The organism is Streptomyces hyaluromycini, assembly GCF_002217755.1.
GTDB classification, from domain to species: domain Bacteria; phylum Actinomycetota; class Actinomycetes; order Streptomycetales; family Streptomycetaceae; genus Streptomyces; species Streptomyces hyaluromycini.
This window is the reverse complement of the sequence record NZ_BCFL01000017.1, coordinates 1058384-1115580: the sequence shown is the minus strand read 5'-3', so window position 1 is coordinate 1115580 and position 57197 is coordinate 1058384. Positions and strand designations below refer to the sequence as shown.

The 57197-nt window shown below is 71.2% G+C and carries 47 protein-coding genes, 5 tRNA genes, 2 pseudogenes and 1 riboswitch (1 of these 55 cut by a window edge); of the genes and pseudogenes, 25 read left to right on the top strand and 29 right to left on the bottom strand.

Translation table 11 applies throughout. The features are described 5' to 3' along the window. Positions 1-1895, bottom strand: the 5' portion of a protein-coding gene (locus tag SSP29_RS13080; protein WP_089100695.1) for an asparagine synthase-related protein. It extends 184 nt beyond the left edge of the window; 1895 of the gene's 2079 nt are visible here — the first part of the coding sequence; it begins with the start codon at positions 1893-1895; the stop codon falls past the left edge of the window. A gap of 737 nt (positions 1896-2632) precedes the next feature. Here SSP29_RS13080 and SSP29_RS13075 point away from each other — a divergent pair. The 4 genes from SSP29_RS13075 (at position 2633) to SSP29_RS13060 (ending at position 7763) form a co-directional block, all read left to right on the top strand. Then, entirely contained in the window at positions 2633-4057 is a 1425-nt protein-coding gene (locus tag SSP29_RS13075; RefSeq protein WP_089100694.1) for an NsdA family TPR-like regulatory protein, read from the top strand. A 179-nt stretch (positions 4058-4236) separates the two neighbouring features. After that, a complete protein-coding gene (gene lhgD, locus SSP29_RS13070; protein ID WP_089100693.1) occupies positions 4237-5457 on the top strand; it encodes an L-2-hydroxyglutarate dehydrogenase in 1221 nt (406 codons plus the stop codon). A gap of 43 nt (positions 5458-5500) precedes the next feature. Continuing rightward, on the top strand, positions 5501-6382 hold the full coding sequence (trmB, locus tag SSP29_RS13065; protein WP_150134062.1) for a tRNA (guanosine(46)-N7)-methyltransferase TrmB: 882 nt from the start codon (positions 5501-5503) through the stop codon (positions 6380-6382). Between the two features lie 10 nt (positions 6383-6392). Continuing rightward, positions 6393-7763, top strand: a complete 1371-nt coding sequence (locus tag SSP29_RS13060; protein ID WP_174855950.1) for a PrsW family intramembrane metalloprotease — start codon at positions 6393-6395, stop codon at positions 7761-7763. A gap of 172 nt (positions 7764-7935) precedes the next feature. On the opposite strand, the pseudogene SSP29_RS13055 reads toward SSP29_RS13060, so the two are convergent. The 6 genes and pseudogenes from SSP29_RS13055 to SSP29_RS13030 form a co-directional block, all read right to left on the bottom strand. Beyond that, positions 7936-8906: pseudogene (locus SSP29_RS13055) on the bottom strand (aldo/keto reductase). A 153-nt stretch (positions 8907-9059) separates the two neighbouring features. After that, a complete protein-coding gene (locus SSP29_RS13050) occupies positions 9060-10097 on the bottom strand; it encodes a M23 family metallopeptidase (RefSeq protein ID WP_089100692.1) in 1038 nt (345 codons plus the stop codon). A 7-nt stretch (positions 10098-10104) separates the two neighbouring features. Continuing rightward, positions 10105-10265: riboswitch (cyclic di-AMP (ydaO/yuaA leader) on the bottom strand. A gap of 258 nt (positions 10266-10523) precedes the next feature. After that, entirely contained in the window at positions 10524-11621 is a 1098-nt protein-coding gene (locus tag SSP29_RS13045; RefSeq protein WP_089100691.1) for a PP2C family protein-serine/threonine phosphatase, read from the bottom strand. A gap of 197 nt (positions 11622-11818) precedes the next feature. Beyond that, positions 11819-11892 (bottom strand) — tRNA-Met (locus SSP29_RS13040). Between the two features lie 82 nt (positions 11893-11974). Further along, the gene (locus SSP29_RS13035; protein WP_089100690.1) at positions 11975-12769 is read right to left on the bottom strand and encodes an MBL fold metallo-hydrolase; all 795 of its coding nucleotides are present in this window, start codon (positions 12767-12769) and stop codon (positions 11975-11977) included. A 109-nt stretch (positions 12770-12878) separates the two neighbouring features. Continuing rightward, positions 12879-13820: a nuclear transport factor 2 family protein gene (locus SSP29_RS13030; RefSeq protein ID WP_089100689.1), complete on the bottom strand. Its 942-nt coding sequence runs from the start codon at positions 13818-13820 to the stop codon at positions 12879-12881. 148 nt (positions 13821-13968) lie between these two features. On the opposite strand from SSP29_RS13030, the gene SSP29_RS13025 reads away from it, so the two are divergent. Next, positions 13969-14862 (top strand): helix-turn-helix domain-containing protein, encoded by an 894-nt coding sequence (locus SSP29_RS13025; protein WP_089100688.1) that lies wholly within the window; start codon positions 13969-13971, stop codon positions 14860-14862. Between the two features lie 75 nt (positions 14863-14937). Here the strand turns inward: SSP29_RS13025 and SSP29_RS13020 are convergent, their stop codons facing one another. Beyond that, positions 14938-16074, bottom strand: coding sequence for a dihydrofolate reductase family protein (locus tag SSP29_RS13020; protein ID WP_089100687.1), 1137 nt, complete (start codon positions 16072-16074; stop codon positions 14938-14940). A gap of 161 nt (positions 16075-16235) precedes the next feature. On the opposite strand from SSP29_RS13020, the gene SSP29_RS13015 reads away from it, so the two are divergent. From SSP29_RS13015 to SSP29_RS13005, 3 genes are all read left to right on the top strand, one after another. Next, a complete protein-coding gene (locus SSP29_RS13015; RefSeq protein WP_089100686.1) occupies positions 16236-16760 on the top strand; it encodes a MarR family winged helix-turn-helix transcriptional regulator in 525 nt (174 codons plus the stop codon). 166 nt (positions 16761-16926) lie between these two features. Then, a complete protein-coding gene (locus SSP29_RS13010) occupies positions 16927-17568 on the top strand; it encodes a GTP cyclohydrolase II (RefSeq protein ID WP_089100685.1) in 642 nt (213 codons plus the stop codon). A gap of 56 nt (positions 17569-17624) precedes the next feature. Continuing rightward, on the top strand, positions 17625-18227 hold the full coding sequence (locus SSP29_RS13005; protein ID WP_089100684.1) for an O-methyltransferase: 603 nt from the start codon (positions 17625-17627) through the stop codon (positions 18225-18227). Here the strand turns inward: SSP29_RS13005 and SSP29_RS13000 are convergent. The 7 genes from SSP29_RS13000 to SSP29_RS12970 all read right to left on the bottom strand — a co-directional run bounded on the left by SSP29_RS13000 (position 18215) and on the right by SSP29_RS12970 (position 27265). Continuing rightward, positions 18215-21049, bottom strand: a complete 2835-nt coding sequence (locus SSP29_RS13000) for a PKD domain-containing protein (protein ID WP_089100683.1) — start codon at positions 21047-21049, stop codon at positions 18215-18217. The two genes, SSP29_RS13005 and SSP29_RS13000, sit on opposite strands and share 13 nt — an antisense overlap. A gap of 495 nt (positions 21050-21544) precedes the next feature. Beyond that, positions 21545-22711: an alpha/beta hydrolase family protein gene (locus tag SSP29_RS12995; protein WP_245883080.1), complete on the bottom strand. Its 1167-nt coding sequence runs from the start codon at positions 22709-22711 to the stop codon at positions 21545-21547. Positions 22712-22830: 119 nt separating this feature from the next. Then, positions 22831-23514 carry a LuxR C-terminal-related transcriptional regulator gene (locus SSP29_RS12990; protein ID WP_089100681.1) on the bottom strand — a complete coding sequence of 228 codons (684 nt, stop codon included), beginning with the start codon at positions 23512-23514 and terminating at the stop codon, positions 22831-22833. Then, entirely contained in the window at positions 23505-25109 is a 1605-nt protein-coding gene (locus SSP29_RS55525; protein WP_245883079.1) for a sensor histidine kinase, read from the bottom strand. The genes SSP29_RS12990 and SSP29_RS55525 overlap by 10 nt, the downstream gene beginning before the upstream one ends. A gap of 888 nt (positions 25110-25997) precedes the next feature. Next, complete coding sequence (locus SSP29_RS12980) at positions 25998-26333, bottom strand: diaminopimelate epimerase (RefSeq protein WP_245883098.1); 336 nt, start codon at positions 26331-26333, stop codon at positions 25998-26000. Positions 26334-26544: 211 nt separating this feature from the next. After that, positions 26545-27057 (bottom strand): DUF6879 family protein, encoded by a 513-nt coding sequence (locus SSP29_RS12975; RefSeq protein WP_150134057.1) that lies wholly within the window; start codon positions 27055-27057, stop codon positions 26545-26547. Beyond that, positions 27035-27265, bottom strand: a complete 231-nt coding sequence (locus SSP29_RS12970) for a hypothetical protein (RefSeq protein ID WP_089100679.1) — start codon at positions 27263-27265, stop codon at positions 27035-27037. The genes SSP29_RS12975 and SSP29_RS12970 overlap by 23 nt, the downstream gene beginning before the upstream one ends. A gap of 213 nt (positions 27266-27478) precedes the next feature. Here SSP29_RS12970 and SSP29_RS12965 point away from each other — a divergent pair, with 213 nt between their 5' ends. Continuing rightward, positions 27479-28060, top strand: a complete 582-nt coding sequence (locus tag SSP29_RS12965) for a hypothetical protein (protein WP_089100678.1) — start codon at positions 27479-27481, stop codon at positions 28058-28060. Positions 28061-28585: 525 nt separating this feature from the next. Here SSP29_RS12965 and SSP29_RS12960 read toward each other — a convergent pair. Continuing rightward, entirely contained in the window at positions 28586-29302 is a 717-nt protein-coding gene (locus SSP29_RS12960) for a class I SAM-dependent methyltransferase (RefSeq protein WP_150134056.1), read from the bottom strand. A gap of 53 nt (positions 29303-29355) precedes the next feature. Then, the gene (locus tag SSP29_RS12955; protein ID WP_089100677.1) at positions 29356-29883 is read right to left on the bottom strand and encodes a hypothetical protein; all 528 of its coding nucleotides are present in this window, start codon (positions 29881-29883) and stop codon (positions 29356-29358) included. A 135-nt stretch (positions 29884-30018) separates the two neighbouring features. Between SSP29_RS12955 and SSP29_RS12950 the strand changes: the two genes are divergently transcribed. The 5 genes and pseudogenes from SSP29_RS12950 (at position 30019) to SSP29_RS12930 (ending at position 33196) form a co-directional block, all read left to right on the top strand. Further along, the gene (locus SSP29_RS12950) at positions 30019-31302 is read left to right on the top strand and encodes a sensor histidine kinase (RefSeq protein ID WP_089100676.1); all 1284 of its coding nucleotides are present in this window, start codon (positions 30019-30021) and stop codon (positions 31300-31302) included. Next, positions 31290-31940 (top strand): response regulator transcription factor, encoded by a 651-nt coding sequence (locus SSP29_RS12945; protein ID WP_089100675.1) that lies wholly within the window; start codon positions 31290-31292, stop codon positions 31938-31940. Before SSP29_RS12950 ends, SSP29_RS12945 begins: the two co-directional genes overlap by 13 nt. A gap of 499 nt (positions 31941-32439) precedes the next feature. After that, entirely contained in the window at positions 32440-32706 is a 267-nt protein-coding gene (locus SSP29_RS12940) for a hypothetical protein (RefSeq protein WP_089100674.1), read from the top strand. Positions 32707-32709: 3 nt separating this feature from the next. Beyond that, positions 32710-32936, top strand: a pseudogene (locus SSP29_RS59675) (hypothetical protein). Then, complete coding sequence (locus tag SSP29_RS12930) at positions 32933-33196, top strand: hypothetical protein (RefSeq protein ID WP_089100673.1); 264 nt, start codon at positions 32933-32935, stop codon at positions 33194-33196. Before SSP29_RS59675 ends, SSP29_RS12930 begins: the two are co-directional and overlap by 4 nt. A gap of 50 nt (positions 33197-33246) precedes the next feature. Here the strand turns inward: SSP29_RS12930 and SSP29_RS12925 are convergent, their stop codons facing one another. Genes SSP29_RS12925 through SSP29_RS12915 form a run of 3 tightly spaced genes read right to left on the bottom strand, consistent with a single transcriptional unit; the run spans position 33247 to position 34885 of the window. Next, positions 33247-34101: a helix-turn-helix domain-containing protein gene (locus SSP29_RS12925; RefSeq protein ID WP_089100672.1), complete on the bottom strand. Its 855-nt coding sequence runs from the start codon at positions 34099-34101 to the stop codon at positions 33247-33249. Positions 34102-34125: 24 nt separating this feature from the next. After that, on the bottom strand, positions 34126-34653 hold the full coding sequence (locus SSP29_RS12920) for a DUF6879 family protein (RefSeq protein ID WP_089100671.1): 528 nt from the start codon (positions 34651-34653) through the stop codon (positions 34126-34128). Further along, positions 34625-34885, bottom strand: a complete 261-nt coding sequence (locus tag SSP29_RS12915) for a hypothetical protein (RefSeq protein ID WP_089100670.1) — start codon at positions 34883-34885, stop codon at positions 34625-34627. Before SSP29_RS12915 ends, SSP29_RS12920 begins: the two co-directional genes overlap by 29 nt. A gap of 233 nt (positions 34886-35118) precedes the next feature. Between SSP29_RS12915 and SSP29_RS12910 the strand changes: the two genes are divergently transcribed. Then, complete coding sequence (locus SSP29_RS12910; protein ID WP_145968888.1) at positions 35119-35505, top strand: DUF6415 family natural product biosynthesis protein; 387 nt, start codon at positions 35119-35121, stop codon at positions 35503-35505. After that, positions 35502-35693 (top strand): hypothetical protein, encoded by a 192-nt coding sequence (locus SSP29_RS12905; RefSeq protein ID WP_089100668.1) that lies wholly within the window; start codon positions 35502-35504, stop codon positions 35691-35693. The genes SSP29_RS12910 and SSP29_RS12905 overlap by 4 nt, the downstream gene beginning before the upstream one ends. On the opposite strand, the gene SSP29_RS12900 is transcribed toward SSP29_RS12905, so the two are convergent. The 6 genes from SSP29_RS12900 to SSP29_RS12875 form a co-directional block, all read right to left on the bottom strand. Then, on the bottom strand, positions 35682-35912 hold the full coding sequence (locus SSP29_RS12900; protein WP_218036900.1) for a helix-turn-helix domain-containing protein: 231 nt from the start codon (positions 35910-35912) through the stop codon (positions 35682-35684). The two genes, SSP29_RS12905 and SSP29_RS12900, sit on opposite strands and share 12 nt — an antisense overlap. A gap of 344 nt (positions 35913-36256) precedes the next feature. After that, positions 36257-36329: transfer RNA gene (locus SSP29_RS12895), tRNA-Lys, on the bottom strand. Positions 36330-36438: 109 nt separating this feature from the next. Continuing rightward, positions 36439-37968: an amino acid permease gene (locus SSP29_RS12890; RefSeq protein WP_089100667.1), complete on the bottom strand. Its 1530-nt coding sequence runs from the start codon at positions 37966-37968 to the stop codon at positions 36439-36441. Positions 37969-38050: 82 nt separating this feature from the next. Next, positions 38051-40174, bottom strand: a complete 2124-nt coding sequence (locus tag SSP29_RS12885) for an FG-GAP repeat domain-containing protein (protein ID WP_089100666.1) — start codon at positions 40172-40174, stop codon at positions 38051-38053. 179 nt (positions 40175-40353) lie between these two features. Then, positions 40354-42564: a DEAD/DEAH box helicase gene (locus tag SSP29_RS12880; protein WP_089100665.1), complete on the bottom strand. Its 2211-nt coding sequence runs from the start codon at positions 42562-42564 to the stop codon at positions 40354-40356. A gap of 574 nt (positions 42565-43138) precedes the next feature. Next, entirely contained in the window at positions 43139-43663 is a 525-nt protein-coding gene (locus SSP29_RS12875; protein WP_089100789.1) for a hypothetical protein, read from the bottom strand. A gap of 195 nt (positions 43664-43858) precedes the next feature. Here SSP29_RS12875 and SSP29_RS12870 point away from each other — a divergent pair, with 195 nt between their 5' ends. Beyond that, entirely contained in the window at positions 43859-44446 is a 588-nt protein-coding gene (locus tag SSP29_RS12870; protein ID WP_089100664.1) for a hypothetical protein, read from the top strand. On the opposite strand, the gene SSP29_RS12865 is transcribed toward SSP29_RS12870, so the two are convergent. Further along, positions 44434-45357, bottom strand: coding sequence for a TolB family protein (locus tag SSP29_RS12865; protein WP_089100663.1), 924 nt, complete (start codon positions 45355-45357; stop codon positions 44434-44436). The genes SSP29_RS12870 and SSP29_RS12865 overlap by 13 nt on opposite strands. A gap of 258 nt (positions 45358-45615) precedes the next feature. Here SSP29_RS12865 and SSP29_RS12860 point away from each other — a divergent pair, with 258 nt between their 5' ends. The 5 genes from SSP29_RS12860 to SSP29_RS12840 all read left to right on the top strand — a co-directional run bounded on the left by SSP29_RS12860 (position 45616) and on the right by SSP29_RS12840 (position 48116). Continuing rightward, the gene (locus SSP29_RS12860; RefSeq protein ID WP_089100662.1) at positions 45616-45966 is read left to right on the top strand and encodes a metallopeptidase family protein; all 351 of its coding nucleotides are present in this window, start codon (positions 45616-45618) and stop codon (positions 45964-45966) included. Positions 45967-46089: 123 nt separating this feature from the next. Next, the gene (locus SSP29_RS12855; RefSeq protein WP_089100661.1) at positions 46090-47631 is read left to right on the top strand and encodes a metallophosphoesterase family protein; all 1542 of its coding nucleotides are present in this window, start codon (positions 46090-46092) and stop codon (positions 47629-47631) included. A gap of 202 nt (positions 47632-47833) precedes the next feature. After that, a tRNA-Glu gene (locus SSP29_RS12850) sits at positions 47834-47906 on the top strand. 37 nt (positions 47907-47943) lie between these two features. Next, positions 47944-48018, top strand: a tRNA-Asp gene (locus SSP29_RS12845). Positions 48019-48042: 24 nt separating this feature from the next. Further along, positions 48043-48116: transfer RNA gene (locus SSP29_RS12840), tRNA-Phe, on the top strand. 110 nt (positions 48117-48226) lie between these two features. On the opposite strand, the gene SSP29_RS59670 is transcribed toward SSP29_RS12840, so the two are convergent. Together SSP29_RS59670 and SSP29_RS12830 are read right to left on the bottom strand one after the other, a co-directional pair. Then, positions 48227-49030 (bottom strand): hypothetical protein, encoded by an 804-nt coding sequence (locus tag SSP29_RS59670; RefSeq protein ID WP_150134052.1) that lies wholly within the window; start codon positions 49028-49030, stop codon positions 48227-48229. Then, positions 49027-49344, bottom strand: a complete 318-nt coding sequence (locus SSP29_RS12830) for a PadR family transcriptional regulator (RefSeq protein ID WP_150134051.1) — start codon at positions 49342-49344, stop codon at positions 49027-49029. Before SSP29_RS12830 ends, SSP29_RS59670 begins: the two co-directional genes overlap by 4 nt. Positions 49345-49542: 198 nt before the next feature. Here SSP29_RS12830 and SSP29_RS60900 point away from each other — a divergent pair, with 198 nt between their 5' ends. The 3 genes from SSP29_RS60900 (at position 49543) to hrpA (ending at position 57042) form a co-directional block, all read left to right on the top strand. Continuing rightward, on the top strand, positions 49543-52431 hold the full coding sequence (locus SSP29_RS60900; protein ID WP_089100660.1) for a PKD domain-containing protein: 2889 nt from the start codon (positions 49543-49545) through the stop codon (positions 52429-52431). A gap of 68 nt (positions 52432-52499) precedes the next feature. After that, complete coding sequence (locus tag SSP29_RS12820) at positions 52500-52793, top strand: hypothetical protein (RefSeq protein WP_089100659.1); 294 nt, start codon at positions 52500-52502, stop codon at positions 52791-52793. 220 nt (positions 52794-53013) lie between these two features. Then, complete coding sequence (hrpA, locus tag SSP29_RS12815) at positions 53014-57042, top strand: ATP-dependent RNA helicase HrpA (protein ID WP_089100658.1); 4029 nt, start codon at positions 53014-53016, stop codon at positions 57040-57042. The last annotated feature ends 155 nt before the right edge of the window (positions 57043-57197 follow it).

Sequence of the window (57197 nt, the reverse complement as noted above, 5' to 3'; positions counted from 1 at the left end):
AGCGCCTTGCGGACCACCCTCGCCTCCACCAGGCCCGCCTGCGCCAGCAGCGGCGTCGCGAAGAGGGAGATCAGGTCGTCGGCCGCCACGCGCAGCCCCGTGCGGGTGGCGGCCGCCGAGGAGGCGTGGGAAGGGGCGCCCCAGCCCGGCGGGAGGTCGGTGACGCCGGCGCCCTCCAGGACCGTGCGGAGGATCGCCGCGCGGGCGCCCGGCTGGACGCGCAGCGCCTCGGGGAGGTCGCGGCAGGCGCGGACCACCTGGTTGTCGAGGAAGGGCGTGTGGAGGCGCTGGGAGCGGATCTCGGCGGCCTGTTCCAGGACGCGGATGTCGGCCGCGTGGCGGGCCAGCACGGCACGCGCGCGATAGTCTCCGGGGCGCTGCCCGGGGCCGACGCCGGAGCGGTTCGCCGAACCCTGGAGCAGAACCGATACTTCAGCGAGGGCCTCGCCGGTCAGCCAGCGCGCCGCCGGGCCCGGTCTCGCCCAGGTGAGCGCCGCGAGGGACGCGCCCACCGCGCCTCCGGGGTCGTCGAACCGGCGCCGCAGCAGGCGCTCGGCGAGGGACTCGACGCCCGCGCGGTACGGCGTACGCGCCAGTCGGCGGGCCGCGCCGTACACGCGCGCGGGGACCATCACCGAGCCGTCGGCCTTGGCGAGCGCGGCGACCGGGCGGACGAGGTGGCGGCGCTTGCGGTCCATCAGCAGGTCGGCGAGGCGCGCGGGGTGGGCGTCGAGGACCTGGCGGGCGCCGTAGCCGGTGAAGTGGTCGGCGCTGCCGGCGGCGAGCCGGGCGCGGTGCCGGGCCGCGGAGATCAGGGACGGACCCGGTTCGTCGGTCAGGGGGCCGTCGAGGTCGGCGTACGGCAGTATCTCCTCGCCGCCGGTGACCACCACATGGTGCAGGCGCGGGTTGGCGGCGAGGGTGCCCGCGCGTTGGAGTTCGGCCTCGCGGCCGCCCACGGCCAGGTCGTTGAAGGTGACGGCGAGGAGGCGCTCGCCGGCGCCCGTGCCGTGGCCGAGGACCGTGCCGGGCATCCCGGGCAGGCCCGCGGCCAGCAGGGCGAGCGTCCCCGACGCCGGGCCGCCGGAGAGGTCGGCGCCGATGCCCGGGACCGGCATCCCGCGCGCCGCACGACGCTCGGCGGGGCCCATGCCGGGTACCGGACCGGGGTCGATGTCCGGGACGTGCCGGGGTGCCGACAGCCGCGCGCGTACCGCCTCTACGAGCGCGTCCCGTACCGCGTCCACCGCACGGTCGGGGTCGGCGGAGGGTGCCGCGACCGCGAGCGAGGCGACGTGCTCGTACCCGGCGACCTCGCGCGCCCCGGTGCGCAGGATCAGCGCATGCCCCGGCGGAATGCGCCGCACGCCCTCGTAAGGGGTCGAGTCGTGCAGCGCGGCCGGCACGTCGGGGACGGCGAGGAGGGCCGCGAGGTGGCCGTAGTCGAGGTTGGCCTCGATGAGGTCGGCGAGCGGGAGCGCGGCCGTGGCGTAGGCCGTACCGCCTGCCCAGGGGCTGTAGAAGACCGGGCGGGCGCCCGCGAGGTCGCCGCAGACGGTGACCCGGCGGCCGACCTGGACGACGGCGGTGTAGCTGCCGGGCCAGGCGGTCAGATGCCGGAGTGCGCCCCCGCGCGCCGTGAAGAGGCCGAGGCGCAGCTCCTCGTCGGTGGCGCCGCAGGTGCCGAGGACGGCGATGCGGTTCTGCGCGTCGGCCTTGATGACGCGCACCTCGTCGGGGCGCCAGTCGCCGACCGCCCAGAGCGGATCGGGGTCGCCCCACAGGAGCTGGGAGCCGACGGGGTGGACGGTCTCGCCGTCGTAGCCCATGGCGCCGGCGGAGCCGATCGTGGCGGCACCGGAGGCGGTGCTGCTCCATCCCACCAACCACCGCATCGACGCCTCCACAGGCTGTGGACAACCATGCACGGTACGAACCGGGTCCCCATGCTGCCATGAAGGACGCGCTCCGGAGGGGCGGTGGGGCCGCCTTTGATCCCTGGAAGATTTCACGGAGTTGCCGCAGGACCGGCCACGCGCGCGTGCTGTGGAAGTGTCCCGGCGGGAGCCGATCGCCTTACGGCAGCGGGCGACTGCGACGCGAATGCGCCCCCTGTACGCTCCCCCAAAACGCCCTTCGCGCCCTCAATTCCCGTGGTAGGAGCGTTGGACGCCCGCGAAAGGTGGGGGCGATTTTCGGCCAAATCGGCGATGACCACAGGGGCTTGCGCACGCTCCGTACATGCTTTGCGCATCGCACGCGCGTGTGCTCGAACGCGCACAGTCCGGGAGGCGGGCATCGCCTCCCGGACCGGTCCGCCACCCGCGGGGATGAAGGTGGCGGTGTCCCCCAGCCCACTGGATCCAGTACAGCGGGCCGACCCACGCACTAGCCATGGAACCGCTCCCCCGTTGGCCGGAGAAGAGCGCACGGACGGGCGCACGGCCACACGGCGGGGGCACGCCGCGACAGGTCGTGCACGGTGCGTATATGGGCCGCACTCGCGTACGGACCACAATCCCGCCATCCGGAACAATGCCTCTTAACGCTTGGGATGCGGCGAACTACGCTGGGTTTACGAATGCCGCGTGGTTATGCCAGCGCGGCAGCCGTCTGTGTCGAGGGGTGGCGCATGTCCAGGGAGCAACGCGGGCCGAACGAAAAACTCGGCGCCGTTCTCGCCCTCGCGGGAATCAGCAACGCAGGACTCGCGCGACGCGTCAACGATCTTGGCGCTCAACGCGGGTTGACTCTTCGCTACGACAAGACGTCGGTGGCGCGCTGGGTGTCGAAGGGGATGGTGCCGCAGGGCGCCGCCCCGCACCTCATCGCTGCCGCGATCGGCCAGAAGCTGGGCCGCCCGGTGCCGCTCCACGAGATCGGCCTGGCGGACGCGGATCCCGCCCCCGAAGTGGGCCTCGCCTTCCCCAGAGACGTCGGCCAGGCAGTGCGGTCGGCGACGGAGCTGTACCGCCTCGACCTCGCCGGCCGCCGGGCCGGTGCCGGCGGCATCTGGCAGTCGCTGGCCGGATCGTTCGCGGTAAGCGCATACGCAACGCCCGCCTCGCGTTGGCTGATAACCCCCGCCGACAGTTCGGTCGCGCGCGAGGCGAACGCCGCGGACGGTGCGGGCGCACCGCTCAAAGTCGGCCACAGCGACGTGCAGAAGCTGCGGGAGGCCGCCGAGGACGCCAGGCGCTGGGACTCCAAGTACGGCGGCGGCGACTGGCGGTCGTCGATGGTGCCGGAGTGTTTACGCGTGGAGGCGGCGCCGCTGCTGCTCGGCGCGTACTCCGACGAGGTCGGGCGGGCGCTGTTCGGGGCGAGTGCCGAACTGACGCGGCTGGCCGGGTGGATGGCCTTCGACACCGGACAGCAGGAGGCCGCGCAGCGGTACTACATCCAGGCGCTGCGGCTCGCCCGCGCGGCGGCCGACGTGCCGCTCGGCGGGTATGTCCTGGCATCGATGTCGCTGCAGGCGACCTACCGGGGCTTCGGCGACGAGGGCGTCGACCTCGCGCAGGCCGCGGTGGAGCGGAACCGGGGGCTGGCGACCGCGCGGACCATGAGCTTCTTCCGGCTGGTCGAGGCGCGGGCACACGCGCGTGCGAGTGACGCACAGGCCGCGGGGGCCGCGCTGAAGGCCGCGGAGGGGTGGCTGGAGCGGGCGCGGGAGGGGGACAACGATCCCTCCTGGCTCGGTTTCTACGGCTACGACCGGTTCGCCGCCGACGCGGCCGAGTGCTACCGGGACCTGAAGGCCCCGCGGCAGGTGCGGCGCTTCACGGAGCAGGCCCTTTCCAAGCCGACGGAGGAGTTCGTGCGGTCGCACGGACTGCGGCTGGTGGTCTCGGCCGTCGCCGAACTGGAGTCGGGCAACCTCGACGCCGCCTGCGAGCAGGGGGTGCGGGCCGTGGAGGTGGCCGGGCGGATCTCGTCGGCGCGGACGACGGAGTACGTGAAGGATCTGCTGCACCGGCTGGAACCGTACGGGGACGAGCCGAGGGTGGTGGAGCTGCGGGAGCGGGCGCGGCCGTTGTTGATGGCGCCGGCGTGAGGATCGCCTAGCCGTCTGCCGGGTTCTGTCCGGAGGGCGGGTGCGGGTGCGTGGGGGCTGGTCGCGCAGTTCCCCGCGCCCCTTACGGGGCGCATGTCCCCAGGCCCTGAAGAGGCGCGCCGCGGTCCCGTGCGTTTGAAGTGGCTGTCAGTGGCGCAGTGCACTATCGAGCGTGGGAGGTGGTGCAGGTGTCTGCCGGGGTTGCGTACGACTGTGATGTGCTCGTCGTCGGGGGTGGGATCGTCGGGCTGTCCACCGCGTACGCGATCACCCGTGCCGCGCCCGGGATCCGGGTCACCGTGCTGGAGAAGGAGGCCGGGGCGGCGAGGCACCAGACGGGCCGGAACAGCGGGGTCATCCACAGCGGGATCTACTACCGGCCCGGGTCGCTCAAGGCGCGGTACGCCGTCAAGGGTGCCGCGGAGATGGTCAAGTTCTGCGCGGAGTACGGGATCGCGCACGCCGTCACCGGCAAGCTGATCGTCGCCACCGAGCGGGAGGAGCTGCCCCGGCTGCACGCGCTCGTGCAGCGCGGCCGGGAGAACGGGATTCCGGTGCGGGAGCTCGGGGCCGCGCAGATCGGGGAGTACGAGCCCGAGGTGCGGGGGCTCGCCGCCATACACGTCGGGACGACCGGGGTGTGCGACTTCGTGGGGGTCGCCCGGCAGCTCGGGGAGGCCTCGGGGGCGGAGATCCGGTACGGCGCCCGGGTGGTCCGCGTGGACCGGCGGCCGGAGCGGGGCGTGGCCGTGCTCACCTCGCGCGGGGACGTCGTACGCGCGCGCGTGCTGGTGAACTGCGCGGGGCTGTACTGCGACGAGGTGGCGCGGCTGACCGGGGACGAGCCGGGGATGCGGATCGTGCCGTTCCGCGGGGAGTACTACGAGCTGGCGCGGCCGGAGCTGGTGCGGGGACTGGTGTACCCGGTGCCGGACCCCGCGTTCCCGTTCCTCGGGGTGCATCTCACGCGCGGGATCGACGGAGGCGTGCACATCGGGCCCAACGCGGTACCGGCGCTGGCCCGGGAGGGGTACGGGTGGGGCGTCGTACGGCCGCGGGAGGTCGCCGGGACGCTGGCCTGGCCGGGGGCCTGGGCGCTGGCGCGGCGGCACTGGCGGTACGGGGGCGGGGAACTGCTCCGGTCGGCGTCGAAGAGGGCGTTCACGGCGGCCGTACGGCGGCTGCTGCCCGCTGCCGAGGCGGGGGACCTGGTGCGCACGGCCGCGGGGGTGCGGGCGCAGGCCGTGCTGCGGGACGGGACGCTCGTCGACGACTTCCTGATCAAGGAGGCACCGCGCGCGGTCCACGTGCTGAACGCGCCCTCGCCCGCGGCGACCGCCTCGCTGCCGATCGGCCGGGAGGTGGCGCGGCGGGCGCTGGAGACGCTGGGCTCGGTGTGACACCCCGCAGGCCGCCCTGCAGGGGCCGTAAAATCGACCCACTGTGTCTGACTCCCTCAATGCCCCCGAAGCCCCCCAGCCCGCCGAGCATGCTCCCGGTGAGCACATTCACCACGCCCCCGGGGTGTCCGTCCGGCACACCCGGGCCAAGGGGGAGCCGCGGTTCCCGGACGGGCCCAGGGCCGATCCCGCCGGGTCGCACTTCGAGCGGCGGATCCGCAGCTTCCAGCCGCGCCGCAGCCGGGTCACCGCCGGGCAGGCCGACGCGCTGCAGCGGCTGTGGCCCAAGTGGGGCCTGGACATCGACGGGCAGCAGGTCATCGACCTCGGCGAGCTGTTCGGAAACGGCGGCCCGGTGGTGCTGGAGATCGGGTTCGGGATGGGCGAGGCGACCGCGCAGATGGCCGCCGAGGACCCGGGCGTCAACATCCTCGCCGTCGACGTGCACACGCCGGGCCAGGGGAACCTGCTCAACCTCGCCGACCAGAACGGGCTGTCCAACGTCCGCGTCGGGAACGGCGACGCGATCATCCTGCTCCGGGAGATGCTGGCGCCGGACTCGCTGGACGGGCTGCGCGTGTACTTCCCGGACCCCTGGCCGAAGAAGCGGCACCACAAGCGGCGGCTGATCCAGCCGGAGTTCCTCGATCTCGCCGCGACCCGGCTGCGGCCCGGGGCGATCGTGCACTGCGCGACCGACTGGGAGCCGTACGCCGAGCAGATGCTCGAAGTGCTGGACGCGCACCCGGAGTTCGAGAACACGCAGGCCGACGGCGGTTTCGCGCCACGTCCGGCGCACCGGCCGCTGACCCGTTTCGAGGGCCAGGGACTGGACAAGGGACATGTGGTGAACGATCTGCTCTTCCGTCGCGTACAGCACCGGGTGCCGCAGAGCGAGCAGCACCGTCAGGAGTCACCTCGTTAGGGTCGATGCCGTGGCCACCTCCCCGCCGCCGTACTCGCCGTACCCGCAGCATCCGCCGAATCCGTCATACCCGTCGTATCCGCCGTATCCACCGGGCCTCGCCGGCGACGGACTGCGGCATCCTCGCTGGTGGCAGCGGCGCTGGGTGCGGTACGGAGCGCTGGGCACGCTGCTCGCCCTCTCCGGCCTGGTGATCCTCGCGCTGGTGCGGGAGCAGACGGGCACGGAGGGCTTTCTCGTCGGGCTCGGGCTCGCCGTGCTGCCCGTGCCGCTGCTCGTAGGCGCGTTCCGGTGGCTCGACCGGGTACAGCCCGGCCCCTGGCGGAACGTGCTGTTCGCCTTCGCCTGGGGCGCCTGCGCGGCCGCGCTGATAGCCATCGTCGCCAACAGTTTCGCGACGAGATGGATAGCGACGGCGACCGCGGATCCGAGCAGCGCCGACCGGCTCGGGGCGACCGTGATAGCGCCGGTCGTCGAGGAGTCGGCCAAGGCGGCCGCGGTGCTCCTCGTCTTCCTCTTCCGCAGACGGGACTTCACCGGGATCGTCGACGGGGTGGTGATAGCCGGGGTCACCGCCACCGGGTTCGCGTTCACCGAGAACATCCTCTACCTCGGTACGGCCTTCGGGACCGACCAGCTGACCGGTGACAGCGGGATCGCCTCCGTCACCGCCGCGACGTTCTTCGTGCGCATCGTGATGTCCCCGTTCGCGCACCCGCTCTTCACCGTCCTCACCGGCATCGGCTTCGGCATCGCCGCCCTCTCCGGGGAACGGCAGCGGGCGCGGCGGGTGCTGGTGCCGCTCGCGGGGCTGCTGCTCGCGATGAGCATGCACGCGTTCTGGAACGGGTCCTCGACGTTCGGGCAGTACGGGTTCTTCGCCGTGTACGGCATGTTCATGGTGCCGGCGTTCGGGCTGCTGACCTGGCTGGCGATCTGGACGCGGCAGCGGGAGCTGCGGACCGTGCGGGAGGAGCTGCCGGCGTACGTCTACGCGGGGTGGCTGGGGGCGGCCGAGCCGCTCGTGCTCGGGTCGATGCGGGCGCGCCAGATGGCCAGGGAGTACGCCGCGTACCACTTCGGGAAGGCGGCGGGGAGGGCGGTCGCCGAGTACGAGGGGTACGCGACGACGCTCGCGCTGCTGCGGCGCCGCGGGCAGCAGGGGCGGGCGGGGGCCGACTTCGTGGTGCGGGAGCGGGAGCTGCTGACCGAGCTGTGGAGCCGGCGGGAGCTGGTGCGGCCGGCCCTGGAGTACGCGGCACGGACGGCTGCGCCGGGCGGGTGGCCGGGGTACGCCGGCTATGCGCCTCCGGCTTATGGAGGGCCGGGGTGGTACGGGGCGGCGGTGCCGTATCCGTCCTACAACCCGTACCGGAGCTAGCGCTTCGGGTTGCGGAGGGTTCGGCACCGCCGGGATGCGCCGTGGGGGCTGAGCGCCGTTGCGGCGGAAAAGATTTGTGAGCGGCGGGAAAAGGAGAACGAGCGGACGAAGGCAGGCGACAGCGGTCAGACGGAGGGCCGCCGGGTGGAAGCCGGCAGGTCGAAGGAGCCCGTCAGGCGGAAGCCGTCGTCAGTCGTGCCAGTTCCTGGTCCGTCAGGGTCAGGTCCGCCACGCCCAGCAGGGGCGGGAGCTGTTCGAGGGTGCGGGCCGAGGCGATCGGGGCCGTGACGGTGGGCTGGGCCGCCAGCCAGGCCAGGGCGACCGTGGGGATCGGGGCCTCGTGGGCCGCGGCGATCTCGTCCAGGGCCGCCAGCACCTTCTGGCCGCGCTCCGACTCGGCGTACTGGGCGGCCCGGCCCGCTCGCACGCTGTCGACCGTCGTACCGGGGCGGTACTTGCCGGTGAGGAAGCCGGCGGCCAGGGCGAAGTAGGGGACGGCCGCGAGGCCGGTGCGGGAGGCCAGGTCCTGGAGGGGGCCCTCGTAGGTGTCGCGGGAGACCAGGTTGTAGTGGGGCTGGAGGGCGACGTACCGGGCGAGGCCCTCGCGGTCGGAGAGGTCCAGGGACTCCTGGAGGCGCTCGGCGGTGATGTTGGACGCGGCGATGTGCCGGACCTTGCCCGCCCGCACCAGCTCGTCCAGCGCGCCGATGATCTCCTCGACCGGGATCTCGGGCTGGTCGAAGTGCGTGTAGTAGAGGTCGATGTGGTCGGTGCCGAGACGGCGCAGGGACGCGTCGGCGGCGGCCTTGATGTTGGCGGCGGACAGGCCGAGGTACTCGGGGTGCTGGCTGACCTTCGTCGCGATGACGACGTCGTCGCGGTTGCCGCGCGCCTTGACCCTCCCCCAGCCTTCGGCCGGGGGGACCCCCAGCCGATGATCGTCTCGGACTCGCCGCCCTTGTGGCCCTCGATCCACGCCGTGTACGAGTCGGCGGTGTCGACGAAGTTGCCGCCCGCGGCGGCGTAGGCGTCGAGGACGGCGAAGGAGGTGGCCTCGTCGGCGGTCCAGCCGAAGACGTTGCCGCCGAGGGCGAGCGGGAAGACCTCAAGGTCGGAGGAGCCGAGTTTGCGAAGAGCAGTCATGCTCAACTTCAACACGGGCCGCCTGGTGCCCCATCCCGTCGATTACGAAGGTCTCGTAAAAGCGGAATCCCCGGCACACCGAACCGGCGGCCCTGACGCCGGGGGGGTGTCGTCGGGGCCGCCGGGGGCGGTGGGTTTCCGTCGGGGGTCACGTCAGGGGTTGAGGCCCTTGCCGCGCAGCCAGGTCATCGGGTCGATGGCGGTGGCCTGGCCGTTCGGGTGGACCTCCAGGTGGAGGTGCGGGCCGGTGACGTTGCCGGTGGCGCCCACGCGGCCGATGACGTCGCCGGTGGAGACCTTCTGGCCGACCTTGACGCCGATCGAGGACTGGTGGCAGAACCACAGCTCGGTGCCGTCGTCGAGGGTGATGATCGTGCGGTAGCCGTAGGAGCCGGCCCAGCCCGCCTCGGTGACCGTGCCGCTGTGCACGGCCTTGATCAGCGTGCCGGTGGGCGCGGCGAAGTCGAGGCCGGTGTGGTAGCCGGAGGCCCACATGGAGCCGGCCTGGCCGAAGGTGCCGGTGATCGTGTACGACACGACGGGCAGCGTGTACTGCTTGGCCAGCTCGGCGAGGCGGGCCTGCTCGGCCTTCTGCTTCGCGGAGGCCTCGGCCTTCTCCTTGGCGTCGGCGGCCTTGGCGGCGGCCGCCTGCTCCGCCTTGGCCTCGGCGTCGGCGGTCGCCTTGTCGGCGGCGGCGACGGCCTTGGCGCTGGCCTTGGTGTCGAGCTGGTTCTGCTGCTGCGCGGCCTGGGCGATGATCCGGTTGCGCAGCGTCTCACCGGCGCCGGACGAGGAGGAGTCCGCGTCGGTGGCGGTCGTCGTGGTGACGCTGCTGAGCGCGGTCTGGGTGGCCTGGTGGCCGCCGCCCTCGCCGAGCAGGGAGTCGACGGAGGCCGGCAGGTCGGGCAGCGAGATGGAGACCGGCGGCTTGCCGGTGTTGGCGCTGGCCATGCCGCCCGCGCCGACGGCGGCGATGACGCCGACGCCGAGAACCGTGGAGCTGCGGGCGAGTCCGCCGCCGCGCTGCTTGGCGACCCGGTGCCGGCCGCGCGCCGAGGCGAGGGACTCCTCGGTGGGGTTCCACTCCTCGAAGGGGCCCTCGTCGGTGCGGTAGCTGCCGTAGCCGAAGGTGTCGGGTTGACGCTGGCTGGGCACGAACGGGGCTGTCGGAGCAGGCCGGTTGGACGCCACGCGGGCGTACTCCTTTCCTTCCGTCGCCTACCGGGTTAGCTGACGGGTTCGGAGCGGGAAGGTCTCCTACGCGCGTATACCGGCCGTTTCCTACCCGGCGGTAGCCGTGCGATTCACCCCAAGGTGGTGGTTCCCCGGTTCCCTTGCGGGATTCGGCGCGTGCGCACGGAGCCATCTCGGGTGACGGCTGGGACGACCGCGCTGCGTTATCGAACGTTAATAGACCCAGCTATCAGATTCCAAGCCGTTCGTCTTGATCATTAAGCTTTCAAAGCTTGGACTTACCTGCCAGGAACGGTCAAAAACGGTCGACTTGGCTGTGCTCGCTGCTCAGCTCAGGAGTCACACAGGTTTTGATGGTGACTCAGTTGTGATGCGGAGGGCGGCCGTCCGAACACGATGTGTGACATAGCACCTGGTCGGCGCTCAGGGCCGCCGCACCGCGAGCAGCGCCATGTCGTCCGTCATGCCGCCGCCGGTGTGCCGGCGCACCTCGGCCGCGAGCCGGGCCAGCAGCGCGCCGGGGGCGCTGACGGTACGACCGCTCAGCCGCCGCTCGGGGTCGTAGAACCGGCCGTGCGCGTCCCGGGCCTCGGAGAGGCCGTCGGTGTGCAGCAGCAGTGTGGCCCCGCTCGGGAACGCGTGCTCGGCCGCCCGGTCGGGCCACGCCCCCAGCTCGCCCATCCCGAGCGGCAGCGCGGACTCCGCCGCCCGCACCGGGCACACCTCGCCGTCGCCGTGCAGCAGCAGGGGCGGCGGATGACCGCGGTTGACGACCCGGAGTGTGCCGTCGCCGTGCGGGAGTTCGGCGAGCACGGCGGTGGTGAACCCCTCGTGGGCGTCGATGCCGCCGCGCCGGACGCCCTCGCGCGCCAGCGCCCGTTCCAGCCGCCCGGCCACCGCCTCCAGCGTGGCCTCCTGCTCGGCGGCCTCCCGGAACGCGCCGATCACCACGGCGACGGCGGCGACCGCGCCCATGCCCTTGCCGCGGACGTCACCAACGACCAGCCGCACGCCGTACGGGGTGTCCTGGACGGCGTACAGGTCGCCGCCGATGAAGGTGCCCTCCTGGGCCGCCTCGTAGCGGGCGGCGATCTCGAAGCCGCCGATCCGCTCGGCGGGCTCGGGCAGGACGGCCCGCTGGGCGGCCTCGGCGACCTCACGGGCGGAGGCGAGGCGCTGGTCGCCGATGCGGACGATCCGGTTGATGCCGGCGGCGAGGACGGCGACGGTGACCACGGTGACGACCTCGGTCACGGCGTCGGCGTCCGGGAGCACGGCGAACCGCGCGTGCACGGCGTAGGCGGCCAGGAGCGCGGCCAGACCCGTGAGGACGGTGGTGCGCAGGGCGGACAGGGGCGCGGCGATCAGCGGGGCGGCCGTGAAGAAGGGGACCGCGGTGAAGGGCTGGGGGGTGAGGACGTCGTAACAGACGCCCGTGCCGATCAGCAGCGCGGGCAGGTAGCGGGCGAGGGTGCGGACGGATGCCTGGCCGTGCTGCTCCGCCTCTCCACGGCTCGCCACACGACCCCCCTGATGTCCCACGTGTTCGACGCGTCCGATGTCTTCGATGCCTGTCCGTCCAGGTTTGCCGCTGTGAGCGGGTGGGGCGAATGGGGTGGGCCGGGCGGATGAGTGCGGACGTGTGTGATGGGGAACACGTGCCGGGATATGACTCAGGGCCGGAATCCTCGAACTTGGATTCCGGCCCTGAGTTTCAGTAGCGGGGACAGGATTTGAACCTGCGACCTCTGGGTTATGAGCCCAGCGAGCTACCGAGCTGCTCCACCCCGCGTCGGTGACATCAGCATACGCCATCTGAAGAGGTCGAGTCACACGGGTTAAGACGCGCGGGGCCGACGGAGGTCTCGGCGGGGTCAGCGGACGCCGAAGCTCCGGGCCCGGGCGACCGCCTCGCGGGGGCCGCCGTCGAACGGCTGACCGTGCCCCGGCAGCAGGACGGTGTCCTGGGACAGCCCGGAGATGGCGTCCAGGGACGCGAGGGCGGCGGCCGAGTCGTGGGTGAAGGCGCGGCAGACCAGGCAGGGGCCGGTGTGCCCGGTGAAGGCCTCCTGCGTGACCAGGGCGTCGCCGGTGAAGAACAGGCCCTGGTCGGGGAAGTGGAAGCCGGTGCTGCCGGGGGTGTGGCCGGGCAGCGCGACCGCCAGCGGCCGGCCGGGCACGCCGTCCAGCCGCGCGCCGTGGCCGAAGGTGCGCGCCCGGGCGGGCGGGGGCGCGGTGAAGGCGCCCTGACGGGCCATGGACACCATGGCGGCGAGCGCGGCGGGACGGCGGACGAGGTACGGCAGCGGGGAGCGTTCGGACCTGGCGTGGCGCATGGCCTTGCGCGGGCCGTCCGTGAGCATGACCCGGTCGTCCTCGTGGACCCACACCTCCGCGCCGGCCTGCTGGAGCTCCGCCGTGAGACCGATGTGATCGGGGTGCGCGTGGGTGATCAGGACGGCACGGATGTCGGCCGGGCTCCGGCCGGCGGCGGCCAGGTGGTCGAGGAGCCGCCCCCGCTGTCCGGGCAGGCCCGCGTCGACGAGCGTGAGCCCGTCGGGGTGATCCACCAGGTAGAAGTTGACGAGGGGATCCCCCAGCCGGACAACGCCGGGAGCGACCTCCGGGCCGGCGCCGGGCCGGGCGGACCGGGGGCGGGACTGGCTCATGACGTTCTGCTCTCGTACGAGGCGGACGGAGGCGGACGGAGGGGGACGGGGGGCAGGGGGGACGGGGGCAGGGGGACGGGGGCTCGTCGGCGGGCGCGGACGCCCCCGCTCAGAACATGCTGTTGCCGTTGGCCGAGGTGGCCGGGACGGCCTGGGTGACCGCCCAGTGCTCGACGATCTTCCCGCCCCGCACCCGGAAGATCTCGTACACCGACGTGCCCAGGTCGGAGGGGCTGTTCTGGTCGTGGAGGTGGACCGCGACCAGGTCGCCCTCGGCGACGACCTTGGCGACGGTGGCCTGGTACTGCGGATGCGCGGCGAAGAGGTCCGCGTAGGCCTGCTTGGTCGCGGCCGCGCCGTCGGCGAGCGCCGGGTCGTGCTGGACCAGCTTCGGTGACACGTAGCGGTCGACCGCGCCGAGGTCCTTCCGGCCGGTCAGCTGCTGGACGTAGGCGCGTACGACGCGCTCGCTCGCGGCGGTGTGCGAGGCCGGGCCGGCGGCGTCGGTCTGCGGCGAGGTGAGCGTGGAGAACATGTCGTGGCCGTTGGCCGTGGTGGCGGGGACCGGCTGGATGGTGTCCCAGTGCTCCACGATCTTGTGGTTCGCCACCCGGAACACGTCGACGAGCACGATGCCCTTGGACGTGGCGGACGCGCCCGCGTTCGTCTGGAGCAGGACGAGGTCGCCCTGCGCGATCACGTGCGTGGTGACCGACCCGCTGCCCGGGGTGGCCGTCGCCTTCAGGTTCTCCACCAACTGACGCAGCGCCTCGGGGCCGTTGGCGACGGTCGGGTTGTGCTGGACGTAGTCGGGAGAGATGTACTTGTCGATCACGGACGTGTCGTAGTAGGTGAACAGCTGCTTGTACACGTAGGTGACCAGCGCCTTGTCGGCCGCGGTCTCGCGGGCGGACACCGGGCCGGCGGCGGCGCCCGTCCCCGGGTGTCCGGCGGACCGGGACACGGCGGTCGCGGGACCGGTCGCCAGTGCCGTCGCGGCCGCGACGGCGGCCACGGCCGCACCGATCCGTACCGCAAGGTGTCTGTTCATCGCACTCTCCTGACTCGGAACACCCGCCGGCCCAGCGGCAGGCCGGCGAGGCCGACACTAGGAGCGCCGGCCCGATCCGTCGTCGCCCTGTGAAGGGTGGTACTCACGGGGACAGGATCGGCGCGGCCGCGCCGCCTAGCCTGGCCTCATGGCACAGGGCAGCGACAAGCACGCGCCGGGGCCGCTCGGCGAGTACCTCCGGGCGCGCCGGGCCCTGCTGAGCCCGGAGCTGCTCGGGCTGCCGGACGCGGGCCGCAGGCGGGTGCCGGGGCTGCGCCGCCATGAGCTGGCGCTGCTGGCCGGGGTGAGCACGGAGTACTACATCCGGCTGGAACAGGGCCGCAACCGCCATCCCTCCCCGCAGATCGTCGAAGCCCTCGCCAGGGCCCTGCACCTGGACGCGGAGGGCACGGCCCACCTCCACCAGCTCGCGGCCTCCGCCCCGCCCCGGCGCTCCCGGCCGCGCGGCGAGCAGGTGCCGGCGGGCATCCGGATGCTCCTGGAGTCGTGGTCCGCACTGCCCGTGGTGGTGGCCGGGCGGCTCTGCGACGTACGGGCGGCGACCCCCCTGGCCGTCGCCCTCTCCCCCGCGCACCGGCCCGGGGCGAACCTGGCCCGGGAGGTGTTCCTGAACGACGCCGTGCGCACCCTGCACCGCGACTGGGACCTCGCCACGGCCGGCCTCGCGTCGACGCTGCGGGTGGCGGCCGGGGAGGATCCGGGCGACCCGCGGCTGTCCGCCCTGGTCGGCGAACTGTCCGTGCACAGCGAGCGCTTCCGGTATCTGTGGGCGCGCCATGACGTCCGCCCGAAGCAGGGCGGGCGGGCCCTGCTGCGGCACCCTCAGGTCGGCGAGCTGGACCTCCGGATCGAGAAGCTGGCGGTCCTGGGCACGAACAGCCTCACCATGATGTGCTTCCACGCCGAGCCCGGCAGCCCGTCGGCCGAGCGCCTGGCCCTGCTCGCCAGCCTCACGGCCGCCGAGCCACCGACCGGCACGGAGACGGCCACGGCCGAGCCGCTGCGCCACCGGCTCGGCTGACCTCAGGTGAGCAGACGCCCCTCCGCTTCGGCTTCGGCTTCGGCTTCGGCTTCGGCTTCGGCTTCAGCTTCGGCTTCAGCTTCGGCCGAGGAGATGCCCGTTCGGCGCCTTCGCCAGGTCCTCGTACTCCCCCAGCACCAGCACCTCCACCCCCGCCTCCCGCAGCATCCCCGTCCCGTCGGCCGCCGCCACGAACGTGTCCGGCTCGCGCCACGCCGTCACCACCCGTCGTACCCCGGCCCGGAGGATCAGCTCGGCGCAGGGGTGCGGGCGGGAGGCGCGGTGGGTGCAGGGTTCGAGGCTGGTGTAGACGGTGGCCGTGGCCAGCCGGGGGTCGGCCGGGGGGATCTTGGCCAGGGCCGCCTCCTCCGCGTGGACCACGGGGTCGCCGGCCTCCCGGGAGTGGCCGCGGGCCAGTTCCGTGCCGTCGGCGGCGACCACCACCGCGCCCACGCTGAACGCGGTCCGCGAGGGCGGGCACTCGGCCGCCAGTTCGCAGGCGAGCCGCAGCCAGTGCCGGTCCGCGGCGGACGCCGTGCCGCCCGCGCCGGGGGCCGTGGGCTCGTAGCGCATGAGGACGACGTCCTGGATGCGGCGGGTGTCCAGGAGCCGTAGCCGCCCGGCCTGGTACCCGCCAGGACCGAACAGACGCGGTGCCTTCGGGTCGCCGACGAAGAGGGGGGCCAGGACCAGCTGGACTTCGTCGGCCAGGCCCTGCTGGAGGAGCTGGGTGTGGACGGTGCCGCCGCCCTCGACCATCAGGCGGTGCACGCCCCGTACGTCGTGCAGGTGCTCCAGGAGCGGCCGCCAGTCGAGGTCGGCGCCGAGGGAGACGACGTCGGCGGCGATCCCGAGGGCGCGGGCCCGCCGCGCGCCCTCGTCCGTGGTGTACACGATCTTCGCGCCGCCGGTGTGCCAGAACTTCGCGTCCGGGTCGAGGTCGCCGGTCGCGGTGACCGTGACCTTGAGCGGGTACTCGGGCCGGCCGGCGGCGGTCCGGGCCGCGCGCCGCTCCGGGGAGTTGACCAGGAGCCGGGGGTTGTCCGCGCGGATGGTGCCGGCGCCGATCAGGATGGCGTCGACGGAGGCGCGTACCTCGTCGACGCGGTCGAAGTCGGCGGGGGACGAGAGCAGGAGCCGGTCGGGGCCGGTGTCGTCTAGGTAGCCGTCGAGGGAGACGGCGGCGGACAGCAGGACGAAGGGGTACGGCATCGGACGCGCTCACTCTCGGCGGGCGGGCTGGCTGACTGACTGGCTGCTGGCTGGCTGACTGGCTGCCTGACCGGTCGGCGGCGAACCGGCTGACCGGGGTCGGACCGACCGCTCTGACACGGACGCTTGGTTAAAGTTTGAAACAAACCTACACTGGTCGCATGACGACTCGCTGGCTCACTCCGAAGGAGCAGCGCGCCTGGCGCGCCTACATGGCGGCGACGCACCTCCTGGAGGACGCGATCGACCGGCAGCTCCAGCAGGACGCCGGCATGCCGCACCTGTACTACGGCATCCTGGCCAACCTCTCCGAGGCGCCGGAGCGCAAGCTGCGCATGACCGATCTGGCCGAGAAGTCGAAGATCACGCGGAGCCGGCTGACGTACGCCGTGACCCGGCTGGAGAAGGACGGGCTGATCCGGCGCGAGGACTGCCAGTGGGACAAGCGGAGCAGCTTCGCGATCCTGACGGACGAGGGCATGGCGGTGCTGGAGCGCACGGCGCCGGGGCATGTGGAGACGGTACGGGCGGCGGTCTTCGACCATCTCTCCGCGGAGCAGGTGGAGCAGCTGGAGGAGATCAGCTCGGTGATCGCCCGGGCCCTGGAGGGCGACGAGTCGACCCCGCGCCCGACGGCGGACGAGCTGCCGTGGCGGCGCCGGTCGTCCCCCTGTTCCGGATCGTGAACCCCTGATCTTGAACTCGATTTCCCGAAACCGTACGGAAATCTGTTGCTTCAAATTTAAAGCATGGGGTAGGGTTCCAGCCGTGGATCTGCTTCAAATCTGAAGCAGGCACCCGCGACGTCCCGTACCGGGACTGCCGTCCTGCACCCGGACACTGGAGAGCCCGATGACCGACTTCCCCGCCGCCACCCAGCGCGCCCGCGTCCGGGTCCCGCTGCGCTTCAACGACGGCTACAGCGTCAACGCCGAACTCGTCACGTTCCACGGCCTGACCGACGGGCAGGAGCACGTCGCCGTCGTCCTGGGCGAGCCCGCCCCCGGCGCCCTCCCGCTGGTGCGCCTGCACTCCGAGTGCCTGACCGGCGACGTCTTCGGCTCGGCCCGCTGCGACTGCGGACCCCAGCTGCGCGAGGCCGTCGAGCGCATCGCCGAACGCGGCGGCGTCCTGCTCTACCTGCGCCAGGAGGGCCGCGGCATCGGCCTCTACAACAAGCTCGACGCCTACGCCCTCCAGGACCAGGGCCTCGACACCTACGAGGCGAACGCCGCCCTCGGCCTCCCCGAGGACGCCCGTGACTACACCGCCGCCGCCCAGATGCTGGCCGCCCTCGGGATCACCGACCTGGACCTGCTCTCCAACAACCCCGACAAGGCCGAGCAGTTGCGCGGCCTCGGCGTCACCGTCCGCGACCGTGTCCCGACCGGCGTCTTCAGCACCGCCCACAACGTCCGCTACCTGCGTGCGAAGGTCCTGCACACCCAGCACACGCTGCCCCTGTCCGAGCTGACGGAGCTCAACGCGGGCTGAGCACCGCCGGGCGCGGTGTGCTAGCAACTACAGGCACACCGACGAGGGGAGCCTCCGTGGACGACCAGCTGGCGCGTGTACTCGACGACCTCCACCAGGAGGGGCGGGCACACGACGGCCCGCTGGCCGACCGGCTGCTGAGGCTGCGCAACATGACCCCGGACGCGGCCCGGCTGGTCTCGACGCTGATCCGGGCCCGGCGCGCCACGTCCGTCCTGGAGATCGGCACGTCCAACGGCTACTCGGCGATCTGGTTCGCCGACGCGGTCCGCGACACCGGCGGCCGCCTGACGACGGTGGAGATCGACGCGGACCGGGTCACCGCCGCACTGGCCGACCTGGACCGGGCCGGAGTCCTGGAGTACGCGGACGTCGTCCACGGCGACGGCGCCGAGACCCTGGCCAGGACCCCCGACGCCGCCGTCGACCTGGTCGTCCTGGACGCCGAGCGACCGGCCTACGCGGACTACTGGCCGCAGCTGCGGCGCATCCTGAAGCCGTACGGCATCGTGGCCGTCGACAACGCGGTGAGCCACCGCGACCAGGTGACCGCGTTCCATGAACTCCTCACCGCGGAGAAGGAGTTCGCCGTCGCCCTGCACGAGGTGGGCGACGGCGTACTGACCGGGATCCGGGTGCGCGGAGATCAGCCGAAGTAACCCTCCAGGTCGGCGACGACGTCGACCGAGCCGAGCGCGTTGTGGATGCGAACGGAGCCGTCGGCCCCGACCGGCACCACGGCCAGGACCGGCCGGGTCTGCCCCGCGGTCAGGCTGTCGTCGGACACGTTCGGCAGGCTGCCGTGACCGTAGGCGGTCAGGTGGGTGTTGGCGGTCGGAGCGACACCCGTGAGGTTGACCAGCACCGCGGAGGCTCCCGCCGGGACCCCGTGGACACCGGCAACCTTGACGGTGAGGGTGCCGTTCGCGCCCAGCGCCTTGCGGGGTGCGCCCAGCCCGGTACGGGTGTCGAGGAAACGGGCGGGCGTGGTCCCCACGAACTGTCCGCCGGTGAGGGCGCTCGGGTCCTCGTCCGAGCTCGCCAGGTCGTCGGTGTACACGGCTTGGAGGTCGGCGATCAGCTGGACGTGCCCGGCGCTGTTGTAGATGTGGAACACGCCGGAGTACGCGCAGGGGATGACCAGGTTGGAGACGGTCTGCCCGGCCCGGTAGTCGAGGGTGGACGTGGTCGGCGGGTTGGGGCCGTCGCAGGCGACGGTGATGTAGCCGCTGCCGGTGCCGCCGGTCACGGTGACGTCGAGGACGGCGCCGACGGTGGCCCCGCCCCGGGTGTACTTCGGCAGGGTGACGGTCGTGGTGCTGCGGGGGCCGACCGCGCCCTTGGGCGCACCGGTGCCGGAGCGGGTGTCCAGCACCCGGGTGGGGGTCACCGGGGCCAGGCCCGACATGTCCTGCGTGTCCTTGACGGCCTTGGTGGTGTAGTAGCCCTCCAGGTCGGCGAGGAGGTTCACCTTGCCGTGCGCGTTGTAGAGATCGACGTAGCCGTCGGCGCCCACCTTGACGGTGACCAGGTTCGGGTTGACCTGTCCGGCCCGGAAGTTGAGGTTCGAGGCGGTCGGGCGGGTGGTGCCGTCCGGGTAGGCCGTCACATAACTGGTGGCGGTGGCGCCGGTGTCGGTGACGTTCAGTGCGACCGCCGTGACCCCGGACGCCGGGACGCCGCCCACTCCGAGGACCTTCAGCCGGACCACACCGCCGACGCCCACGGTCCGCTTGGGCGCGCCCGTCCCGTTCCGGGTGTCCAGCAGGCGCTTGGGGCCCGCACCGACGAAGGCCGCGCCGACCGTGGCCCTGGCGGTCGTGGTGGCGGTCCGCCCGCCGGCGTCGGTGATCTTCTGGGTGACGGTGTAGGTGCCGGGAGCCGGGTAGCTGTGCCGCAGCGTGTCGCTGAGGGCGGTGGCGGAGACGGTCTTCGAACCGTCGCCGAAGGTGATCCGGTCGCTCGTGATCGCGTACGGATCGACGTCGATGTCGTACCAGCAGTCGGCCACGTCCGGCTCCGAGGGGGCGTTCCCGCAGCCGACCGCCGAGGCGAGGTCCGGTGTCGGCTCGACCCGGTACCAGAGGTCGCCGCCGCCGACCCGGGTGCCGTCGGCCCTGTCCACCAGCACCACGACCTGGATGTAGCCGCTCGTGGTGGCCTGGGTGTAGGTGTGGGTGGCCGAACCGGTGGCGGAGGTGACGGTCGTACCGTCCCCGAAGTCGAAGGTGTACGTGAACCCGTCCAGCGAGTCCGACCACGGATTGCCGAACCCCGCGGTGGCGGTGACCGGAATGCCGACGTACCCGGTGCCCATGCCGACGCTCACGGTGAGCGGGTCCTGGAACTCCGTGGCGCCCCGGTCGACGTGGCCGGTGCCCGCGCCGGTGTCCGGGACCAGGGGATCGTCGACCCGGGAGTGGCCGTCGATGTCCGTGGACTGCTCGCCCGGGGCGTCGGCGTCACCCGAGTCGACGAGCGGTGAGTGCTCGGCGGGCAGCCCGAGTGGGGGGATCGTCAGATCCGTCTGGTCCAGGTCGTGGGTGCCCTGCCCGGTGCCCGCCCCGAGCGCCTGTGCGGTGGCGTACGCGGTGCCGGCCCAGTCGTAGTCCGTGCCGGTCGACAGCGGGTTGACCGCGTTGTAGTCCGCGGTGACCTGCGGGGCCGAGGCGGCGTCCACCGCGATCTCGGCCGGGGTGCCGGTGCCGGAGCACGTCGTACCGTCGACCCGGGCGACGACGTTCTCCACCGACCCCGAACTGCCGTCGGTCAGGCTGACCGCGTCGCCGCAGACAGTCGAAAAGGTGTCGCCCGCGAGGTCGATGCCCGTGGTGCCCGCGGCCTCGACACCGCCGCCCTGGAAGAGGTCTCCGGCGAGCGTGATGTTCCGCGCCCCGGCCGCGGCGGCGAAGCCCGGCCCGGACGGCAGGAAGACGTGGAGGCGGGTGAGCGAGATGTCGGAGGAGGAGCCGTCGACCGCTATCAGCGGAGCGGTGGCGGCGAGGCTGCTCTGGGCGGAGGCGATGCGGTAGGTGATGTGCTGCGAGTCCGCGACGGCCAGCGCGGTGGCACCGGCCGTACGGGCGCGGATCGCCGCCATGTCGACGTACCGGGCGCCGGAGAAGGTGATCGCCGAGGCCTTGCCCGCGACGTCGACGGTCGAGGTGCTGCCGGACGCGGCGAAGAACCTGACGGGTGCTGCCGCGGTGCCCGTGGACCTGATGGTCACCGGTGCGTAGGCCGGCCCGCTCCCCGTGATCCACACGGTGTCCCCGGGACCCGCGGCGTCCGCGGCCGGCTGGATCTGGCAGAAGGGCTCCGCCGCCGAACCGGGACCGGTGTCGCTGCAGCCGGCGGCCGCGTCGTTGACGTACAGCGCCGTACCGGCGACGGTGTCCGCGTGGGCGGCGCCCGACCCGAGGCAGCCGACGAGCAGCACCGCGAGACCTGCGGACGCCGCCAGCGGATGTCTGCGTCCCATGAACGCGTTGTCTCCCCCCGGCCGCTGAAGGCACCGGCGTTCGGCGCGTGCGACCCGTGAAATCCAGTCATGTGTTCGCTGGAACTGAGGGGAGATTAGGCCACCTTGGGGAGGGCGAGCGCCGATGGGACGGCGCGGGTTCGGCGACGTCCCGAAAGTTTGCGCCGTCTTTGATCAATGTAGGCGCCACGCAAACCGCCTCATCGACAGGCATTGACCATTCCGCTCCGGCTGCATCTCGGCCGGAGCACACACGGCGGATGGCACCGCACCCGCACCGACTCAAGCCCACAACCATGGGATCGAGAGCCCTGGCATGATCTTGCTCGGTGCCACCACCAACTCCTTGTAGTCGTCAGGCAGAGGCGTGCCCGGTTGCCGCTCGACGAGGCGTTCCACGGCGGGATGCACGGCAGTCGGCTTCCTTACTGCGCGCAGCAAGGGATGTTGGTTGTCATGGCGGCGAGCCGGCCGGGGGTGACGCGGCCCATCGCTTCATGGGATGAACTTCACCTCCGGGAACGCCGGGCACGGGCCGTCGAGCAGGTGCCCTCGGTGGTGGCGCAGGTGCAGGTCGAAGAAGGCGAGCGGGTACGCCTGCTGGATCCGCACCGCCCGGGCCGGATCGAGTGTGCCGATCCAGCCCTGGAGGTCCGCGTCGCTCATCCCGACGGCCTGCGCCAGTTGCGGGATCAGGAACTGTACGTCGCAGTACGACGAGTGCACCGCGCCCTCCGCCTGGACGTTGAGCCGCCACCCCCGCAGGTGGGACCAGAACTCGGCGACGCTCGGCTGCGTGGCCCGCGGAAACTCGGCGGTCATCAGCATGAACGGCCGGTCCAGGTCGGTGGTGACCATCGGCTGCATCGGCCCGTCGAAGCTCAGCCCGGCCCGGACGCGCTGGTCCTCGCTCATGACGAGGGCGGTCGCCGTCGCGCCTTTCGACCAGCCGAACATGCCGATGCGCTGCGGATCGAGGGCGCCGAGCAGGCCGGCCGGCAGCGGCCGGTGTTCGGCGTCGGGGTTGCGCCCGGCGGCGAGGTCCTCGACGCGGTCGAGCACGAACCGGATGTCCGTGGCGAAGTCCCGTGCTCCCAAGGCGGGTTCGTCGAGCGGGACGGTGAGCCGGCCGTCGGGGAACTCGCTGAACGCGTCGTACGTGTGATCCACCGTGACCACCGCATACCCGTGGCTGGCAAGCTCCTGCACCACGATGGTGGTGTCCGCACGGTGATCGTGCGCGCCGTGCGAGAACACGACGACGGGCAGTCGTCCGCCCGCTCGCCGCACCGGTGCGCCCTCGTGACCGGCCGTGAGCGGCGCCACCGCGACATCGGCCGGCCAGCCCACCGACGTGAGGATCGCCCGCACCACGGCGGGGGACGTCCAGCGGGCCAGTGGATACCGTTCGACGCCCCGGGCGGGGTACCAGACGGCGGCCATCAACTCGCGGTGATGCCCGGGGCCTGCCACGGGATCGGGACGTGAAGTGTCGACGAGGTGCAGGGGCACCGTGCCCACCGGGTACGGTCCGGTGGGCGCGGGCAGAGTGAGCTGCACCGGGCCCGGAGCGGTCGAAGCCGCCCTCGCCCGGCCTGCGACGCCGATCGGCACGGTGGCCCCGACTGCCACCGCGGCTCCGAGCACGCGACGGCGTGTCATTCCGTCTTGGTTCATGAACGGGGTTGTCACAGACCCTCCCTGGGTTTCCGGGCAGCACTGAGCTGCGTCCGGCGCTCGGGCCGTCGGCCCGGCCCGGCAGCGTTTCGGTCCTGATCAGTTCATTGACTCGGTGGAATGCGGCCTTCACCTGGCGCGGACATGAGATAGGTGAGCACGGCCAGCACACGGCGGTTGTCGTCGTCGGAGGGGGCGAGCTCCAGCTTGGTGAAGATGCTGGTGCTGTGCTTGGACACGGCCTTCTCGCTGATGAAGAGCCGGTTCGCGATGGCGCTGTTGGAGCGCCCCTCGGCCATGAGCTCCAGCACCTGGCGTTCCCGCTCGGTAAGCCTGGAGAGGGGCCCGCGTGCGCCGCGGCTGCGACGGCCGAGCAGCTTGGTGACCACTTCGGGGTCCATGACCGTGCCGCCCGCGGCGACCGTACGGATCACGTCGACGAACTGGTCGTCGCTGAACACCCGGTGCTTGAGCAGGTAGCCGACCCCTCCGGCCCGGTCGGCGAGCAGCTCCTGGGCGTAGATCTGCTCGACGTACTGCGAGAGCAGCAGGATCGGCAGCCCGGGTATCCGTTCCCGGGCGGTCAGCGCCGCGCGGAGTCCGTCGTCGGTGTGGGTGGGAGGCAGCCTGATGTCCACGATCGCGAGGTCCGGCCGGAACCCGAGCAGTGCGTCGAGCAGGCCCGGCGCGCTGTCGGTGGCCGCCACGATCTCGAACCCACGTGCCTTGAGGAGCCTGACCAGCCCCTCCCGGAGCAGGAAGAGGTCTTCCGCGACGACTACGCGCACGGCACCTCCATGACCACGATCGTCGGCCCGCCGGGCGGGCTGCTGACCGCCAGGATGCCGTCGAAGGCCGCCAGCCGTCGCTCCACCCCGGCCAGCCCGGTGCCCCGGGCGGGATCCGCGCCGCCCACTCCGTCGTCGACCACCTCGATGCGCAGCAGACCGGCCGTCCAGACCATGCGGATCTGGAGGCCGTGCGCCGAGGCGTGCCGGACGGCGTTGGTGACCACCTCGGCGACGGCGAAGTAGCAGGCCGACTCCAGCGGGGCGGCGAGCCGTTCGGGCAGATCGATCTCGGTCTCGCACGGCAGGGGCAGGTCCAGTGCGAGCGCCCGGACCGCCTCCCCCAGCCCCCGGTCGGCCAGCATCGGCGGGTGCATCCCTCTGATCAGACCGCGCAGTTCCTCCAGTGCCGCCGCCGAGGCGACGCGGGCCTCCACGACGAGTGCGGCGGCCTCGTGCGGATCGCTGTGGATCATCTCCTCGGCGACCCGGAGGTTCATCCCGATGGTGACCAGCCGGCCCTGTGCGCCGTCGTGCAGGTCCCGCTCGATCCTGCGCAGCTCCGCGGCCGCGGAACTGACCGCATCGGCCCGCGTCTCGGTCAGCTCCCGCACCCGCCGGGCCAGCGCCGGGTCCGGCCCGCGACCGAGCAGCCGACCGGCGTCCGCCAGCACGGTCCTCGGCAGCAGCCACAGCCCGAGGGCCAGCAGCACCGCCCCCTGGATGCCGCCGAGGACCGACGCATGGTGAGCCACCATCTCGAAGTCGAGGGACGGCGCCGGCATGCCCGGCGAGCCGAACTTCCGCACCTCCAGCAGGTGTTGCCCGAACCCGCTCTGGGCGACGTCGTACGCCCCGATCCCCACCAGCCCCAGGGCCGCCAGGTCCGCCGCCGCCCTCGGCCACCGCACCAGCCCGGCCACGACGGCCGCCAGCAGCGCCAGCCCGACCAGGTAACTCGTCACGGCCGGCCCGATCCCGGTGCCCGGCGACGCGGACCGCCACAGATCGAGGCCGAGCAGGTCACCGGTCATCACCATCACGGCGGGCAGCAGCAGGGCCCAGCGCGCGGACCTGAGCGCATCGGCTCCGGCCAGGCGCCCGGGCCTGCCGTTCGCCGGCCGGCGCAGCGCAGCACCGGCGAGGACGGCGAGCACCGGGATGCTCACACAGCCCACCAGGACATTCAGGGGTGTCAGGCCGTAGGAAACAGCGGAACGCGTGAGCGCATGCGTGAGCCAGTACGTCCATTCCAGCAGTTCGCCGGTCACCGCTGCGACCAGGGGCAGCACCCACCGCCCGGGCACGCGCGCCGAGGGGAGCAGCGTGGTGGCCAGCAGACCGGCCATCAGCAGCGCCGCCGCGAGCAGCCCGTCGGGTTGGAGATCCGGCACGGTGACGATGTAGCCCCCCGTTCCGGCAGTGTTGTGCAGGGCGAGCAGCAGAGCCGGCACACTGCCGTACGCGGCCGTGCCCACCAGTCCCGCCACGACCGGCCAGCCGATCCGCCCAGCCGGTCGCCCGGTACGCACCGGCCGGTCCCGCGCCTGTTCCGCCCTGAAGGCCAGCACGGCACAGACCGCGGTCAGTGCCACGAGCACGCCCCCCGGCCAGGGCGCCCCGTCCACCGGAAACGGCCACATATCCGCCCCCCCGTCCCGTCTTCCGGGCCACGCGCTGTGACCCGGAGATCATGCTGCTGCGAGGGGACCGGCAAGCGCCATGGGCCGAAACCTACTTCTGAGGTAGGCAAACACCCACCCCACCGAGAAGGTCTCCGGCCCGCCGGCCGAATCGTGTCGGCGGCACTTCGGGCCGGCACCGGGCCGAAAAGCGATCTCCAAGCCCGGGAAACACCGCGAGCCCCAGTCCAGACGAGGTCTGAGCTGGGGCTCCTCGGTAGGCCGTGTGGGACTCGAACCCACAACCAATGGATCAAAAGTCCTGGCCAAAGCTTGCTGGGTGGTTCCGGACGGTTCTTCGGTGTCCGAAACCACCTGGTCAGGACTGATGTGACTCGTGACCCGGTCTTCTCCGTGATGGCCTGTGCGGTTCCGTCCGCTCACGCATCGCTCACGCAGAAGGACGCGCTGACCAGTACGTTCGCCAGGTCCCGCACCCTCACTGTTCCGACCGGTAGGTACGCGTCGACCTGCATCTAGTCGTGTCAACGGAAGTCTGTGGCCGTAGCGTCAAGCCTCAGTTGATCTTCATCCTCCGCCACTGCACGAGGAACCGTTCCCGCGATCACGTCATCCAGTCCGTGAGGTGATCGCCCGGCATCCGTGCAGTGCACTAAACACGCCTAGTCACCCAGGGTGTTAAGCAGTCCCAATCCGGCGAGGCAGGAGGGAACGACAGCGGCCCAGATTGCATCTTCACTCCTGGCCCACAGAGCGCCCGATGGAACTGCAACGAGAAGAACAATCCGGCACAGGCGGCGGAACCGCTTCCGGGACCGCGCCGACTGAGCCGCTGCAGCCTCACGCCGCCGCCTCTGCGCATCTTCGGTGGCCCATTGGCTTTCCGTGCGCGCACGGAGCCGTGCCAGGAACGCGGCACCAGATCGGTCTGCCGTTGATGACGGCCTGTAAGCGCCGGGGGTGGACCGCGCCGTTCTCGGCCGTCACCCACACGGAGTCGTCGGATACGACCGACTCGTGCTCCACGCCGGCCGTGTGGAGACTCATCTGCAGGAAGCCGTGATCGCGGTGGGCGGCCCAGGCGGAGCACCGCAGAGCATTGCCGCACATGGTGGCGATCGAGCCGTCCGAGTTGAAGCAGGTGACGTCGAGGACGGCAGGGCTGTGGCTGGCCAGTCTGCTGATGACGAGGCCGTCCGCGCCTACGCCGGTACGCCGGGCACACAGCCGCCGGCGTCGCAGCCCACCGTTTGCTCTGGGCCAACGCTCGCTTGGTGAGTCCGGCCGCTTTTCGGATCTCGGCCAGACGCTGTCCGAGCGCCTTGCGGGCTTCCTGGACGCTCGAAGATGGCGATGTCATGTCGGTGCGACGGTGCCGTTCGGGCTGTCAGACCAGATCGAACGCCGCGTGGGGCGTCGCACGCTGCCACACGGCCTCGAAGGCCGCCTCGCAGAGCTTCGCCACCTCGGGGTCTTCCGTGAGCTCGACCTCCATATTCTCGCCCTCGCCGTCGAAGTGGTTGACGAGCACGAGGTGGGAGTCGAACAGCCAGAAGTCGTTGCCCGGAAGCGCGATGTCGGTCGCGTTGCGTCGTGAGAGCCACCGCACGCCTTCGCCGGCCGCGATGTTCAGCCCGTCCGTCACGTCGTACTCGAAGCGGATGTACTCACTGACCGGTGTCGAGACGACGCGGGCACGTCGGACCTCGACGCCTCGCGAGGTCGCCTCCGTGACGATGGCGTGCCAGTCGGCCCAGCGCTCGGCGGGGTCGAGGACCATGCCGGCCTTCCAGTCGACGAAGGCCGGGTCCGACTTCATGTAGGCGTCGCGCATCTCCAGATGGACAGCCGTCCTCTGGCAGTCGCGGAACAGCTCCTCAAACGTCGGGGTCCTCGTCATCCTTCTTCACCTCCAGGAAGAACTGCACCATGCGCCGGGGGATCTCCACCACCGACTCATGGCCCGGGATGTCCATCTGCCCGAGACGCTCGGCGTCCTCCACCTTCCACCCCTGCACGAGGTAGCTGTCCTTCTCCTCGTCGAGGTAGAGGGTGGGCGAGCCGCCACTCGGACTCTCCGGGTCCTTGCCGAGCTTGCGCAGGGCCATGATGTCCTCCTCGGATGCCGGTAAGGATCTCTGTGCCAGAGCTTGCCCGTGACCGGGCTGCCGAGCCAGGAACTTGCCCAAACTTGCCAGGACTTGGAGAGCGGCCGGCGAGCAAGCAGTTGTCGTGGAGCTGAAGACCCCGGAACGATCCCTGTCAGAGCCCCAGCGGGCGGGCAAATCGCCGGGGTTGATTTCACTGCTATCACCCGCCGGGTGACTCGTGATGAGGCAATCCTCGACTCGATCCGGCGGGACTTCGGTCTCGCCGAGGTACTCTGGCGTGTCTGCGAGTTTGATCTCTCACGCAGCGATCCCGGCGAGCACATTCGCCTTTCGTCCGGGATCGCCTTGGAGGGCATCGCAGGCGACTACACGGGCGGAACGTTCTTCCTCTGCGGTGAGGGCGGCAAGGACCGCCCTGTGCTCTATGCCAGCTCCGAAGGACAGGCTGGTCTGATCGGCAGCAGCCTGGCCGAAGCGTTGGAGATCACGGTTGGGCTGCCGTCCTGGTGGGATTGCCTAAAGTTCTCGGGATCCGGCGATCTGACGGTCATGCGAACCACCGTCGATCACCTTCGTTATGACGAGCTTGCGAACGAGCCCGAGACGGACGCGGATCGAGTAACGGTCGCTCGTGCGCTGGGCTTGGAACTCGGCGCCGTCCCGTCTCTGTTGGCCCGCCTGCATGCTGCGGTGTCAGCGACGGTGCCCGACTTCGTCCTCACGAGCGATGCAGGCGAGTACGAGTCTCTGTTCGGTCCGTGGTTGCCGAGCCGCAACCCTGCCTGGCGGTGAATACCGCACGTCATCAATAGGTGATCTCGACCAGTATTTCGCGCCGCCAGCCTGCCCGGGGAATCACGCCGGGCAACCGTCCACGTCCATCTGTTCGCATTTCGACTGGCCCACGGGGCGATGCCCCAGCTCGGTTGGTGCGGCACCGAAGACCAGATTTCTGCCACCGCTGCGATTCCCACGGCTACACCAGCCCCGCTCACCTGTGGCTGGGTACCACCGCCGAAAACCGCGCGGAATGGGCCGGTCGGCACTGCACCACCACAGGCCCACTCGCAGAACTCCGCGAGGCTGCTGGACGCATTCGCGTTATGGCCGCCGCCCGGGCTTGCTGCCGGAGAGGAGCCCAGCGCAATCGATGACCGGATTCACGCAGCAGAAGCCACAGGACTCCCCTCCCACCTCGTGGGGGCGCCGCGGTTTTCGTGGCTGGCCGCGGTTGGGGCGGAGCCCGCTCGCCTCTTGGAGCGGCCTACCGCGCACCAGGTTGTTCAGCTCGGTGATCGCGGTCCCTACGTGTGGTGCTCACGCTTTCCCGTCGTCGCTTTCCCGGTCGCCGTCGGCGAGGTGCTCGCCCTGGCGAACGGGCGCGTGGGCTCCGCAGGGTCGGAAGCGGGCGAGGTATGCCGGGCTTGGGCCGCGGCGCTCGGTCAGGTGGAGGCCGGCGGCGTCGGCGAGCCGGTGCAGCCGGCCGAAGGGGATCCAGTGCCGGTCGAAGAACTCGCCGATCACCAGTCGCCCGCCTGGTGCCAGCACCCGTGCCGCCTCGCGCAGTACCCGATCCGGCTCGGGGATCTCGCCGAGCGCGGTCACGGCGTATATGGCGTCGAATGCCCCGTCGGCGTAGGGCAGTTCACGTGCGTCCGAGCGGGTGGGCGTGATCGTCGCCAGGCCGTCGCGCTCCGCGCGGCACATCACGTGGTCGAGCATCTCCTGCTGGATGTCGAGCACATCGAGCCGTCCCTCCGGCCCGAGCTGCGGGGCGACGTGCAGCGACTGCAGTCCGGTCCCCGGGCCGATCTCCAGGATCCGCTCCCCCGGCCGCAGCCGCAGTACGGCGTCCATCCGGTCGGCGGTCAGGAACGGCAACGGCACGTCGAGCAGGCCGCGTTGGGCGTACGGATAGGGCGCCGTGTCGCCCAGCCACCAGGCGGCGGCCAACGCGGCGCCCGCGCCGGCGGCGACCGCCCAGCGGGTCCGGGCCGGGATCAGGGCGACGGGGGCGGTGGTGATGCGGTGCATGGTGTTCTCCGGTGGATCGATTCGGTCCGTGGTACGTAGTCGGGCGGTCGGCGTCACGCGGGCCGGCTCAGCGCCCGCAGCGCCAGCCGGCCGCACAGCGTGGCGAGCGGCAGCTCGGCGCCGAGCGCCATGGCGACCGCGGTGGCGAAGTCGCCGCCCGGGGCCGCGGTCGTGGTGTCGAACCAGGCGTCCACCGCAAGCAGCGTCGCAGTCGCGGCGGCTGCCAGGGCGTGCCGCCGGTCGCCGCGGGCGGCGAGGAGGCCGGTGGCGATCAGGCCGAGCGCCTCCAGCGCGTCGAGCCCGACCCAGGCGACCGGCCAGTGCGCCGCGGTCGCGGTGGCCGGCAGGCCGGTGGCCAGCACGTACAGCCACGGCAGCAGGGCGAGCCCGCAGGCGACCAGCAGCCACCCGGCCCGCCGCATGCCCCGCGCCGGGCGCGGTTCCTCCGCCTCTTCGTGGAGCGGGATGACCTCGGCGCGGCCGAAGTCCTCGGCGCTGGCCACGGCGCTGGCCACTTCCTCATCGCACAAGCCCAGTTGACGCATCGTCTTCCCCCGCTCCCCGCCGGCTCTCCCCTTCACGTGCTCCACCCTCCGCCGCACACCAGGGCGCCGTCAGTCACGCAGGGTTCCGACCCGGGGTGGAGACAAGTGCACCCCCGAACCGGGCGGGAGCGTCATGGCACGGGGATGGCCTGCGGCTTTACCGTTTGACGCATGCAACTCACGACGTGGCTGCAGCTGGTGCCGGGCCGGCCGTTCCGCAGGGCGGGACACCGGACCGCGCTCGTCGCCGCCGGCCTGCCGCTCCACCTCGCCGTGGTGCCACTGTGGCTCTGGCTGGTCGGCACGCTGGCGGCGTTGGTGCCGGCCGTGACTCCGCTGCCCGTGCTGCTCACGCTCGTGGCGCTGCCCGTGCTGCTCACGCTCGCGGTGACACCCCTGCTGACCGTCGGGCAGCGGCGGCGCTACCGGGCGCTCGTCGGCAAGGACCTCCCGCGCCCCGCCGTACCCGGGCCGGGACGCAACTGGAAGTCGGCGGTGCGCCGGCTGACCACGCGGGCCTTGTGGCGGCAGGTCTGCTACCACGCCGTGGCGGGTCCACTGCTCGCTGTCCTGGACCTCGCCGTCCTCGCCGTCTGGGCCGTCGCTCTCGTGGCCGCCTCCCTCTACGTGTGGATCTGGGCGCTGCCCTCGCAATGGCGGGTCACCGACGTCGGGTACACCACGCAGGCCGCGTACATCACCGCCGGCGGTCTCGCCCTGCTGTTCCTCGGGCCCCGGCTGACCGGCGCTCTGGTGCGGCTGGAGACCCGGGCGGCCGAGGTCCTGCTCGGCCCCAGCCGCACGGAGAAGCTGGCCCGCCGGGTCGCCGACCTCGCCGAGAGCCGGGCCGGCGTGCTCGACGCCGCCGACGCCGAGCGGCGGCGGATCGAGCGCGACCTGCACGACGGCGCGCAGCAGCGCCTCGTCTCACTCGCCGTCAACCTGGGCCTGGCCAGGTCCACCCTCGGCGACCTGCCGGAGGACGCCCGCAAGGTGATCGACGAGGCGCACCGCGAGGCGAAGGAGGCGATCGCCGAGCTGAACAACCTGGTGCGCGGTCTGCATCCGGCCGTCCTTGAGGACCGCGGCCTCGACGCCGCGCTGTCCGGGGTCGCCGCCCGCCTCCCGATCCCGGTGCGCGTGGCGGTGGACCTGCCGCAGCGCCCCTCACCCACGGTCGAGGCCGTCGCGTACTTCGTGGTCTCCGAAGCCCTGACGAACATGGTCAAACACGCCCAGGCGACCCGGGCGGACGTGACCGTGGACCGGATCGGGGAGACACTGCTGGTGGTCGTCGCGGACGACGGAGCGGGCGGCGCGGATCTCGCGGCGGCCGGCGGCACCGGGCTCGCCGGGCTCGCCAAGCGCGTCGCGTCCGTCGACGGCACGTTTTCCTGCCGCAGCCCCGCCGGGGGGCCGACCGTCATCACCGTGGAGCTGCCGTGCGCGCCGTGATCGCCGAGGATTCCCTCTTGCTGCGCATCGGTGTGGTCAAGGTGCTGGAGGCGGCCGGCTTCGAGATGTGCGCGCAAGTCGCCGACGCAGAAGGGCTGCTGGCGGCCGTCGAGGAGCACCGGCCCGACATCGCCGTGGTCGACGTGCGCATGCCGCCCGGCTTCACCGACGAGGGAGTGCGCGCCGCGCTGGTGATCCGCCGCCAGTACCCGCGTACCGCCGTGCTCCTGCTGTCGCAGTACGTAGAGGAGCGGTACGCGGCCGATCTGCTCGCCGCCAACACCTCGGGCGTCGGCTATCTGCTCAAGCAGCGGGTCGCCGACGTCGAGGAGTTCGCCGAGGCGGTACGCCGGGTGGCGGCCGGCGGCACCGCGCTCGACCCGCAGGTCGTCGCGCAGCTGCTGGTGCGCCGGCACAGCGATCCGCTCGACCGGCTGACGCCGCGCGAGCGGGAGGTGCTGGAGCTGATGGCGGGCGGCCGGTCCAACTCCGGCATCGCCGCCGAGCTGGTGGTGAGCGAGAGCGCGGTCGCCAAGCACATCAACAGCATCTTCACCAAGCTCGACCTGCCCAAGGCCGACGCCGACCACCGCCGCGTCCTGGCGGTGCTGCGCTTCCTGGGCGTTGCGACCGCATAGTGCGCGATCCTGCCCGTATGTCCAGTCGACAACGGTGCTGATCGCCATTTGGTGGGGAATACGGCGCCTTCGGACACGTGCTCTTCACCAGGCTTTGCCGCGGTGGGCGTCGAAGGCGGTGGCCGTGGTGCGCAGGGCCACGGCATGGGTGGGGCCGGTCAGCGCTGGTGTATTCGCAGTCTTCGGGGGTTGGGCGGGGTGGCTCGGGCTGGTCGGCCGATGTCCGGAGCAGACGTGATGTCAGGGCGGTCGTCGCGTCAGCGCCTTCGTCCCGGGTTCGGCGGCGCCGGTGCGGGGGATTCGGCCGGAGGTGGGGAGGATTGGCCGGGAGCGGCCGAGACCGTCTGCGGGCTGCGTTTTCGTGCGGCGAGAACGCGCTGATCGTCGAGGTCCGCGCTCTTGGCGCCGCTGCGCAGCATGCTGGTGGCTTCGGCCAGGGCTGTGCGGGCGGCGGTGAGGTGGGTGGCGATCCGGTTCCGGGCGAAGTCGGCGTTGGCGCGTGGGTTGGCGTAGGCGCTGGAACCCCGGCGACGGCACCAACGACAGCGAGGAGAACGACGTGTCCCTGTCCACCGACGACGTCCGCAAGGTGTGGACGACCGACGGGATCGTGAAGAACCCCAACCCGGCCACCAACGAGGCCACCCCGTTCATCGCGCCGGCGACGGGCCTGAACAGCATCGAGATCGTCGTCCGCCGCCTGGAACAGAAGGTCGACGCGCTCGCGGCGGCCCTGGCCGCGCTCACCGCGCAGAAGGAGTCCTGACCCATGTCCGACGCCGCGAAGCGCACCCTGCGCACCATTCTCCAGACCGCCCTCGGCATCGCCGTCGTCCTCCCGGCCGTCGTTGACGCCTCCGGCGTACCGCGGCCCTTCCCTGGGTCGTCGGCGCCCTCGCCGTCGCGGGCGGATTCGCCCGCGTCATGGCCCTCCCCGGCGTCCAGGCCCTGCTGCCCGGCTGGCTGCGCACGGACGACACCGCGAGCCGCGAGTGACCGCCCCCGCGCCGGAGCCTGCCGGGGTCTACATCTCGTCGGCCCAGATGTACCAGGAGTTGAGATCCCTGAGCGATGGCGTGAACCGAGTGGAGACCAAGCTCGACACCATCGGCCAGGGGCTCACCGAGCTCAGCAAGGACGTCGCCGACCACGAGTCCCGCCTCCGCACCCTGGAACACACGATCTGGCGTGCGGCCGGTGGCGCTGCTGTCCTCGGCGCAGGCGCCGGAGTGATCGCCCAGTTCCTCATGCGTTGACCGCGGCCCGCCCTCCTTCGGGAGGGCGGGCCGCTTTCGTGCGTCCGGGGTCAGCCGAGGGCGTCGATGGCCTTGAGGACCAGGGCACGCGCCTCGGAGCCGTACACGGCCATGCTGCGGAGTTCCTCGAACGCCCTGATGTACAGCTCGATCTCGGACGGCTGATTGATCCGCATCCGGGCCGAGACCAGCTCGACGGATACGAGCTTGTCGTCGTACACGTGGAAGGTCTCGCGGGGCCACTGGGAGCGCAGTTGCGCGGCAGCCGGGATGACGCCGAGGGACACGGTGGGGATTGCGCCAGCCGTGAGCAGGTAGCCGAGCTGCGCGGCCATGGCGTCTACGTCGGCAATCTGGCAGTTCAGGACAGACTCTTCGACGAGCAGGACGAAGCGGCGCCCGGGGTCGTGAATGATCCGAGAGCGGTCGACCCGGGCCCGCGCGGCCTGGGCGCTGTCGTCGCCGGGGAGCTGGCGGAAGCGGGCCGCTGCGGCGAGGACACCGGCCGCGTAGCCCTCGGTCTGAAGGAGACCCGGAACGAGCGTGGATGAGTACACGCGGAAGAGATCGGTGGTCCGGAAGAGCTTGCCGGTCTCTTCCTGAAGCCGGGTCAGGCCGCGGCGGGTTTCGTGACGCCACTCCCTGTACAGCGACTCGGCGTGCACCGACTGCACGACGATGTCCTGCGCCTGGGACTTCGCCCCTGTAGCGGCGCACCACTGGCGGATGTCGTTGGCCGTGGGCGCGGTGACTGCATTCTCGATGCGGGAGGTCTTGGAGTGGTGCCAGCCGCACTGGTCCGCCAGCTCGGCGATGGTCAGCCCTGCCTCTTTGCGGAGACTGCGGAGCCGTTCAGCAACGGCTTTGCGCGCGGCCTGGGCGGAGGAGGACGGGGAGACGGGCATGAGCTGGCGTACCGGCGCTTTCTGCTAGTGAATCTCGTACTGGTCGTGCGGGATGGCTCTGGCCCACACCTCGTCGAACGCGGTGGCGCACAGCTTGGCGGCGGTCGGATCGTCGGAGAGTTCTTGCCCGGCGGAATGGCCGTCGCCGGTGAAGTGGTTCCACCGGATCAGCCGGCCGTCGAAGAGCCAGAAGTCGTTGCCTGGCAGCGCGATGCTGCTGGCCTGGCGGCGGGGGAGCCACCGCACCTGTTCGCCGGCGGCGACGTTGGTGAAGGTGCCGGAGTGTTCGAAGCGGATGTACTCGCTGACGGGCTCCGAGACGATGCGGGCCCGGCGCACGACGACACCACGCCCGACGTTCTCCTGGATCAGGTCGAGCCACGGCCGCCACCAGGAGGCGCGGTCGGCTGGGTCGTGCCGGAAGCCCTGCCGCCACGCCTCGAACTGGTGCCGCTCCTTGTCGACCGCGTAGGCGTCACGCATTTCGAGGTGCACCGCAGAGTGGGTGCAACCCGTGATCAGTTCAGCGATCGGTGGAACGCTCGACGGCATCGCACGCCTCCCTGATCATCGGCACCATCCGGGCGGGGATCCGGATCACGGCCTCGTGCTCCGGGATACCCACGGCGTGGCCGGGGACCGTGAAGGCGGCGCATTCGGCTTCGAGTTCGAGGCCGGGCTTCCAACCCTGGAGTACGAGTCCCTGCTTGTCCTGGTCGACCCAGACGGTGGGGCTCTCGTCGTCGCCGGTGTTCGGGTCGATCCCGATGAACAGTAGTGACACGGCAATCTCCCTCAGCGTGGTGTGCAGATTTCTGCACCACAGTCACGCTCAGGGCGACTGCGGTCAAGAGAGCGAATTAGCCAGCACCGCACTACAGAGTGGGTGTGCTGCACAGTTCTGCACAACGCTGGCTCTGGCTCTGTGCACGCTCCTAGCTTCGGCAGATACGACGAAACCCCGGCGAGGCGGCGGAGCCTCCCGGGGCGCGGCCAACGCTGCTGAGGAGCGCCGACATGAGGCAAACTACAGCCCACCCGCCCATGGCCGAAGAGCAGGATCAGGCCCCGCCGGACATCGACACCATGCGGGAGACCATCGACCTCCTGCTCGGCCCGGACGACGGCCCCGACGGCCTCCCCCCGGTCGTCGACCTCGCCCTCCTCACCGCCGCCGTCCGAGGCCACCTGGAACTGCTGCTCCCCGAGGTCGAGCGGTTGGCCGGCCAGCTCCCGAGGCACAAGACGTACTACGCCTTCGCCTGCGTCAGCGAGGCACGCCGGGAACTGGGCATCGAGGCGGGCCCCGAGCTGGAGCACCGTGTCGTCCGCGCCCGGCGCCTGGCCCGCGCCCTCAGCGCCGTGTGCAACGAACACGAGCGGCTCCAGGGAGCGGCATCATGACCGCGGCCGCCGCCGAGCCGCTCGCACTGTCCACCGAGTGCGAGCTCGCGAAGAAGCCCGGGTACAAGGACGTGCACGAGCTCTGCCGGCAGACCGCGGACATCCCGCTCCCCCACGGCCGCGGCATCCTCCTCCAGGCCCGGTGCCGCTGCGGCTGTCACAGGTCGCGTGGGCGCTCAACGGACTAGCTGGGCAAGTGGCACGCCGACGACATCGGAGATGCGCAGGAGTGTGTTGATCGTCGCGTTCCGGGTGCCGGCTTCGATGAGCACGATGGACGGCCGGTCGATGCCGATGCGGTTGGCGACCTCTTCCTGACTCAGCTCGGCCGCTTCGCGTGCGACCCGGATCTGTTCGCCGATGGCCCGGCGGCGCGGGAACAGCGGATCGGGTGGAGCGGTCGGCACCCGCCCAAGCTCCACTGTTCAAGATCGAAAATCTGTAGGTTAAAACCTACATTGCAGGTTCTTCGTCGGCCGTGCCGCTCACGCAGCCGACGACAAGACCCGTCGAAGCGTTGCGGACCGCCATACGCCGCGCGGTCCCGGAGAGGACGCTGAGGCGGGCCGGGCGGCCACCCTCCCTTACCGGGGTGGCCGCCCGCGCTGCGTTCCGGGCCACTCGAAGCCTCCGGCCACCAGTCATGATCGCCAGCATTTCGGTTGAGCACTGGCTGAGCCGGCACCCCCGGAAGGCCCCAGAAACGCCGCCGCCCCCAGCTCAAAGTGCCTCTGAGCTGGGGGCGGTTCGGTAGGCCGTGTGGGACTCGAACCCACAACCAATGGATTAAAAGTCCACTGCTCTGCCAATTGAGCTAACGGCCCAGGCGATGTTGCCTCCCCGAGCATAGCCGGACGGAGGCGTCTCGCCGATCCGGTATCGGGGGCGTGGCCGCGTCGCGTGGCAGAAGTGGTGCGTCAGGGGGCCGGTGGGTCAGAGATCGGCCGCTTCGGCGGTGTCCTCCCGGTGGGTCGCCGCGGCCGGGTTGAGGAACCAGTGGCGGGCCGAGGCCTGCCACCAGATCGCGGCGAAGCCGAGGACGGCCAGCACGGCGACCGGGGCGTAGTTGAAGGACTGCCAGGTGACCGGGGAGACCTGCGGGAGCATGAAGAGGACGGTGATGACCGCCACCCACGTCACCGAGATCACGCCGATGACGATCGACCAGCGGCCCAGGTGCCACGGGCCGCGCTCGAACGCCGCCCCCTTCCGCACCCGCAGCAGCGTCGGGATCACGTACGCCACGTACAGGCCGATCACCGCGATCGACGTCACGGCGGCGTAGGCCGCGTAGTTGATGAGGTACGGGAGGCCCAGGGCGAGGGCGCCGAGGGCCGCCAGCCAGACCGCCGCCACGGGGGTGCGGGTGCGCGGGCTGACGGTGTGCCAGAGGCGGGAGAAGGGCAGCGCGCCGTCGCGTGAGAAGGCGTAGATCATGCGGCTGTTGGCCGTCACCGACGCCATCCCGCAGAAGAGCTGGGCGCCGATCACGACGAGGAGGAGGAGTTTGCCGGTGGTCGCGCCGAGCGCGTCAAGGAGGATCTGGGCCGGGGGCACGCCCGTCGGCGACTTCAGCTCGCCGCTGTACGACTGGATGGCGAAGGTGAAGCCGAGGAGGAGGACGAAGCCGGCTATCCAGGAGGTCCAGATCGAGCGGACGATGCCCTTCGGGCCCGCCGTGGACGCGTCGTGCGTCTCCTCCGTCATGTGCGCCGAGGCGTCGTAGCCCGTGAAGGTGTACTGGGCCATCAGGAGGCCGATGAGGACGACGTACGGGCCGCTGCCCCAGCCCGTCTCGTTCACGAACTTGGTGAAGACGAAGGACGCCGACTGGTGGTGGTCGGGGACGAAGGTCAGCGCGCCGACGATGACGGCGACGCCCAGCACGTGCCACCACACGCTCACGCTGTTGAGGAGGGCGACGATCCGGACGCCGAAGGTGTTGAGGAGGCCGTGGAGCACGAGGATCCCCGCGAAGAGGAGGATCGTGCGGCCGGGGGTGACGGTGAAGTCGAACTGGAGGTTCAGGTAGGCGCCCAGGAAGGACGCGGCGCCGAAGTCGATGCCCGCGGTCACCGCCACCTGGCCGAGCACGTTGAACCAGCCCGTGAACCACGCCCAGGCGGCCGCGCTGCGGGGCGGGGCCAGCCGGTGGGCCCAGAAGTAGAGGCCCGCGGAGGTCGGGTAGGCCGAACAGATCTCGGCCATCGAGAGGCCTACGAAGAGGGTCATCAGGCCTACGGCCACCCAGCCCCAGGTGATCACGGCCGGGCCGCCGGTGATCATGCCGAAGAGGTAGAGGGTCAGACAGCCGGAGAGGACCGAGATGATCGTGAAGGAGACCGCGTAGTTCGAGAAGGCCGACATACGGCGGGCCAGGACCTGCGTGTAGCCGAGCTGGGCCAGCCGCTCCTCGTCGGAGAGCGCGCCGGAGGGCGACTTGACTGTCGCGTCATCTGTCATGCCCTCAGCGATTCCCTCGCCGAGGGCGTGACATGCGTCACAGCATGGCCGAAAACATGCTGGAACGGGCCTGAAACAGGCCCTAGAAGAGCGCCTTGTAGCCCTGCCAGCCCGTCGCGATCTTCACGCGCGCCGCGAACGTGCCCTTACCCGTGCCCGTCTGCCGGTACAGGTTGCCCGCGGTGTCCCGCATGACCAGGTCGTTCCTGCCGTCCCCGGTGATGTCGCCGACGCCCACGACCGCGTTGTACGAGGCGTTCCAGTGCGCGGCGACCTTCACCCGCTCCTTCACCTGGCCCGCCCCGGTGCCGTCGTAGCGCCACAGCGTGCCGGCCTTGTCGACCGCGAGCACGTCCCCGAAGCCGTCGCCGTTCAGGTCCCCGGCACCGACGATCTTCGGGTACGACGACCACGTGCGGATCTTCACCCCGGCCTTCAGCCTGCCGCTGCCGTCGTCGGCGAACAGGTAGACGTCCCCGGTGGCGGCCTTGCGGGCCAGCAGGTCGGTCCGGCCGTCGCCGGTGAGGTCGCCGGGGGCGGTGAGGACGTTGTACGCGTTCCAGCCGGAGCCGAGGGAGACGTGCTTGTCGGACGGCTTGTACGAGCCCCCGCACTTGCCGGTGTACCGGCGCAGCTCCCCGTTGGGCATCCGCACCAGCATCTCGGAGCACCGGTCGCCGGTCATGTCCCCGAAGGGAACGGCGACCGTGCCGGCCGGCCAGCCGAAGGCCGCCCACTTCCCGCTGAACCTGCCGTTGCCCGTGGTGGAGTGCAGCGTGAGGCCGCCGGAGGAGCTGAGGGTGGCCAGGTCGCCGTAGCTGTACCCGCTCTGGTCGTGGAAGCCCTGCGTGCCGCCGGTGTACCCGAACTTCCCGCTGGTCGTGTACGTCCCCGCGCCCTCGACGGCGGTGGCGGTCAGCGTCCAGGTCTTCGGACCGTTGAGCGGGTAGCCGCCCGAGTCGTTCGTGCCGTCCCAGTCGAGGTCGATGGACGCACCGCTGCCCTTGATGGTGCGGTCGGCGTGCCCGTGGGCGTCCTTCACGGTGAAGGTCCAGTTCGCGGGCTTGCTGAGCTGCCAGAGGCTGTCCCAGGTGGTGCTGCCCGAGACGCCTTCCCGGGCGTCCTCGTCCGAGTCGTCCGCATCCGACTCGATCCCCGTCAGGGACTGCGTCGGCACACCGCTCGGCACGATCCGGATCACGTCGTCCGGGCCGACGTACGCGATGTCGCCGCCGAACTTGTCCACGGACCAGGTCAGCCGCCGCTGGTCGGCGGTGTGCCCGGCGGGCAGGTCGGCGATCGCGCGCGCCGCGGCCGCGGTCCCGGTGTGGAAGTCCGTCAGCATGAGCCTGCCCGCGGCCCGGTCGTGCTGGACGAGGTAGCCGTCGCCGACCAGCGCCGGGCCGGAGGGCACCTTGATGTTCTTCTTCGCCGTACGGTCGTACACGCCCGCGGCGCCCGTCGGACCGCAGTTCCAGTAGATCCAGCGGCCGACGACCTGGAGCTCCTTGACCGTGCAGGGTGCGCCGGTGGAGACGGTCGCGACCGTCTTCTTCGCCTGCAGGTCGTATCCGGTGACGACGCCGTTGCCGGTGCCCGGCGTCCACAGCGTCGAACCCCACACGGAGGCGGCGGTGACGGACCGGGTCAGCCGGACGTCCTCGTAGCGGTACGGGTTCACCGCGTCGACGTACTGCTTACCGGTGGAGGACGCCTGGTAGACGTAGTAGCGGCCGGTGGCGTCGACGAAACGGCCGCCGGTGACCGTCGGCTCCGGGCCGCCGTCCATCGTGTCGTCGGTCAGGTGGATCTGGGCCGTCTGCTTGCCGGTGCCGTCGTCCATGAAGTCGCCGACCCAGGTGTTGCCGAAGGTGCGCATCGGCACACAGCCCTGCGGACCCGCGTCGCACGGCACCCGCTGGACATGGCTGCCGACCGCGAATGTGTCGGCGAATCCGCGGTCCGTCTTCTCCAGCACCGTGGAACCGTCGGCCGAGATCTTCCGGCCGATCACCCACTGGTAGCCGCTCGGCGTGTTCTCCACGGTGGTCAGGAAGCCGCCCGCGTAGTCGAGGCCCCAGACGCCGTCCGTCGTGATCGGCGTCGGGGTGGTGTCCGCGGCGGCCGTGCCCGCGGCGGTCAGCGAACCGGCGCCGAGGGCGGCCAGTCCGACGAGCGTGAGTGCGATCCGGGCATGCCGGCTCAAGGAACCCCCCAGGAAGTCAAAAGTCAAAGGATGTTAACAACCGGCACACAGGCGTCAACAGTGAATTGACCTTGAACAGGGGGTAGTTGGCGGGGTCCGTCCGTACCGTCCCGGCCCGGAACGCGGAAGGGCCCGTACGACAGGTCGTCGTACGGGCCCTTCCGTCACCTCACTCGGTGTCAGCCGTTGCGCTTCCAGCGCGGCTTGTCGTCACGGCGGCCGAAGGAGCCGGTGGAGCCGGAGGACGAGCCGCGGTGGTCGTCACGACGGCCGAACGGGCGGTCGTGGCCGCTGTGGCCGCCGCTGCGGAAGCCCGGGCGGTCGTCGCGGCGGTCGCGGTTGAACGGGCGGTCGCTGCCACGGTGGCCGGACGGACGCTCGTCGCGGCGGAAACCACCGGACGGACGCTCGTCACGACGCTCGAAGGAACGGCCGCCGCGGTCGTCGCGGTCCCGGTCGAAGGGCCGGCGCTCGTCGCGGCGGAACCCGCCACGGTCGCCGCCGTCACGACGGTCGTCACGGCGCTCGTCCCGGCGGAAGCCACCGGACGGACGCTCGTCACGACGCTCGAAGGAACGGGCACCGCGGTCGTCACGACGCTCGTCCCGGCGGAAGCCGCCCGACGGACGGTCGTCGCGGCGGAACCCGCCACGGTCGCCGCCGTCACGACGGTCGTCGCGGCGGTCGTCCCGGCGGAAGCCACCGGACGGACGCTCGTCACGACGGTCGAAGGAACGGGCACCGCGGTCGTCACGGCGGTCGTCGCGACGGAAGCCGCCCGAGGGACGCTCGTCGCGGCGGTCCCGGCGCTCGTAGTTGCCCCGCTCGTCACGCTGCTGACGCGGACGCTCGTACGAGGAGGACTCCTGGCGGGCCGGCGCCTCGGCGGCCGGCTGCTCCGCCACCACGGCCTCGGCCTCGGCCACGGCGGCGGCCTCGGCCACCGCCGCCTCCGGGTCCTCGCCGCGCTCGCGGGCGACCCGGGCGACCAGGCGGTCGGCCTCCTCGCGCAGCTCGGCGGCCCGGCGCTGGGCCCGCTCCAGCTCCTTGGTGAGCTGGGTGACCTCGCGCTCGGCCTGCTGCGCCGCGTTGGCCGCGGACTCAGACTGGACCTCGGTCATGGAACGGGCGCCGGTGATGTCGGCGACCTCCGGCTCGAAGGCCGTACCGGAGTTGATGATGTGACGGCCGGCGTCGACGCCCGCGTCCTCCATCAGCCGGAAGATCTGCCGGCGCTGGTGCGGGAGGGAGAGCGAGACGACCGTGCCGGTACGGCCCGCGCGAGCGGTACGGCCGGCGCGGTGCAGGTAGTCCTTGTGGTCGCCGGCGGGGTCGACGTTCAGCACCAGGTCGATGCCGTCGACGTGGATACCGCGGGCGGCGACGTCCGTCGCGACCAGGACGTTGACGTACCCGTCCTTGAAGTCGGCGAGGGTCCGGGTCCGGGCGCCCTGGGTCATGCCGCCGTGCAGCGCGTCGGCCTTCACACCGGAGTCGCGCAGCTGCTCGGCGACGCGGTCGGCGCCCAGCTGGGTGCGGACGAAGATGATCGTGCGGCCCTTGCGGGAGGCGATCGCGGCGGTGACCGGCGCCTTGTCCTTGGGCTTCACGATGAGGATGTGGTGGGACATCGTCGTGACCGCGCCCTGGGCCGCGTCCACCTCGTGGGAGACGGGGTTGTTCAGGTAGCGCTCGACGAGGGTCTGGATCTCGTTCTCCATGGTCGCGGAGAAGAGCATGCGCTGGCCGCCGGCCGGGATCTGGTCGAGCAGCTCGGTGACCTCGGGCAGGAAGCCCAGGTCGGACATCTGGTCGGCCTCGTCGAGGACGGCGATCTGGACGTCCTCCAGGGAGCAGGCGCCGCGGTTGATGATGTCGCGCAGGCGGCCCGGGGTGGCGACGAGGACGTCGACGCCGCGCTCCAGGGCGTAGATCTGGTTGCCCATGGACGTACCGCCGCAGACGACCTTCATCTTCAGGCCGAGGACGTCGCCGTAGGGCTGGAGCGCGTCGGCGACCTGCATCGCCAGCTCGCGGGTCGGGGTGAGGATGACGGCACGCGGCCGCTTCTTCTCGGTGCGGCCGCCGGCCAGGGTGGCCAGGGTGGGCAGACCGAAGGAGAGGGTCTTGCCGGAGCCGGTACGGCCCCGGCCGAGGATGTCCTTGCCGAGCAGGGCGTCCGGGATGGTCGCGGCCTGGATCGGGAAGGGGCTCGTCACGCCGTTCTGCGCGAGCTTGCGCACGACGCCCTCGGGGAGACCGAGGTCGGCGAAGGTGGTCTGGGGGGTGGTGTCGGTGGTGTCAGCGGTCTCCTCGGAGACCTGGGTCACCAGTTCGTCGTCCTGGATGTTCTCGGGCACAACGATCTGGTCATTACTGGACACGGACATGCGAATGCGAAACCTTCCGGAGTCTCTTCGGCACGCGCCCGTCAACTCCGTGATTCGCTCACGACCGCCTCAATGCGGTCCGCCACGGCAAGGGAGAGTACGCGCCACACGGCGCGCTCTGCAGTGGCGCCGGGCAAATGGGATCAAACGATCTACCACCATACGCACCCAACACCCCCGAAGGCAAACCGAGCTACAACCTCGCAGCTCACAGCGGTTTCACCACAGCCCCGAAGACGCTCACGCCAACCCGCCGACACAAATCTCACCGGACCGGACGCGCAGCCTTACAGGTTCCCCAACACTCGCCCCACCCATCTTCTTCCCCCACCCGAGAGAGCCTTCTCCCACCACCCGGGATTCACCCGGCGCCTGCCAGTTCTTCCCGCCGCGACGGTGCTCGGCCCCCGCGGTGTGTCCCGGCGGTGCCAAGACGACCGCAGCCCTCTACCGCCGCCCAAGGCCGCCTTCTCCCGCCACCCCTCAATTCACCCGACGCCTGCCAGTTCTTCCCGCCGCGACGGTGCTCGGCCCCCGCGGTGTGTCCCGGCGGTGCCGAAGCGGCCGCAGCCCCCTACGCCGGCGTCCCCGCCTCCGGTGCCGGCTCGCGTTGGACCAGCTGGGTTCCCGTGTCCTCGTGTGCCGACGAGGACGGCTCGGCCGACGGGGGGTCCGTCGCCGGGGGCGGCGGGGTGGGTGAAGCCGGCGGCGGGGTGGGCGAGGCCGCCGGCGGCGCGGGCGTTGTCGGGGCCCCCGTCGGCCCGGCCGGCACCCCCGGCGCCACGCTCTTGCCCGGCTTCGCCGGCACGGCGGACGCCGCGCTGGCCCCCTTCGTCGGTTTCGCGGACGCCGACGCCGACTCTCCCGGCTTCGCCTTCTCCCCGTGCCCGCGTTTCCCGTCGGCCACCGCACCGCCGTACCCCGGACCGCCGTCGCCGGACACCCCGGAGCCTCCCTCGGCCACGTCACCGCCCCGGTGCCCCGCGGAGTGCGACGGCTTGGCCTTCCCCGCGTCGTCGCCCACGTTCACACAGCCGGCGGCGGCCGCGACCGCCATCACCGTGACGGCCAGACGGACGGATACGTACAAGGGGCGCACGGCGGCCACCTCCGGGGGCGGAGAAAGAAGTCAACCTGCCCAACTCCCGCCGCCCACAAGAGGACACGCCCCCGGGACCGCAGGTACCGGCGATCCGTACGACAAACGCCGGACCTCAGCCCCCAACCGTCCTCAACCGTCGCGAGGGCATGGGCGGGTGGTTCACCATGAGGTGTGCGATTCGACTCCGTTCCCATGCCGGCGAGCATCGAGGCCAGACCTCGTGACAGCCGCGGCTACCCCGTGCCCGCCATCACGCCGTGGGAGGGCGACGCCCCCCAGTTCGCACTCACCGACTACGGGCGCAGCGCGGAGTGCGCCCGCAACAGGCTGTGTTCCGTCTGCAACACCCTGATACCGAAGGGCCCGGTGTGGCGGGTGGTCGGCGCTGCGGAGAGTTCCGCGATCCGCGACGCGCTGACCGCCGGGCGGCCGTACCGCAACCTGGCGCCGACCCTGGAGGCTCCCGGGCACCGCGCGTGCATGCTCTACGCCTCGATGGTCTGCCCGTACCTGGCCCGCCCCAACGCCCGGCGGGGCACGAGCGCGGAAACCCCGGACGACATGACCGCGCATGTCGTCCGGGGTGCTGTGCGAGGGCAGCTGGGTGCCGTGGTGGGGTTCGCCGACTACGAGTTCGCCGTCACCAAGTCCCAGGTCCTGTTCCGTTTCCTCGACGTGGTCGAGTTCCTGCCGCACGACACGGCCGACGAGCACCTGGAGGCGCTACGGGCCGAACTCGCCCGCTCCGACGGCCGGCCGGGCGGCGGTCAGCCGCGGTAGGCGGGCAGCCCCTTGTGCGCGGAGACCTTGACCGGCGCGCCGAACCCGTGGGCGGTCCTGGTGACGGTGTAGGTACCGGCCGGGGTCCGGAAGGCGATGGTCTTGCCGTTGGGCGACCAGGTGGGCTCGGTGTAGTCGGTGGTGGCGTGCGGGGTGATGTCCTTGACGGCGTTGGTGCCGGCGGTCAGGTCGTCGACGAAGAGGTGGTCGTGGCCGCCGACCGAGCGGACGAAGACGACCTCCTCCCCGTCGGGGGCGAGCGCGGGCTCGGACCCCTTGGCCAGCGCACCGCCCTGCTGACGCAGGTAGTCGTCCCGGATGTAGACCTCGCCGGTGTGGGTGTTGTCGTAGACGGCCGTGCCGTAGGCCCCGCCGACGTTCGGCCAGGCGTTGTTCGTCTGCGGGAGCGCGCCCGCCTCCGGGTCGTCGCTGTTCAGGCTGATCTTGGCCGGCTTGCCGTGGTTGCTGGTGGCCTTGACGCGCTCCAGCACGGTGCTGCCGTGGATCTTGGCGGCGAAGATGATGTTGTTCTTCGCGGGGATGCCGTTCGTCCTGTCGGCCGCGGCGACCTGCCAGGTCGGGTGGGACCAGGTCTGGTTGCCCGGGTTGGCGGCGACGGTGACGCGGTGGCTGCCGTCGGGGTCGGAGACGACGAGGTTGCCGTGGCCGTCGACGAAGGCGGCCTTGGTACCGCTCGGGTTCCAGGCCAGGTCGCGGACGACGGTACCGAAGTCGATCGACCTGCCGCCGACGATGACGTGACGGGTGCCGTCGCTGATGGTCAGCCCCCGGGGCACGCTCACGGCGGCCGAAGCGGCCGTCGCGGTGGCGGACACGCCGGCCACGGCCAGCAGCGCGGCGACACCGGTGGCGACGGCGGCTGTGGTGCGACGACGGTAACGTGCGGACATCGGGTTCCCCCCAGGATGAATGACACTGCGACAAGTGGTCATCGCGGGAGTTGCCTGCCCTCCGGAGCTGATCCGGTCCCCTCGGCCTGTGCCGCCCCTTCGCGATGACAGAAGTCTTCCCGTGGGGAATGACAGAGCTGTGCGTGCGCTGTCACAGGCGTGCAATAGCGGTGGAACGGGAGTCGGACGGGGACGACGGGAGCTCGCGGCCCCGGCCGGATACCTCCGCTCCGCGCGTTCGTCCCCGACAATGGCCCTGTGCTGGAGATGACACGCGACGGGTTCGAAGAACTGGTGAGCGAAGCCCTGGACCGGATCCCGCCGGAACTGACGCGGGTCATGGACAACGTGGCCGTGTTCGTGGAGGACGAGCCGCCCGCCGACGACCCGGATCTACTGGGTTTGTACGAGGGGACGCCGCTCACCGAGCGCGGGGAGTGGTACGCCGGGGTCCTCCCCGACCGCATCACGGTCTACATGGGACCGACCCTGCGGCACTGCGAGACGCCGGAGGAAGTGGTCCACGAAGTCGCCGTGACCGTCGTCCACGAGGTGGCGCACCATTTCGGCATCGGGGACGCCCGGCTCCACGAACTGGGCTGGGGCTGACCCGGCTCCACGAACTGGGCTGGGGCTGACCCGGCTCCCCCGGCCCCCGAACCCCGGCCCCCGAACCCCTCGCGCGTCGCGAACCGCCGCATATGAGCCCGCAACCCTGGGCATACGGCACCAATGGCCCGCGTCCGCACCCGAACCCGAGCCCACTCCCGAGCCCACTCCCGAGCCCACTCCCAGGCCCGAACCCCTGCCCGGGTCCGGCCCCGGACCCGACCCCGCCTGCCCGTCCTGGAGCTCGCCCCCGAGGCGCACCGGCCGCCCCTCTGGAGCCGCGCCCTCGGCCTGGCCGCCGTCGTGCTCGTCGGCGCCTGGCTCGGCCTGCTGATCGTCGGGAACGTCCGCGCCGAGGTGGGCCCGATGGACACGACGATGACGCTGCGCCCGTCCCTCACCGGCGGCACGAAGATCAACGTCTCCCCGCTGGGCGCCCTCTTCCTGGACACCCACACCGGTCCCGTCCGTCTCGACGTCAACGTCGACCAGCTCGACCCGGTCCGCTCCCAGGCGCTGGTCGACCACCCCGAGCGCCTCTCCGGACTCCAGGACGAGGTCGCCCACGACGTCGAGCACGGCACCCTCGACCTGGCCGTACGCTCCTGCGTGGCCGTCGTCACCGGCGCCACCGCCCTGGGCCTGGCGGTCTACCGACGCCCGCGCCGCGCCCTGGCCGCCGGCGGCCTCGCCCTCGCCCTGCTCGCCTCCTCCGGCGCGACCGCGTACGCCACCTGGAACCCCGAGTCGGTCCTGGAGCCGAGGTTCTCCGGCCTGCTCTCCTCCGCCCCGGCACTGGTCGGCAACGCGCGCAGCATCGTCACCGAATTCGACGTCTACCAGAAGGAACTGGCCCGCCTGGTGACGAACGTGACGAAGCTGTACGACGTCACGTCCACGCTCCCCGCCTACTCCCCGGACCCGGCCACCCTCCGCGTCCTGCACGTCTCCGACATCCACCTGAACCCGGCGAGCTGGAAGATCATCGCCTCGCTGGTGGAGCAGTACAAGGTGAACGTGATCGTCGACTCCGGCGACACCATGGACCACGGCACGGCGGCCGAGAACGGCTTCCTGGACCCCATCGCCGACCTGGGCGTGCCGTACGTCTGGGTCCGGGGCAACCACGACTCCCTCACCACCCAGCACTACCTCTCCCGCATGAGGAACGTGCACGTCCTGGACGACGGCCGCGCCGAGACGATCGCCGGGCTGCGCTTCGCCGGGATCGGCGACCCCCAGTTCACCCCCGACCGCTCGACCGCCCCCGGCGGCGACGCGGCCGAGGAGCTGGCCGGGGACCGTCTCGCCACGGCCCTGCGGGAGCAGCGGGCGGCCGACACCCCGGTGGACGTCGCGATCGTCCACGAGCCGACGGCGGCCCGGATGACGGACGGCGAGGTGCCCCTGGTCCTGGCCGGCCATCTCCACCACGAGCAGACGGAGATCCTGTCGCACGGCACCCGGCTGCGCGTGGAGGGTTCCACGGGCGGCAGCGGGCTCCGGGCGGTCGAGGGCAAGTACCCGGACCCGATCGAGGCCTCGATCCTCTACTTCGACCGGGACAGCCGCCGGCTCCAGGCCTGGGACGAGATCAAGCTGGGCGGCCTGGGCGAGACGACGGCCGAGGTCAGCCGTCACCTCCCGGAGGACAACCAGCCCTGAGCCGCGCTCCACATCTGGTTTGGTCCGCGTCCGGGCCGCGTAGTACAGTCTGTTCGTGCCCAAGGGCGCCGGTCAGGGCTTGACCGTCCCAAGCTTCTATTGCAGCGAGGGAGAAGCGGAACCCGCCAGGGGAAAGCGGAGTCACATGCTTCTCACGTCCCCTGGGGGCGCGAAGACGAAGCAGAGCGGTACTGGCTGTTTCGCCCTCATCGTCTAGCGGCCTAGGACGCCGCCCTTTCAAGGCGGTAGCACGGGTTCGAATCCCGTTGGGGGCACGCAAGATCGTGTGCAACACTGTTGCACACACAGCTTGGTCCTGTGGAGCAGTTTGGAGTGCTCGCCACCCTGTCAAGGTGGAGGCCGCGGGTTCAAATCCCGTCAGGACCGCTGAGGTTTCACGTGAAACCTCGTGGCTGGGTAGCTCAGTTGGTACGAGCGATCGCCTGAAAAGCGATAGGTCGCCGGTTCGACCCCGGCCCCAGCCACAACCGCCCTACCAGGGCAAGCGCCTCCTCGGGATTCCCGAGGAGGCGCTTTCATGTCGGTCACGCGATGACGCGATCACGCGATCACGCCGTCGGAACGTCAACGGGCCTCAGCCGGTGCCACGACTACGACCGCCGGAATCGCTGCGGGTGGACGCCAGCTCAATGCCCCGGATCCTGCGCAACCAGCCTACGAAGAGCCTGAGGGCCACTCCGCAGCCAGCACACCAGCCCCAGCCCTCGGTCACCAGGGCATGGAACCCGTCCTGGTACTCGACATACACCACCTGAGCACCGACGGTGAACGCGGTGACTCCCTGCACACGCGATTCGGCCGACAGCAGCCAGTCGACGGGCAACCACAGCGGAGCGGCAACGTCTCGAAGCCGCATACGAAGTGCCGCCCACAGGAAACCGGTGACATAACGCAGCCTGCGGCGTGGAGAAAGGACGATGCCGTTCTCCGGGTCTCCGGCGAGGACCGCGGCCCACTCCTCCCCGAGATAAGCCCGGCGCTCGCCGACGATGAAGGAAGCCGCTCTCAGCGTCTGACGGGCCGCCCCGCCCAGCGGACGAGGCGACTGCTCGGGTTCCGCACGCTCGTCCTCGCCTCTCGGACGTTCACCGCGCAGGGCGACGAGGAGCAGTCCGACAGCAGCGACCAGGATCGCAGCCGCGGCCACGGCACCGAACACCCAGCCCATCGTGAGCAAGTCCTGAGCGATCGCCGGCGAAGGGTCGAGCATCTTAAGGACATAGCCCACGAGTAACGAGATCCCTGCGGTTCCGCCCGCCACCACCGGTACAAGCACTGCAGCAACAGCCGCCGTGCCCGCAACGGTGCGCTCAGCGCCTTCATCCAGCGTGTCCCGCGACACGGCAGGTGTCTCAGGCTGCCTCTCGTCCGCGCTCATGACGTACCCCCGTCGACTGCCGGGTGCAGGCCGAAGAACCGGGGCTTGCGCTGTCTGGCTTCGAGGGCAGCTTGTTGACCGAGCGCGGTCAGTTCGTAGTAGATGCGCTTGGGCCGCCCCGGATGGTCTTCCTTCTCCGCATACCGGGTGACCCATCCCGCGTCGACCAACCGCTCCAGGATGGGGTACACCGTCCCCGACCCGAGATCGGCCTCCTCGCAGATCTTCAACCCCCACGCGGGGTTGTCCGGAGTGGACGCCAACAACACCTTGATCACCTCAAGTGTCGGTCGCGTCAGCCGAATTGATGCCATGTCACGAGTGAAGCAGCAGGCCGAGCATATGTCGAGTACGACAGTTGCCGACCAGCTCCGTTTTGAGCAAGACGAGGGCGGAGTATGGCGTTCCTTTGGAGTCGGGCTGCGATCATGACGACTGCATGACAACGCTGAGCTGACCCGCCTCCTCCGGCGTTCTCGTGACCGCACCCGCGAACGCTCCGTGGAGACCTCATGCACAGATCCCGCCCCGCCGTAGGACTCTCCCTCGTCATGATCGTCGTCGCGGGGGTGATGAGCGGCTGGGGGACCGGGCGGGCCATGGCCGACCCCGGGCCGGGCAGGACGCTGTACGTCGAGGGCTACAGCACGGTGTGCAGTGACAGCGGTACGGGGACGGAGAGCCGGCCCTTCTGCACCGTGCAGGCCGCCGCGGACGTGGTCGAGCCGGGGGACACGGTCCGGATCCTGGGGGACTACTCCCTGTCCCCGCACCCCGAAGCGGTGACCCTCACCCGGTCGGGGACCAGCGACAAGCCGATCACGTTCAGCGGAGCGCCCCTCCCCTCAAGTCGTCTGAGGACAGTGCTCGCCACTCCCGCCTCCGCACCGGCGCTGACGCTGAAGGGCGTGCACGACGTACGGGTCGAGTCGCTGGCCTTCACTGACGAGCACCACTCGGACGTGGTGGCGGTGACCGGGTCCGACCATGTGACTCTGGACCGGCTGACGGTCGACAACGCCGCCCCGACGGTCCCCGTCACCGGGACGGCGATCGGCGTGGACGGCACGTCCTCGGACGTGACCGTGTCACGGAACACACTCAACCCCAGCACCGCGTACGGCGTGCGGGTGGCGCCGGGAGCGGCCCGGGTCACCGTGACGACCAACATGATCTTCATGCAGCAGCGGGCCGGCATCGCGGTGTCGGGGGCAGCCGACACGGACGTGACCAGCAACACCGTCTTCGCACCCTGCGCCACCGGGATCTCGCTGGACGGCGGGAGCTCCGGGGTGGTGGAGAACAACGTGGCCATCACCCTCGGCTCGATGCAGACCAGCACCTGCCAGGCACCGACCGCTCCGCTCTACGCGGTGCCGGCCGACTCCACGAGCCAGGTCACCGCCGACTACAACGTGGCGGCGAGCGACGCGCCCGCTTCCGCCCCGGCCCGCACCGAGTACTCCTGGGCCGGCACCTCCTACGCCACCAGCGCGGCGTTCCGGGACGGGACCGGCCAGGGCACGCATGACATCGACGGGATCAACGCGTACCCGACGACGCCGTCCGAGCACTCCCCCCTGATCGACTCGGCCGACGCCACCGCGCCGGGCGAACTCAGCACCGACTCCCAGGCGCGTCCCCGGGTCGACGACCTGCTGGTCGACAACACCGGCAACGGCACAGGCCACCCCGACCGGGGCGCCCTGGAACGGCAGGACACCCTCACCATCGCCTCCGGCGACGTTCCGACGCCCCCGAAGGGGCTCGCGCCGCTCGGCATCTCCATGAAGACCGACGCCACCAGCTCCTGGGGCGCGGCCCTCACCTACTCGGTCGACTTCGGCGACGGCAGCGACCCGGCCACCGGCACGCCCGGCACCCCGGTCGGCCACACCTACACCACGCCGGGGCTGTACACCACGCGCATCACGTTCACCGAACCCGACGGGACGAGCGCCGAGAAGTCCTACGCCGGGGTGGCGGCGGGTACGGCCACACCGCCCGCCGCCGCCCTGTCCGTCGCCCCGGACACCGCGAACGGGCAGGTCAGCGCCGGGTTCGCGCGGTTCACGGTGCCGGCACCGGCCGACCCGTGGGAGGTCGAGTACCGGACCCTGAGTTTCGGCGACGGCACGCAGGACAACCTGGCCGCCGACGCCCAGGAGCCGACGCAGCCCACGCACCAGTACGCGGCCCCCGGCACCTACACCGCCACCCTGACGCAGACCGACCTGCTCGGCCGGACCACCACCGCCACGACCGTCTTCCACGCCGCGGACGCCTTCGTCGCCGTGACCCCGCAGTACGACACCGAGAAGACGATCGCCGCGCACAGCGTCCTGAAGCTCTCGGCGGCCACGCTGCGGGCCGACTCGAACGGCGTGGACGCGGTGCAACTCCAGCTCGTCACCGGCAACGCGAAGGCGAGCGGAGCGCTGACCCTCTACACCCACGGCACCACCCGCCCGGGCACCGCCGCCATCGCCTTCGAGCCCGGCCGTACGGCCACCGCCGAGACCACGGTGAAGGTCACCCCGACCGGTTCGGTCGACCTCTACAACGGCAGCTCCGGCGCGGTGACGGTGAACGTCGCCACGGTCGGCCTCCAGTCCCACGCCCAGTACGCCGACACCTACCACCCGGCCGCTCCGGCCCGCCTGCTCGACACCCGCACCGGCACCGGCGGCACGCGGAACCCGGTCACCGGCGGCCACTCGGTCACCCTGCCGGTCGGCGGCACCCACGGCGTCCCGGCGAACGCGACGGCCGTGGTCCTCGACGTCACGGCGACCACCACCAAGGCGTCCGGCGACCTCACCGTCTCCACCCACAGCACCAACGACTCCAGCGTGAGCGGCCCGTACTGGACCACCGGCCAGACCGCCACCGCCCAGGTCGTGATCCCCGTGTACGACGGCAAGGTCGTCCTGCGCAACGAAAGCAAGGCGTCGGCGAACCTCGTCGCGGACCTCGTCGGCTGGTACGGCACCGCCACGGGCGGCTCGGAGTTCCTGCCCACCGCCCCCGCCCGCATCCTCGACACCCGCACCGGAACCGGCACCGGCACCGGCAAGGTCGCCAGGCTCGCCGCCCACGCGACCCTCAAGCTCAAGGTCACCGGCGCCCACGGCGTCCCCGCGACCGGAGTCACCGCCGCCGACCTGAACCTCACGGTGCCCGCCCCGTCCGGCAGCGGCTACCTCGTCGCCTACCCCGACGGCACCTCGCGCCCCGGCGTCTACTCGCTGAGCTTCACCAAGGGACACACCGCGGCCGACCGCGCGCTGGTCAAGGCCGGCACCGACGGCGAGATCGACCTCTACAACGCCGGTACCGCCCCGGTGGACGTGTACGCGGACCTGCTGGGCGACTACGACGTCTTCCCCGCCACGTCCTGAATCTCCTTGGCGACGTGGCCCGCCGACGCTAGGTTCTGGCGCGTCGACACGTCACCAGGGTGGGGAAGATGAACCGGGATCAGGACATACAGCTGGAGAAGGACCGTGCGCGCTACGGCCTTCTCGCCGTCGTCGTCAGCAACCTCGCGATCGCCTCGGTCGCGGTCTTCGGCGTCTGGCGGCTCAACGGCAACGAGTCCGTGATCATCGGCGTCCTCACCGCCGCCTTCACGGCGGTGAGCAGCATGACCACGGCGTACCTCGGGATCAAGGCCGTGTCGAACACGGCGAAGTCCATGGCAGCAGCCTCCGCCACACCCCCCGCCCAAACCCCCACCACCCCGGCCCAGCGAACCCCGTAGGCGGTTTCACTCACCGGCGCCGGCCGGGCTGCCCGCGGCCTGGAGCGCCCCTTCAGGGGCGCGGGGCCCCAGCTGATATGCGGCTCCGCCGCGCGGGCGCGACCAGCCCCCACCCACCCGCACCCAAACCACTACCTCGGCCCCCCATAGCAACCGGCCAAACCGCCGGAGGCAAAAGCGTTCGCCATGAATTTCCCCGAGGTGAGATCCTGGACCGCGTATGTCTACGCACCCTGCCCCCGCCCTCGGCCCCTTCGCCCCTCGCCTGACCGAGCTCTCACTGCGCGACGCGCACCGGCTCGGGCGCAGGCTGGAAGGCGCGCGCAAGATCCGTAAACCGGAGGCCCGGGCCGCCGTCCTCGCCGAGATCGAGGCGGAGGTGGCCAGGGCCGAGGAACGGATGGCCGGCCGGCGCGCCGTCGTGCCCGCCGTGTCGTACCCCGAGCAGCTGCCCGTCAGCCAGAAGAAGGACGAGATCGCGGAGGCGATACGCGACCACCAGGTCGTGATCGTGGCCGGTGAGACCGGCTCCGGGAAGACCACCCAGATCCCCAAGATCTGTCTGGAGCTCGGGCGGGGCGTGCGCGGCATGATCGGGCACACCCAGCCCCGCCGGATCGCCGCCCGCACCGTCGCCGAACGGGTCGCGGAGGAGCTGCGGACACCCCTCGGGGAGGCCGTCGGCTGGAAGGTCCGCTTCACCGACCAGGTGAACCCGGACGCCACCTTCGTCAAGCTGATGACGGACGGCATCCTGCTCGCCGAGATCCAGACCGACCGCGAGCTGCGCGCCTACGACACGATCATCATCGACGAGGCCCACGAGCGGTCCCTCAACATCGACTTCCTGCTCGGGTATCTGGCCCAGCTGCTGCCCCGGCGGCCCGATCTCAAGATCGTCATCACCTCGGCCACCATCGACCCCGAGCGGTTCTCCCGGCACTTCGGCGACGCCCCGATCGTGGAGGTGAGCGGCCGGACGTACCCCGTGGAGGTGCGCTACCGGCCGCTCCTCGAAGAGGACGCGGAAGACTCCGACCGGGACCAGATCACCGCCATCTGCGACGCGGTCGAGGAGCTCCAGGCCGAGGGCCAGGGCGACATCCTCGTCTTCCTCTCGGGGGAGCGGGAGATCCGGGACACGGCAGACGCGCTGGAGAAGCGGAAATACCCCCGCGCCGGAGGCGCTGATTGGCAGGGCACGGAAGTCCTGCCCCTCTACGCCCGGCTCTCGCACGCCGAGCAGCACCGGGTCTTCCAGCCGCACACCGGCCGCAGGATCGTTCTGGCGACCAACGTCGCCGAGACGTCGCTGACCGTTCCCGGCATCAAGTACGTCATCGACCCCGGCTTCGCGCGTATCTCCCGCTACAGCCACCGCACCAAGGTGCAGCGGCTGCCCATCGAGGCGATCTCGCAGGCCAGCGCCAACCAGCGCAAGGGCCGCTGCGGCCGTACGTCCGACGGCATCTGCATCCGGCTGTACGACGAGGACGACTTCGTCTCCCGCCCGGAGTTCACGGACCCCGAGATCCTCCGGACCAACCTCGCCTCCGTCATTCTCCAGATGACCGCGGCCGGCCTCGGCGACATCGAGAGGTTCCCCTTCATCGACCCGCCGGACCACCGCAACATCCGGGACGGCGTGCAGCTGCTCCAGGAGCTGGGCGCGATCGACCCGGCCGAGAAGGACCCGCGCAAGCGGCTCACCGACACCGGCCGCAAGCTCGCCCAGCTGCCCGTCGACCCGCGGCTGGCCCGCATGGTCCTGGAGGCCGACAAGAACGGCTGTGTCCGCGAGGTCATGGTCATCGCCGCCGCGCTCTCCATCCAGGACCCGCGCGAACGCCCGGCCGAGAAGCAGACCCAGGCCGACCAGCAGCACGCCCGCTTCCGCGACGAGACCAGCGACTTCCTCGCCTTCCTCAACCTGTGGAAGTACGTCAGGGAACAGCAGAAGGAGCGCGGCTCCAGTTCCTTCCGGCGGATGTGCAAGCAGGAGTTCCTGAACTTCCTGCGCATCCGTGAGTGGCAGGACATCTACATGCAGCTGCGCACGGTCGCCAAGCAGATGGGCATCCACCTCAGCGAGGACGACGCCCCCGCCGACCGCGTGCACGTCTCCCTCCTCGCAGGTCTCCTGTCCCACATCGGCATGAAGGACGTGAAGAACGCCGGGGGGGAGGGTGGGAAAAACACAGGGAAGAACGAGTACCTGGGGGCGCGCAGCGCCAAGTTCGCGCTCTTCCCGGGCTCCGCGCTGTTCAAGAAGACTCCCCGGTTCGTTATGTCGGCGGAGCTGGTGGAGACCTCGCGGCTCTGGGCCCGGGTCAACGCGAAGATCGAGCCGGAGTGGGTCGAGCCGCTCGCCGAGCACCTCCTCAAGCGGACGTACAGCGAACCGCACTGGGAGAAGGACCAGGCGGCCGTCATGGCCTTCGAGAAGGTCACGCTGTACGGCGTGCCGATCGTCGCCGACCGGAAGGTGAACTACGGCCGGATCGATCCGGAGGCCAGCCGCGAGCTTTTCATTCGCAACGCACTGGTCGAGGGCGACTGGCGGACCCACCACAAGTTCTTCGCCGACAACCGCAGACTCCTCAGCGAGGTCGAGGAGCTGGAGCACCGGGCCCGGCGCCGGGACATCGTCGTCGACGACGACACGCTCTTCGACTTCTACGACCAGCGGGTGCCCGAACACGTCGTCTCCGGCGCCCACTTCGACTCCTGGTGGAAGCACAAGCGGCACGAGCAGCCGGAGTTCCTCGACTTCGAGCGGGAGATGCTGATCCGGGAGTCGGCGGAGGCGGTCACCAAGGCCGACTACCCGGACTCCTGGCGGCAGGGCCAGCTGAAGTTCCGTGTCACCTACCAGTTCGAGCCGGGCGCGGACGCCGACGGCGTGACCGTCCACATCCCGCTCCAGGTCCTCAACCAGGTCAAGGACGAGGGCTTCGACTGGCAGATCCCGGGCCTGCGGGAAGAGGTGGTCACGGAGCTGATCCGCACCCTCCCGAAGCCCATCCGCCGCAACTACGTGCCGGCGCCGAACTTCGCGAAGCGCTTCCTGGACACGGCGGTCCCTCCCCCAGTCTCGGCTTCGCTCGACCGGGGGGACCCCCATCAGGAGCCCCTCCCGGTGACCATGGCGCGCGAGCTCAAGCGCATGGTCGGCGTGCCCTTCGAGGCCGAGGACTTCGACTGGGCGAGAGTCCCCGACCACCTGAAGATCACCTTCCGGATCGTCGACGAACGGCGCCGGAAGCTGGCCGAGGACAAGGACCTGGAGGCGCTGAAGCTCCGGCTGAAGCCGAAGGCGCGCCAGGCCCTCTCGCAGGCCGCCGCGGCCACCGCGGAGCGCCAGGGCGGCGAGTCCCTGGAACGCAAGGGCCTCACGGACTGGACGCTCGGCACCCTCACCCGTGTCTTCGAGACGCGCCGGGCGGGCCAGCCGGTGAAGGCCTACCCGGCCCTGGTCGACGACGGCGACACCGTCTCGGTCCGCCTCTTCGACACCGAGGAGGAGCAGACCGAGGCGATGTGGAAGGGCACGCGGCGGCTCATCCTCCGCAACATCCCGGTGAACCCGGCGAAGTTCGCGTCGGAGAAGCTGACGAACGCCCAGAAGCTCGCGCTGTCGGCGAACCCGCACGGCACGATCCAGGCCCTGTTCGACGACTGCGCGATGGCGGCGGCGGACAAGCTGATCGCCGACTTCGGGGGGCCGGTGTGGGACGAGGAGTCGTACCGGAAGCTGTACGACAAGGTGCGTGCCGAGATCGTCGACACGACGGTCCGGACGGTCGGGCAGGTGCAGCAGGTGCTTGCCGCCTGGCAGGCCTGTGAGCGCCGTCTGAAGGGCGTACGGAGCCCCGCGCTGCTGGCGAACCTGACCGACGTCCGCAAGCAGCTGGACGCGCTCGTGAAGCCGGGCTTCGTGACGTGGGCCGGTATACGCCGGCTGCCCGACCTCATGCGCTACCTGGTCGCCGCCGACCGCCGCCTCCAGCAGATGCCGACGAACGTCCAGCGGGACACCACCCGCATGGAGAAGGTCCACGAGATGCAGGACGAGTACGCCTGGCTCCTGGAGCAGCTCCCGAAGGGCCGGCCGGTGCCGCAGCAGGTCCTGGACATCCGCTGGATGCTGGAGGAGCTGCGGGTCAGCTACTTCGCGCATGCGCTGGGCACGGCGTACCCGATCTCCGACAAGCGGATCGTGAAGGCGATCGACACGGCCGCACCGTAACCGACCGGGCACGCAAAGTGAGTTCGACCAGGGCCCGCCCCCTCCTGTACAGTCCTTCTCGCAGCACAACGCAAGACAAAGTGCCGCGAAACCTGGTCCTGTGGAGCAGTTTGGAGTGCTCGCCACCCTGTCAAGGTGGAGGCCGCGGGTTCAAA

Excerpts from the sequence above, each read along its gene's own strand:
- SSP29_RS13000 (WP_089100683.1), bottom strand. The coding sequence starts at position 21,049 with ATGGGACGCAGACATCCGCTGGCGGCGTCCGCAGGTCTCGCGGTGCTG.
- SSP29_RS12865 (WP_089100663.1), bottom strand. The coding sequence starts at position 45,357 with ATGTCCGCACGTTACCGTCGTCGCACCACAGCCGCCGTCGCCACCGGT.
- SSP29_RS12975 (WP_150134057.1), bottom strand. The coding sequence starts at position 27,057 with ATGACGAGGACCCCGACGTTTGAGGAGCTGTTCCGCGACTGCCAGAGG.
- SSP29_RS13020 (WP_089100687.1), bottom strand. The coding sequence starts at position 16,074 with ATGCCGTACCCCTTCGTCCTGCTGTCCGCCGCCGTCTCCCTCGACGGC.
- SSP29_RS12855 (WP_089100661.1), top strand. The coding sequence starts at position 46,090 with ATGGCCCGCGTCCGCACCCGAACCCGAGCCCACTCCCGAGCCCACTCC.
- SSP29_RS13030 (WP_089100689.1), bottom strand. The coding sequence starts at position 13,820 with ATGAACAGACACCTTGCGGTACGGATCGGTGCGGCCGTGGCCGCCGTC.
- SSP29_RS12925 (WP_089100672.1), bottom strand. The coding sequence starts at position 34,101 with ATGCCCGTCTCCCCGTCCTCCTCCGCCCAGGCCGCGCGCAAAGCCGTT.
- SSP29_RS13025 (WP_089100688.1), top strand. The coding sequence starts at position 13,969 with ATGGCACAGGGCAGCGACAAGCACGCGCCGGGGCCGCTCGGCGAGTAC.
- SSP29_RS12820 (WP_089100659.1), top strand. The coding sequence starts at position 52,500 with ATGAACCGGGATCAGGACATACAGCTGGAGAAGGACCGTGCGCGCTAC.
- SSP29_RS12910 (WP_145968888.1), top strand. The coding sequence starts at position 35,119 with ATGAGGCAAACTACAGCCCACCCGCCCATGGCCGAAGAGCAGGATCAG.
- SSP29_RS12995 (WP_245883080.1), bottom strand. The coding sequence starts at position 22,711 with ATGACACGCCGTCGCGTGCTCGGAGCCGCGGTGGCAGTCGGGGCCACC.
- SSP29_RS12970 (WP_089100679.1), bottom strand. The coding sequence starts at position 27,265 with ATGGCCCTGCGCAAGCTCGGCAAGGACCCGGAGAGTCCGAGTGGCGGC.
- SSP29_RS12830 (WP_150134051.1), bottom strand. The coding sequence starts at position 49,344 with ATGGCATCAATTCGGCTGACGCGACCGACACTTGAGGTGATCAAGGTG.
- hrpA (WP_089100658.1), top strand. The coding sequence starts at position 53,014 with ATGTCTACGCACCCTGCCCCCGCCCTCGGCCCCTTCGCCCCTCGCCTG.
- SSP29_RS12880 (WP_089100665.1), bottom strand. The coding sequence starts at position 42,564 with ATGTCCGTGTCCAGTAATGACCAGATCGTTGTGCCCGAGAACATCCAG.
- SSP29_RS12870 (WP_089100664.1), top strand. The coding sequence starts at position 43,859 with ATGCCGGCGAGCATCGAGGCCAGACCTCGTGACAGCCGCGGCTACCCC.
- SSP29_RS13015 (WP_089100686.1), top strand. The coding sequence starts at position 16,236 with ATGACGACTCGCTGGCTCACTCCGAAGGAGCAGCGCGCCTGGCGCGCC.
- SSP29_RS12905 (WP_089100668.1), top strand. The coding sequence starts at position 35,502 with ATGACCGCGGCCGCCGCCGAGCCGCTCGCACTGTCCACCGAGTGCGAG.
- SSP29_RS59670 (WP_150134052.1), bottom strand. The coding sequence starts at position 49,030 with ATGAGCGCGGACGAGAGGCAGCCTGAGACACCTGCCGTGTCGCGGGAC.
- SSP29_RS13010 (WP_089100685.1), top strand. The coding sequence starts at position 16,927 with ATGACCGACTTCCCCGCCGCCACCCAGCGCGCCCGCGTCCGGGTCCCG.
- SSP29_RS60900 (WP_089100660.1), top strand. The coding sequence starts at position 49,543 with ATGCACAGATCCCGCCCCGCCGTAGGACTCTCCCTCGTCATGATCGTC.
- SSP29_RS12890 (WP_089100667.1), bottom strand. The coding sequence starts at position 37,968 with ATGACAGATGACGCGACAGTCAAGTCGCCCTCCGGCGCGCTCTCCGAC.
- SSP29_RS12960 (WP_150134056.1), bottom strand. The coding sequence starts at position 29,302 with ATGCACCGCATCACCACCGCCCCCGTCGCCCTGATCCCGGCCCGGACC.
- SSP29_RS13075 (WP_089100694.1), top strand. The coding sequence starts at position 2,633 with ATGTCCAGGGAGCAACGCGGGCCGAACGAAAAACTCGGCGCCGTTCTC.
- SSP29_RS13035 (WP_089100690.1), bottom strand. The coding sequence starts at position 12,769 with ATGAGCCAGTCCCGCCCCCGGTCCGCCCGGCCCGGCGCCGGCCCGGAG.
- SSP29_RS12950 (WP_089100676.1), top strand. The coding sequence starts at position 30,019 with ATGCAACTCACGACGTGGCTGCAGCTGGTGCCGGGCCGGCCGTTCCGC.
- SSP29_RS12920 (WP_089100671.1), bottom strand. The coding sequence starts at position 34,653 with ATGCCGTCGAGCGTTCCACCGATCGCTGAACTGATCACGGGTTGCACC.